The sequence below is a fragment of the Alteromonas sp. a30 genome (genome assembly GCF_026788005.1).
In the GTDB taxonomy this organism is placed as follows: Bacteria; Pseudomonadota; Gammaproteobacteria; order Enterobacterales; family Alteromonadaceae; genus Paraneptunicella.
The window spans coordinates 1-57,671 of record NZ_JABEPE010000007.1 but is presented as its reverse complement, the minus strand read 5'-3'; the positions used below and the strand labels follow the sequence as shown (position 1 = coordinate 57,671).

At 44.5% G+C, this 57,671-nt stretch carries 43 protein-coding genes, 1 other RNA gene, 1 pseudogene and 1 other annotated feature (1 of these 46 running past the window's edge); of the genes and pseudogenes, 24 read left to right on the top strand and 21 right to left on the bottom strand.

Features of this window, described 5'->3' with window-relative positions; genetic code table 11:
* The 8 genes from HJG39_RS08710 to HJG39_RS08675 all read right to left on the bottom strand — a co-directional run.
* Positions 1-1,297 carry the 5' portion of a type I restriction-modification system subunit M gene (locus tag HJG39_RS08710; protein WP_268408539.1) on the bottom strand. Its footprint begins 329 nt before the window's first position, so only the first 1,297 of its 1,626 coding nucleotides appear in the window; its start codon is at positions 1,295-1,297; its stop codon lies beyond the left edge, outside the window.
* Positions 1,298-1,356: 59 nt separating this feature from the next.
* Entirely contained in the window at positions 1,357-2,340 is a 984-nt protein-coding gene (gene rhuM, locus HJG39_RS08705; RefSeq protein ID WP_268408537.1) for a virulence protein RhuM/Fic/DOC family protein, read from the bottom strand.
* Complete coding sequence (locus tag HJG39_RS08700) at positions 2,341-5,811, bottom strand: DEAD/DEAH box helicase family protein (RefSeq protein WP_268408536.1); 3,471 nt, start codon at positions 5,809-5,811, stop codon at positions 2,341-2,343. It abuts the gene before it with no gap.
* Positions 5,812-5,879: 68 nt separating this feature from the next.
* Positions 5,880-7,343, bottom strand: coding sequence for a sigma-54 interaction domain-containing protein (locus tag HJG39_RS08695; protein WP_268408535.1), 1,464 nt, complete (start codon positions 7,341-7,343; stop codon positions 5,880-5,882).
* Positions 7,344-7,508: 165 nt separating this feature from the next.
* Entirely contained in the window at positions 7,509-10,406 is a 2,898-nt protein-coding gene (gene gcvP / locus HJG39_RS08690) for an aminomethyl-transferring glycine dehydrogenase (RefSeq protein ID WP_268408534.1), read from the bottom strand.
* 73 nt (positions 10,407-10,479) lie between these two features.
* Positions 10,480-10,869, bottom strand: a complete 390-nt coding sequence (gene gcvH / locus HJG39_RS08685; protein ID WP_268408533.1) for a glycine cleavage system protein GcvH — start codon at positions 10,867-10,869, stop codon at positions 10,480-10,482.
* A gap of 181 nt (positions 10,870-11,050) precedes the next feature.
* Entirely contained in the window at positions 11,051-12,130 is a 1,080-nt protein-coding gene (gcvT, locus tag HJG39_RS08680) for a glycine cleavage system aminomethyltransferase GcvT (RefSeq protein WP_268408532.1), read from the bottom strand.
* A 248-nt stretch (positions 12,131-12,378) separates the two neighbouring features.
* Positions 12,379-12,660 carry a hypothetical protein gene (locus HJG39_RS08675; protein ID WP_268408531.1) on the bottom strand — a complete coding sequence of 94 codons (282 nt, stop codon included), beginning with the start codon at positions 12,658-12,660 and terminating at the stop codon, positions 12,379-12,381.
* 379 nt (positions 12,661-13,039) lie between these two features.
* Here HJG39_RS08675 and HJG39_RS08670 point away from each other — a divergent pair, with 379 nt between their 5' ends.
* On the top strand, positions 13,040-14,188 hold the full coding sequence (locus HJG39_RS08670) for a S8 family serine peptidase (protein ID WP_268408530.1): 1,149 nt from the start codon (positions 13,040-13,042) through the stop codon (positions 14,186-14,188).
* Between the two features lie 131 nt (positions 14,189-14,319).
* The gene (locus HJG39_RS08665) at positions 14,320-15,339 is read left to right on the top strand and encodes an NAD-dependent epimerase/dehydratase family protein (RefSeq protein WP_268408529.1); all 1,020 of its coding nucleotides are present in this window, start codon (positions 14,320-14,322) and stop codon (positions 15,337-15,339) included.
* A gap of 2 nt (positions 15,340-15,341) precedes the next feature.
* Here HJG39_RS08665 and HJG39_RS08660 read toward each other — a convergent pair whose 3' ends face one another.
* Complete coding sequence (locus tag HJG39_RS08660; RefSeq protein ID WP_268408528.1) at positions 15,342-16,094, bottom strand: substrate-binding periplasmic protein; 753 nt, start codon at positions 16,092-16,094, stop codon at positions 15,342-15,344.
* Positions 16,095-16,391: 297 nt separating this feature from the next.
* Positions 16,392-16,512, top strand: a sequence feature (His leader region).
* A 42-nt stretch (positions 16,513-16,554) separates the two neighbouring features.
* On the opposite strand from HJG39_RS08660, the gene hisG reads away from it, so the two are divergent.
* The 11 genes from hisG to HJG39_RS08605 all read left to right on the top strand — a co-directional run bounded on the left by hisG (position 16,555) and on the right by HJG39_RS08605 (position 27,607).
* A complete protein-coding gene (gene hisG / locus HJG39_RS08655; RefSeq protein ID WP_268408527.1) occupies positions 16,555-17,454 on the top strand; it encodes an ATP phosphoribosyltransferase in 900 nt (299 codons plus the stop codon).
* 4 nt (positions 17,455-17,458) lie between these two features.
* Positions 17,459-18,793 carry a histidinol dehydrogenase gene (hisD, locus tag HJG39_RS08650; RefSeq protein ID WP_268408526.1) on the top strand — a complete coding sequence of 445 codons (1,335 nt, stop codon included), beginning with the start codon at positions 17,459-17,461 and terminating at the stop codon, positions 18,791-18,793.
* Positions 18,790-19,884 carry a histidinol-phosphate transaminase gene (hisC, locus tag HJG39_RS08645; protein WP_268408525.1) on the top strand — a complete coding sequence of 365 codons (1,095 nt, stop codon included), beginning with the start codon at positions 18,790-18,792 and terminating at the stop codon, positions 19,882-19,884. Before hisD ends, hisC begins: the two co-directional genes overlap by 4 nt.
* Positions 19,881-20,960: a bifunctional histidinol-phosphatase/imidazoleglycerol-phosphate dehydratase HisB gene (hisB, locus tag HJG39_RS08640; RefSeq protein ID WP_268408524.1), complete on the top strand. Its 1,080-nt coding sequence runs from the start codon at positions 19,881-19,883 to the stop codon at positions 20,958-20,960. The genes hisC and hisB overlap by 4 nt, the downstream gene beginning before the upstream one ends.
* A 50-nt stretch (positions 20,961-21,010) precedes the next feature.
* Positions 21,011-21,604 (top strand): imidazole glycerol phosphate synthase subunit HisH, encoded by a 594-nt coding sequence (gene hisH, locus HJG39_RS08635; RefSeq protein ID WP_268408674.1) that lies wholly within the window; start codon positions 21,011-21,013, stop codon positions 21,602-21,604.
* 11 nt (positions 21,605-21,615) lie between these two features.
* A complete protein-coding gene (hisA, locus tag HJG39_RS08630) occupies positions 21,616-22,353 on the top strand; it encodes a 1-(5-phosphoribosyl)-5-[(5-phosphoribosylamino)methylideneamino]imidazole-4-carboxamide isomerase (RefSeq protein WP_268408522.1) in 738 nt (245 codons plus the stop codon).
* 30 nt (positions 22,354-22,383) lie between these two features.
* Positions 22,384-23,172: an imidazole glycerol phosphate synthase subunit HisF gene (gene hisF / locus HJG39_RS08625; RefSeq protein WP_268408521.1), complete on the top strand. Its 789-nt coding sequence runs from the start codon at positions 22,384-22,386 to the stop codon at positions 23,170-23,172.
* Positions 23,169-23,783 carry a bifunctional phosphoribosyl-AMP cyclohydrolase/phosphoribosyl-ATP diphosphatase HisIE gene (gene hisIE / locus HJG39_RS08620; RefSeq protein ID WP_268408519.1) on the top strand — a complete coding sequence of 205 codons (615 nt, stop codon included), beginning with the start codon at positions 23,169-23,171 and terminating at the stop codon, positions 23,781-23,783. The genes hisF and hisIE overlap by 4 nt, the downstream gene beginning before the upstream one ends.
* A gap of 343 nt (positions 23,784-24,126) precedes the next feature.
* On the top strand, positions 24,127-24,684 hold the full coding sequence (locus tag HJG39_RS08615) for a cytochrome b (RefSeq protein WP_268408518.1): 558 nt from the start codon (positions 24,127-24,129) through the stop codon (positions 24,682-24,684).
* Positions 24,685-24,709: 25 nt separating this feature from the next.
* Positions 24,710-25,279, top strand: a complete 570-nt coding sequence (locus tag HJG39_RS08610; protein ID WP_268408517.1) for a YceI family protein — start codon at positions 24,710-24,712, stop codon at positions 25,277-25,279.
* 288 nt (positions 25,280-25,567) lie between these two features.
* A complete protein-coding gene (locus HJG39_RS08605) occupies positions 25,568-27,607 on the top strand; it encodes a S9 family peptidase (RefSeq protein ID WP_268408673.1) in 2,040 nt (679 codons plus the stop codon).
* Positions 27,608-27,825: 218 nt separating this feature from the next.
* On the opposite strand, the gene HJG39_RS08600 is transcribed toward HJG39_RS08605, so the two are convergent.
* From HJG39_RS08600 to HJG39_RS08585, 4 genes are read right to left on the bottom strand one after another with little or no spacing between them, the layout of a single operon-like run.
* On the bottom strand, positions 27,826-28,695 hold the full coding sequence (locus HJG39_RS08600) for a cobalamin-binding protein (protein WP_268408516.1): 870 nt from the start codon (positions 28,693-28,695) through the stop codon (positions 27,826-27,828).
* Between the two features lie 53 nt (positions 28,696-28,748).
* Positions 28,749-29,381, bottom strand: a complete 633-nt coding sequence (cobO, locus tag HJG39_RS08595; protein ID WP_268408515.1) for a cob(I)yrinic acid a,c-diamide adenosyltransferase — start codon at positions 29,379-29,381, stop codon at positions 28,749-28,751.
* Positions 29,382-29,421: 40 nt separating this feature from the next.
* The gene (locus HJG39_RS08590) at positions 29,422-30,423 is read right to left on the bottom strand and encodes a FecCD family ABC transporter permease (protein ID WP_268408513.1); all 1,002 of its coding nucleotides are present in this window, start codon (positions 30,421-30,423) and stop codon (positions 29,422-29,424) included.
* Positions 30,423-31,301 (bottom strand): ABC transporter ATP-binding protein, encoded by an 879-nt coding sequence (locus tag HJG39_RS08585; RefSeq protein WP_268408512.1) that lies wholly within the window; start codon positions 31,299-31,301, stop codon positions 30,423-30,425. Before HJG39_RS08585 ends, HJG39_RS08590 begins: the two co-directional genes overlap by 1 nt.
* Before the next feature lie 319 nt (positions 31,302-31,620).
* On the opposite strand from HJG39_RS08585, the gene HJG39_RS08580 reads away from it, so the two are divergent.
* Complete coding sequence (locus tag HJG39_RS08580; RefSeq protein WP_268408510.1) at positions 31,621-32,067, top strand: Hsp20 family protein; 447 nt, start codon at positions 31,621-31,623, stop codon at positions 32,065-32,067.
* Positions 32,068-32,183: 116 nt separating this feature from the next.
* Here HJG39_RS08580 and HJG39_RS08575 read toward each other — a convergent pair whose 3' ends face one another.
* Together HJG39_RS08575 and HJG39_RS08570 are read right to left on the bottom strand one after the other, a co-directional pair.
* Positions 32,184-32,585 (bottom strand): MAPEG family protein, encoded by a 402-nt coding sequence (locus tag HJG39_RS08575; protein ID WP_268408509.1) that lies wholly within the window; start codon positions 32,583-32,585, stop codon positions 32,184-32,186.
* Positions 32,586-32,612: 27 nt separating this feature from the next.
* Positions 32,613-33,215: a DUF938 domain-containing protein gene (locus HJG39_RS08570; RefSeq protein WP_442781015.1), complete on the bottom strand. Its 603-nt coding sequence runs from the start codon at positions 33,213-33,215 to the stop codon at positions 32,613-32,615.
* A gap of 241 nt (positions 33,216-33,456) precedes the next feature.
* On the opposite strand from HJG39_RS08570, the gene HJG39_RS08565 reads away from it, so the two are divergent.
* From HJG39_RS08565 to HJG39_RS08530, 8 genes are all read left to right on the top strand, one after another.
* Positions 33,457-35,169 (top strand): proline--tRNA ligase, encoded by a 1,713-nt coding sequence (locus tag HJG39_RS08565; protein WP_268408508.1) that lies wholly within the window; start codon positions 33,457-33,459, stop codon positions 35,167-35,169.
* A gap of 171 nt (positions 35,170-35,340) precedes the next feature.
* Positions 35,341-36,675 (top strand): porin family protein, encoded by a 1,335-nt coding sequence (locus tag HJG39_RS08560; RefSeq protein WP_268408507.1) that lies wholly within the window; start codon positions 35,341-35,343, stop codon positions 36,673-36,675.
* A 12-nt stretch (positions 36,676-36,687) separates the two neighbouring features.
* Entirely contained in the window at positions 36,688-37,902 is a 1,215-nt protein-coding gene (locus HJG39_RS08555) for a FecR family protein (protein ID WP_268408505.1), read from the top strand.
* A 28-nt stretch (positions 37,903-37,930) separates the two neighbouring features.
* On the top strand, positions 37,931-44,047 hold the full coding sequence (locus HJG39_RS08550; RefSeq protein WP_268408503.1) for an Ig-like domain-containing protein: 6,117 nt from the start codon (positions 37,931-37,933) through the stop codon (positions 44,045-44,047).
* A 35-nt stretch (positions 44,048-44,082) separates the two neighbouring features.
* The gene (locus HJG39_RS08545) at positions 44,083-44,931 is read left to right on the top strand and encodes an MBL fold metallo-hydrolase (protein ID WP_268408501.1); all 849 of its coding nucleotides are present in this window, start codon (positions 44,083-44,085) and stop codon (positions 44,929-44,931) included.
* Complete coding sequence (locus tag HJG39_RS08540; RefSeq protein ID WP_268408500.1) at positions 44,928-47,132, top strand: CHASE2 domain-containing protein; 2,205 nt, start codon at positions 44,928-44,930, stop codon at positions 47,130-47,132. Before HJG39_RS08545 ends, HJG39_RS08540 begins: the two co-directional genes overlap by 4 nt.
* A gap of 10 nt (positions 47,133-47,142) precedes the next feature.
* Complete coding sequence (locus tag HJG39_RS08535; protein ID WP_268408499.1) at positions 47,143-48,744, top strand: HD domain-containing phosphohydrolase; 1,602 nt, start codon at positions 47,143-47,145, stop codon at positions 48,742-48,744.
* A gap of 10 nt (positions 48,745-48,754) precedes the next feature.
* Complete coding sequence (locus tag HJG39_RS08530; RefSeq protein ID WP_268408498.1) at positions 48,755-49,879, top strand: patatin-like phospholipase family protein; 1,125 nt, start codon at positions 48,755-48,757, stop codon at positions 49,877-49,879.
* 6 nt (positions 49,880-49,885) lie between these two features.
* Here HJG39_RS08530 and HJG39_RS08525 read toward each other — a convergent pair whose 3' ends face one another.
* Entirely contained in the window at positions 49,886-50,215 is a 330-nt protein-coding gene (locus HJG39_RS08525; RefSeq protein WP_268408497.1) for a hypothetical protein, read from the bottom strand.
* 499 nt (positions 50,216-50,714) lie between these two features.
* Between HJG39_RS08525 and HJG39_RS08520 the strand changes: the two genes are divergently transcribed.
* On the top strand, positions 50,715-51,563 hold the full coding sequence (locus tag HJG39_RS08520; RefSeq protein WP_268408496.1) for a LysR family transcriptional regulator: 849 nt from the start codon (positions 50,715-50,717) through the stop codon (positions 51,561-51,563).
* On the opposite strand, the gene HJG39_RS08515 is transcribed toward HJG39_RS08520, so the two are convergent.
* The 4 genes from HJG39_RS08515 to HJG39_RS08500 form a co-directional block, all read right to left on the bottom strand.
* The gene (locus HJG39_RS08515) at positions 51,543-52,781 is read right to left on the bottom strand and encodes an FAD-dependent monooxygenase (RefSeq protein ID WP_268408495.1); all 1,239 of its coding nucleotides are present in this window, start codon (positions 52,779-52,781) and stop codon (positions 51,543-51,545) included. The two genes, HJG39_RS08520 and HJG39_RS08515, sit on opposite strands and share 21 nt — an antisense overlap.
* Positions 52,781-54,055 (bottom strand): 2-octaprenyl-6-methoxyphenyl hydroxylase, encoded by a 1,275-nt coding sequence (gene ubiH / locus HJG39_RS08510; RefSeq protein ID WP_268408494.1) that lies wholly within the window; start codon positions 54,053-54,055, stop codon positions 52,781-52,783. The genes HJG39_RS08515 and ubiH overlap by 1 nt, the downstream gene beginning before the upstream one ends.
* Positions 54,056-54,149: 94 nt before the next feature.
* Positions 54,150-55,478: a Xaa-Pro aminopeptidase gene (gene pepP, locus HJG39_RS08505; protein ID WP_268408493.1), complete on the bottom strand. Its 1,329-nt coding sequence runs from the start codon at positions 55,476-55,478 to the stop codon at positions 54,150-54,152.
* A 29-nt stretch (positions 55,479-55,507) separates the two neighbouring features.
* The gene (locus tag HJG39_RS08500) at positions 55,508-56,077 is read right to left on the bottom strand and encodes a UPF0149 family protein (RefSeq protein WP_326849250.1); all 570 of its coding nucleotides are present in this window, start codon (positions 56,075-56,077) and stop codon (positions 55,508-55,510) included.
* A gap of 240 nt (positions 56,078-56,317) precedes the next feature.
* On the opposite strand from HJG39_RS08500, the gene ssrS reads away from it, so the two are divergent.
* A non-coding RNA gene (ssrS, locus tag HJG39_RS08495) (6S RNA) lies at positions 56,318-56,500 on the top strand.
* A gap of 519 nt (positions 56,501-57,019) precedes the next feature.
* On the opposite strand, the pseudogene HJG39_RS08490 reads toward ssrS, so the two are convergent.
* Positions 57,020-57,671 (bottom strand): annotated as a pseudogene (locus HJG39_RS08490) (IS5 family transposase); the annotation flags it as partial.

Here is a 57,671-nt window from a genome sequence, read left to right as displayed (position 1 = left end):
TGTCGTCGAGCGAGAAGCCATCGGCTTGAACATCATAAAACCAAACGTGATCGGTGGTGCCGCCTTTGGTGAAGATTAAAATCGCCGTTGATACGCCTGCATAGGGTTTAAACACGCCGCTAGGCAGTGAAATCACCGCTTCAAGCTGGTTGTTATCCACCAGCAATTTACGCAATTGTTGGTGCGCTTTGGATGAACCAAATAATACGCCATCAGGCACGATAGTGGCTGAGCGACCACCCACACGTAACATACGCTCAATTAGTGCAACAAAAAGTAGCTCTGTCTTTTTGGTTTTTACTTTACGTAAAATTTCAGGGCAAACGTCTTCTTCGTCTAAAGACCCTTTGAACGGTGGATTGGCGAGAATAATTTCCATGCCGGACTTTGCTTCATTCGGGAACTTCTCTAAGAAAGATTGGCTTAAGGTATCTTGGTAGTGAATATCGGGCTGCTTAATGCCGTGCATCACTAAGTTCATTGCCGCAACACGTAACATAGTGGCGTCAAAGTCAAAGCCGTGGAACATATCGGTGTCAATGTGTTTGCGTGCGTCTTCGTCAATTAAATCACCTGAATACAAGACGTTTTCGAGCTGATTACCGTTACTGTCGAGCAGCGGCTTGCCATCAATATCAAATAGCGGCTCTCGTTCAATTCCTTCTGTTGAGGTGTACTTTTCAAGTAAGTACTCGTAAGACACTGATAAGAAACCACCTGTGCCCGTTGATGGGTCACAAATACGGCTGTTTTTATCAGGGTCCATCATTTCTACCATTGCACGAATAATGTGGCGTGGCGTTCTAAACTGGCCGTTAATACCTGCGGTGGTTAACTTACTTAATAGATATTCGTATAAGTCGCCTTTGGTATCAGAGTTTTCTAGCGGTAAGTCGTTCACCATCTCTACCGCTTTCACCAATAACGACTGTTTTTGGATCATCAACTGCGCGTCTTTCATAAACTCGTTGAAAATAGCGCCCTCGGTTGACTCATCGTCATTGGCTTTAGAGAAATATGGGAATAGCTCGTCCTTAACGACTTTATAAAGCTCTTCGGCGCCTAAATGACGTATATTTTGCCAACGCAAGTGTTGTTCGTTGTCTTTAAAGCGGCGTGTAAACGGCTTTTTCGTTCTCGTGAAACGCTTTTCATCGGCTTGCTCATTCATATCAAGCATTCGGGCGTACATTAAAAAGGTAATTTGCTCGATTACCGTTAGCGGGTTGGTTATGCCGCCCGTCCAAAACTCTTCCCAAAGTTTGTCTATTTTGCTTTTAAGCTGACCTGTGATCATCTACTGAATATTCCTATTTTCGGGCTAACGCCCGACTTACTTCTAAATAATTTGGCCATTTAATTCGCACTTAATAAGTTCTCGACTAAGCGAATAATGGTGTCTTTTTCTGTTGGTTTGGACTCGGCGACTAACAAGGTTATGGCAGCCAGGCCGGTATCATTTATGACTGGTTGATAATGTTGGTTTAGTAATCGGTTGTTTCTATTTAAAAAATCGACAAATAAAAATGCCGCAGTACGTTTATTGCCATCACTAAATGGATGGTTTTTAACTACAAAGTACAATAAGTGCGCTGCTTTGCTTTCTACGCTTGGATAAGCGGGTTCACCAAATACTGTTTGATCTAACGCACCCCAAATTGCGGCTAAACCATCTGCACGTTGTTGTGCAAATAAGGATGTAGCTTCGCCTTTATTGATAAGGTTTTTCTTAAGTTCAGCAATGGCAATTTTAGCATCGGTTAGTGGCGTTAACTCACCACCTTGCTGGCCTTGAGGTGTTTCTAACAAGCCTTCGTCGTATTGTTGTAACCATAAAAATGTTTGGGTGTAATTGGCAATAATATCAACTAAGCCTGCGCCAAACTCACTATTTTGAGGTAAAGCAGCGGCACGTTTTACGAGTTGTAGTGCTTTTTCAAGTTCGTTGGCATTTTGGGTTAAGCGATCTTGATGTAGGGTGTAACCTTTAAGCAAGTGTTGTTTAAGCGTTTTTGTTGCCCATTGGCGAAAACGAGTGGCTTGGGCTGAGTTTACTCTATAACCGACAGAAATAATGACATCAAGATTGTAGTGTTTTAGTTTACGTTTTACCTGACGCTTTCCCTCTTGACGAACTACCGAGTAATCCTCGGTAGTTGCCATTTCATCAAGTTCACCTGATTGATAGATGTTCTTTAGATGTAGACTAATATTATCGGTTGAAGTATTGAATAACTGGGCAAGCTGTTGTTGAGATAACCAAAAGCTTTCTTGTTCCAAAGCAACGGTTAATTGCAAACTACCATCTTCGTTTTGGTAGATTTCTAACTGACTATTCACTTATACACCCACTTCTTTATTAACCATTTGATTTTTATTACCAAGCTCCACATCAAACTGTTTAATAAATTGTTCTATCACATCGGCTTGAGCTTCACTAAACACGCCATCTAAGCCCATGTCATGTACTTGGGTAAATGGCGCATCGTAAAGTTGATCTATTTTGATAACGCCATATCGCACGAGGTGATTTTTTAATAAACCAATAAAACGCTGTTGTTTCGCATTCATATGGGTATGTGTTTGCTGCATGAAATGCGTAAAGTTTTGCTCAATTGCCTCTTTATCCATACCAACAATGGTACGTAGGATTTTATCTAAGCTTGCCGTTGAATCTGGGTAAAACTCTTTTAAGGTGTTTAAGTCAACATTCGGGTTTTGAATGTGAACCAAGGCGTTTAATCGAGCAATGTCATCTTCGGTAACTGGGCTACCTGCACGGATTTTTTGTAGCACACTCTCGGTTTCAAATAAGGGTGCTAGGGTTTTTTCTACCTCTTGGCGGAAGATTTGATAGTCAATAGACACTATCTTGGTAGGACGCTGCGTAATCTGATAGTCAGCTTCATCTTCTTTGATGTCTAAGATGACTTCTTTTGAAAGCGGTTGAATACCTTTTTCTCTCAAGTGAATAACGCCTCGCAATGCCTTACGACTGGTTTCCAGTGTTTCAAAACCGTCTATTGATGCGGTTAAGTTTTGCCAATATTCCGCTTTTTGAATATCCGCAATAAAACTTGCTTTTGCACGCACTTCATTTAAGTGCATTTGCAGCTTTTCTATCTTTACCATTAAGGCTTGTCGCGCAAGGTCAATTTGGCTTGGGTCGGTGTAGAGCATGGTTTGAATAATGGCGATTTCATTATCAAACTTATACGCTTCTGATTGGCCCATAATGTTGCGCCATTGCATCAGCGGTGCAATATGCTCATAAAGACTCGCTTTAGTTTCTGGTGCAAACTGGTTGAGGTACTTTGCATCTTTGCACGCTTCAACTACTTGCCAATTGTCACGCACCGCTATGGTATTCATATCGAGCGAACACACATCTTGGTGAATGAGTTTTATCACTTCATCAAAGGTTGTTACATCGGCTTTTTTAAGTGAGGTTTCAGCCAATAACAAGCGTGACTCAAATAGCTTTTGCGTTAGCGATTTAGACTGTTTAACGTCCTCTTCTTCTGGGTCCATATCGAAGTATTCGAAGTTATCCCAGTGATCGAAAATCAAGAAGTGGGTTTTGTCTTTTCCCTCACCCTTCTCTCCACCAGCATAGAGATCTTTACATAAACGCGTACCACGCCCAATCATTTGCCAGAACTTCACTTTCGATTTAATTGGTTTTGCAAATACGAGATTTACACATTCAGGTACATCAATACCGGTGTCGAGCATATCAACCGAGACCGCAATGCGAATGCTGTTTTCTTCCGTTGATTTGAAATCGTCAATTAGCGCCTCAGCACGTTCATATTTCGAATGAATAACTCGACAAAAGTTACTACCCAACTGCGGATACATTTCAGCAAATAGGTTAACCATAAGTTCGGCGTGAGCGATATTCCGTGCAAAGACAATCGTCTTACCGGGCAACTGCCCGTCTACATCACGTAAACCTTTTTCCATCAGGTTTCTTAGTATCGCTTCATTAGTTCCTGTGATCTTAACAGCATCGTCTATTTCTTTAGCATCAAAATCCAATTCATTAGGATCAACGCCTTGCTCCTCAAGTTGAGCTATTTGCTCGTCGGTGAGATTATCTTTACTAATCCCTTCACGTAAGAATTTCGTGGTAAAGCTGACGATTTTGTAGGGGACCAAGTTACCGTCTTCTATCGCTTGCTCTAGTGGGTAATTGGCCGTCGGCATTTTGAAATCACAACCGAATAGCTGACAGGTTGAACGAGACACCATTTCAACTGGGGTTGCGGTTAAGCCAACTTCTAGCGCATCAAAGTATTTGAATATGTCGCCGTAAATATTGTAAATGGAGCGATGTGATTCATCGGCAACAATCAGATCAAAATAGCCAACATCATACTTTTGGAATATGCGCATCATGCCCGGATAGGTTGCGATAAAAACGCGAGCACTGCTTGCGGCTTCTTTTTTACTTTTGCCAACCACATAAAGTGGCTCTTTGGTAAATTCGTTAAAGGCATTAGCCGCTTGTTTACGTAACTCTTTACGGTCACAAAGGAATAGCACTCGTTTTGCCCAACCCGCATCCAACAGGCGTTTCGCCAGTGCGATAGATACACGCGTTTTTCCCGTCCCCGTTGCTTGTACAATAAGAGACTTACGGTGTTTGTTAGCGAAACGCTCACAAACACGCGAAATGGTTTCCATTTGATACATACGACCTGCAACATCAGTATCAATAGGCGTTTGGTTAAGATCTTTTTTCAACGTTCGTTGCTTAATGAGGTATTGCAACGAATCTTTTGAATAATAACCATAAAGCTTGCGGCTGTTATAGCCTTGCGCATCGTCTAAAATACGAATGTCGTAGCCATTTGAATAGAATATTACTGGGCGTTGACCAAATTGCTTTTCGAGGGCATCGGCATAGATTTTCGCTTGCTCGCGGCCTTTTTCAACCGATTCTCGAGTACGCTTTGCTTCAATAACCGCCAATGGATTAGCATCATCATCCCACAGTACGTAATCAGCTCTTCCGTTCCCAGTATTTGTTGGCTGATGTGGTAACTTTACTTCTTTGCCCACTTCATCGGTACTGGTTTTATCTAGTGAGACATTCCAACCCGCTGCGCGTAAATCCATATCAATAATACGGTCGCGTGTTTCAGCCTCATTAAAATTGAAGCTTGATGTGATTTGTTTGTTTCGCGCCTGTATTTGGTTGGCTTTCTCAGTATCAATTGCTTGTTTAAGTTTGGATGCTTCAATTTGCGCTAGCTTTTGTGCTTTTTTAGCGGCTTCCAGTTCCTCTAGTGCTTTCTTTAATCGCGCTTTATTTTCAGCCAGCTGTTTTTCAAGTTGCTTGTTCTTTTTAACAAACTCTGCCCCAGATTGGTCTTTTGGTTTTGTTTGTCTTTCCTTAAAATAATCAATCGTAAATTCAGGACAATCTTCTTGCTGGCCTCCCGCATAAGCCATAAAGAGGTAACTCGCGACAAAGTAACTTTCTTTTAATATCCAGATAGCTTGCTGTTGATCGACTTTTCCTTCATGGGCAGCTTGATTACCACTTTTACGGATTGCATGAAGTTTGTCAGTAATTAGGCTAGGTACAACACTTGTGAAGTCATCTGAGATTAACTTGTCATAGATGTTAGAATTCGGAAATACAGGTAGGCGAAGCTCCTTATACAAATAGCCAACTACTTTTTCGGCAAAGCAACGCAACTTTACTAAAGCGCTTTGTGGGTCACTGATCACATAATCTTCTGCAAATGCTGCAAGCTGATGCAATTCAGGCCATTTGTTTTGGATGTGTTCAAAATTCATTGATTGCTTCATTCCTAATTATTCCTTGTGTTGCTTCCTACATGGCAAGCACAGTGCCAAATTCGAAATTATTGTTCTTTTTCATTTTGAATCCCCAATCGCTTCATCCAATTTGTTAGCGTTTGATGATCTTTTAACCCTAGCATTTGAGTAGCGTGCCTCTTAACATTCCCGCTTGCTTTTAATGCTGCCTCAACATAATTTTTTTGATATTTTTCAGTTAGTTGAACTATATCAACCGCATCATTATAAGAGAGAGTTACTTCATTATTTCGTTCACCAATTCTTCTGTTAATGATAGCTTCGGATAGTTCCTTTTCACCGACAAGTTTTGAATCTGTCCACAGAAAAGCGCGGTTCAATGTGCTCCATAATTCACGAATATTGCCTAGCCATGGTTGCGCCAAAATAAATTTAATTCCGTTTTCGGAAACTTTTTTACTTAGATACTCTGGGTGTTTCGACCCCGATTCATTAATTTGGTCTGTCAGTTGTTCAACGATGAGTGGTATATCGTCTAGTCGTTCTCTAAGCGGTGGTATGTCGATAATACCAACAGCTAGGCGATAAAACAGATCTTCTCGAAAATCCCCTTGTTCAATCAAGGCGGTCAAATCTTGATGAGTAGCGACAATAACGCGCACATCAACATTAATGGTTTTGGTATCGCCGAGCCTGGTAATTTCACCTTGCTGTAATGCCCTGAGGAGCTTAACTTGTATATCAGGTTTTAATTCACCCACTTCATCTAAAAATAAAGTTCCATGGTTAGCTTGTTCAAACAAACCTGTGTAGTCTTTGTCAGCCCCTGTAAATGCGCCTTTTTTATGACCAAACAATGTTGAATCAACTAGGTTTTCAGCAAGCGCACCGCAGTTTACAACTCTTATGGGCTTACTTCCTCTTAGACTTCCTTTATGAATGGCATTTGCCATCAACTCTTTACCTGTTCCTGTTTCACCCAGAATCAATGCAGGTACTTCAGAGGCTGCGATTCTCTTTGCCTTTTCGACCACCTCACACATCGCTTTGGAGCTGACCGTTATCGCAGAAAACGCATGTTGTATTTTCGGTAATGATGTCGCTGAATGAGCAATATTCTTTGAGGCAGACTTGACGTATTCTTGACCGAAATCTATTGGTATTTCGACTTCTTCAATAACGCTTTTCGGTGAAGATTGTAAAAAACGCGTATTTGACTTGCCTTTGCCATGAAGCACAGAAAGGGTTGTCATTGCAGGTGTACCAGATGTTAGGTTGATCGAGAGCGTGTCAGATTCTTCAGATAGCTTTGTGATCCACTTCTCTGTTTCGATTGAAATAGATTGGTAGTCAATTGGGCTTTGGATTTGCGCTAAGTGGATTTTAATATCTTCAGATGGTCGGCTTATCATCGCCATACGTTTTTTCAAAAAACGTTCAAACGAATCCCACTTAGCTTCATCTTTATTGGAAAGAATAACGATTTTGTCGAATGGAACTTCAGATTTTGTCGCAAGTGAAACAATCGCAGCGTTTAGCTCTTGCTCCATGTTTTCAATATCTCGATTACCAAGCCACGTAAAAAGTGTATGCACTGTCCAACAGCTTATTTTTATTCATTTGTAATTTATATTACATGAAATAATAATTTTTACCCATGAAAAAAGCGAACCCGATGGTTCGCTTTTTCATGCTTATCAGTTATTGCTACATCCCTATTCTTCCCGATAGCTCTCCACGCTTGGGCAGGAGCATACTAGGTTGCGGTCGCCGTATACGTCGTCAATGCGGTTGACGCTTGGCCAGAATTTGTTGCGGCGTACGGCTTCTACTGGGTAGGCGGCTAGGTTTCTGTCGTAGCTGCGGTTCCAGTCGTTGTCGCAAATGTCGGCTAGCGTGTGTGGCGCGTTATGAAGCGGGTTGTCGTCGCTGCTCCATTCGCCGCTTTGTACTTTGGCGATTTCCTGTCGAATGCCAATCATGGCATCGCAGAAGCGGTCTAGCTCGGCAAGGGCTTCTGATTCCGTTGGCTCAATCATTAAGGTTCCCGCTACAGGGAAGCTCATGGTTGGCGCGTGGAAACCGTAGTCGTTAAGGCGTTTTGCCACATCCAGTTCGGTTACGCCGCTGGCTTCTTTAAGTGGGCGTAAGTCGATGATGCATTCGTGCGCCACTTTGTCGTTGCGTCCACGATACAACACGGGGAAGTGTTGTTCTAAGCGTTTGGCAATGTAGTTGGCGTTTAGAATGGCGACTTGTGTTGCTTTACGCAGGCCAGCAGACCCCATCATTTTAATGTACATGTAGCTGATTGGCAGAATAGACGCACTGCCCCACGGCGCTGCGGAAACGGCACCGTTAGCGGCGTGTTCGCCGTTTATATCAACCACGTTGTGTCCCGGTAAAAAAGGCGCCAAGTGTGATTTCACACCGATTGGGCCCATGCCCGGGCCGCCGCCGCCATGCGGAATGCAGAAGGTTTTGTGCAAATTTAAGTGCGATACATCTGAGCCAATGGAACCCGGTGAGGTAATACCCACTTGCGCGTTCATGTTGGCGCCGTCCATATAAACTTGGCCGCCATGAGCGTGAATGATCTCGCACACCTCTTTGATGGTTTCTTCGTACACGCCATGCGTAGAAGGATATGTCACCATGATGCACGACAAGTTATCGCCCGCTTCTTCAGCTTTGGCGCGAAGGTCGGCTAAGTCGATGTTGCCGTTTTTATCGCAATCGACCACCACCACTTTTAAGCTCACCATGTTGGCAGACGCAGGGTTTGTGCCGTGCGCTGAGCTTGGTATTAAGCAAATGTTACGATGCCCTTCGTTGCGGCTTTCATGGTATTTTTGAATGGCGATAAGGCCCGCGTATTCACCTTGCGCGCCAGAGTTTGGCTGCATCGACATGGTGTCGTACCCTGTTACATCCACCAGCCAGCTTTCCAGCTCGGTAATCATGGTGCTGTAGCCTTGCGCTTGGTCCACCGGTGCAAACGGGTGAAGTTTGCCAAATTCTGGCCACGTTACCGGAATCATTTCCGCTGTGGCGTTGAGTTTCATGGTGCATGAACCAAGGGAAATCATGGAATGATTCAGCGCTAAGTCTTTATCTTCTAACGACTTAATATAACGCAGCATTTCCGTTTCAGAATGGTACTTGTTAAACACTTCGTTGGTAAGAATCGCACTATCACGCTGCAATTCAGCCGGAATTGACGCACTGCCGTTTGCCACAATGTTGGCATCAAGAGCGGCAACGTCTAAACCGTGATCCACACCGCAGAAAATCTCAAACAAGTCTTCGATGTGAGAACGCACGGTGGTTTCATCTAAGCTGATACCAATTTGTCCGTCTAAATCGGTGCGTAAGTTAATGCCTTTAGCGAGCGCGGCTTGCACGATAGTTTCTTTGTTTTCAGTATTAACCGTGATGGTGTCGAACCATGTATTGTGCGCCAGTTCGAAACCTTTTTGTTGTAAGCCCGATGCCAAAATATCGGTAAAGCGATGAATGCGCTGTGCGATGGTTTTTAAGCCTTCTGGCCCATGATACACCGCGTAAAACGACGCCATATTGGCGAGCAAGACTTGCGCGGTACAAATGTTTGAGTTGGCTTTTTCACGACGAATATGTTGCTCTCGAGTTTGCAATGCCATTCGCAGAGCTGGACGACCTCGGGTATCTTTGGAAACACCAATAATACGGCCCGGCAATGAACGCTTATATTTGTCACGAGTGGCGAAGAAGGCCGCATGTGGTCCACCGTAGCCCATGGGTACACCAAAACGCTGTGCTGAACCTAATACCACATCTGCACCTAACTCACCTGGCGATTTCAACAACACCAAACTCATGATGTCGGCAGCAACGGAAACAATACCTTTGTTGGCTTGTACCGCCGCAATAATGTCGCTGATGTTTTGGATCTCGCCAGTGCTACTTGGGTACTGCAATAGCGCACCGAAACAGTCGCTCTCAGCGGCGTTTTCGGTTTTGCCAACAACGACATCAAAACCAAACATATCGGCGCGATTTTTCACAACGCTGTAAGTTTGAGGGTGAACATTGTCGGCAACAAAAAAGCTATTCGATTTTTTGTTTTTCGACATACGCTTAGCCAAGGTCATGGCTTCAGCGGCAGCCGTGCCTTCGTCTAACAACGAGGCTGAGGCAAGTTCGAGTCCGGTTAAATCTAAGGTGAGTTGCTGGAAGTTTAGCAAGGCTTCTAAACGACCTTGTGCAATTTCCGGCTGATAAGGTGTATAGGCGGTATACCAACCCGGATTTTCCAAAACGTTACGTAAAATCACGTTTGGCGTGAAGGTATCGGCATAACCCATACCAATGTGCGAACGGAAAATGTGGTTTTGTCCTGCAATGGCTTTTAGCTCTGCCAAGGCTTGCGCTTCGGTTTTGCTGCTCCCCACACTGGTGCCGGATTCAGTTAAGATACTGCCGGGGACAGTCTGTTCCATTAAGTCGTCGAGTGAAGTCGCGCCCACCGCATCTAGCATAGAGTGGATTTCGGACTCACTTGGACCAATATGACGACGCACAAAATCTTCGGTTTGCTCTAGTTGGGCAAGTGTAATCAATGGTTCAGACATGTTTTAACTTCTTCGCTTAATACTAATTCGTGTCTAATTTTCCGTAGTGTCGTCAGGTAATGACGTACGAAAATTAGTCTTCGTCGATGCTATTGGCGTAGCCTTCTGCGTCTAACAAGTTAGAGACTTCTGATTCGTCTTCAACTTTCATTTTGTAGATCCAGCCATCGCCGTAAGGATCGCTGTTAACTAATTCCGGCGACTCTTCTAACTGCTCATTAATGGCGATTACTGTACCGGTTAGCGGTGAGTAAACATCTGATGCCGCTTTTACAGACTCAACTACGGCGACTTCATCTCCCACACCGAATGATTCGTCTAATTCTGGTACTTCTACGAAGACCATGTCACCCAACAGCTCTTGAGCATGCTCAGAAATACCAACGGTATAAACGCCGTCACCTTCGTTACGAACCCACTCATGGCTTGTTGCATAACGTAATTCAGATGGAATGTTACTCATAATACGTCCTTAAATATCTTGCACTTGTCTTTGACAGATTGGTTAATTTATTCAGCGTTGCGATGACAACAGCTTGTTTCAATAATTTTTAAATAGGCGTTCTGATTTTCCATCACCATGGACATTAACGCAAACTGGTAGTGAATCTGTCCACGGGTGATTAAACATGCTTCAACACTATTTAAAATACCTGCTTTCCGTTTCTTACGAAGCCCGGCTTCACAACTTTTACCGTAATCCACTTCTTGCGCATTTCCACCTCCACTTCATCACCTACGGAAGCAGGCACGCGAGCCATTGCTACGCTGTGTCCAAGTGTAGGAGAAAAAGTACCAGATGTGATCACGCCTTCTTCGTCACCAATACGAACTTTCAAGCCACTACGAAGTACGCCTTTTTCGGTCATCACTAAACCTACCAGTTTTTGTGTGCCTTCGGCTTTGTGTTGGGTAATCGCGGCGCGACCCATGAAGTCTCTGTCTTCCGGTTCCCAAGTGATGGTCCAGCCCATATTGGCGGCAAGTGGTGAAGTGTTCTCATCCATATCTTGGCCGTAAAGGTTCATGCCCGCTTCTAAACGAAGTGTGTCGCGCGCGCCTAAACCGCAAGGTTGAATGCCTTCGCCAAGGAGTTTGTCCCAAAACGCACCGGCATCATCAACGTTAACCATAATTTCATAGCCCGCTTCGCCCGTGTAACCTGTGGTCGCGATGAATAAATCGCCTGCGGTTACACCAAAGAAAGGCTTCATGCCGTCAACGGCAGTTTTTTGCTCGTCGGAAAGTAAATTGGCAACTTTGGCTTTGGCGTTGGGGCCTTGCACGGCAATCATGGCGTAATCGTCGCGCACTTGCGTACTAATATCAAAGCCTTCAGCAACCTTCGCAAGCCAGTTGAGATCTTTTTCACGCGTGGCTGAATTCACCACTAAACGGTAACTTTCATCGTTGAAGTAATACACGATAAGGTCATCTACTACACCGCCAGTTTCGTTCAACATTCCGCTGTAAAGGGCTTTACCCGGTAATTTGAGCTTGGCTACGTCGTTTGCTAATAAATAGCGTAAGTAAGCTTTGGCGTCTTTTCCTTGAACGTCAACAATTGTCATGTGGCTAACATCAAACATGCCCGCGTTTTTGCGCACAGCGTGGTGTTCTTCAATTTGAGAGCCATAATGGAGAGGCATATCCCACCCGTGAAAGTCCACCATTTTGGCGTTGGACTCAAGGTGTTTAGGATGCAAAACGGTAGTGTTAGACATGAGCATTCCCAGTGAGTTACTAATAATACTGCCTGAAAAATGACTTATTTTTCAGCGTGCCTGATTATAGAATTAGCTGAAAAAGCTAACAAATTGGAAATGTTTATCAAATCATAAAAATTATTTATATAAACACACAAAGGCATAAAAATAACAAATGAAAAGAAAATATTATTTACCTTCTTGAAAAGTCGACTCACCTTCTAGTCCATTTGAAAAAACGCCATATCTGCCGCAAGCAACCGGTGCTAGGCAAAGTCGTCGATGTGACGTTGACCTTTTGAATCTGTGTAATTGTGATCCTGATGGCCTTCTTCTTTTTCCTCTTCTTCGCTTTTTTTCTTTTTGGCCTTGATGGACTCTTTATATTTCTCTCGAGCTTCACGCTCTTCGGAGTTTAACTCTTTCTCTTCATCGTTTAGCTCGCGCAAGCTGGCCTCTTTGCTGACCTGCTCAACAATGTGCTTGTCTTGCTCGATAGGCTCTTTGCCTAAGCGAGGTAATACTGAGAAAAGTAAGTCACTTGTCATAATTCAAACTTCTGTAGCCAATAAGCCTTTTCTACGTAATGATTCAACATATTGATTAATTTTTGTCCTAAACGCAACTTTGCAACCCTTCACTTTGCTCCAAGCATGAAGCCAAGGGCGCCATTTTCAACAAATATCCTTCTCTTTGGCTATCGCTTTAATTATAGACTATTTTTTAGCCTATGCTTATCCCTTGTTATTCCGCTTTTCCAACATTGGTTGCATTTTTTTCGCCTGTAACCAGTTGAAAAATATCTCAAAATGTAATTAAACGTAATAATTTGTAATTATAAACGAATTTAGTAGGTCACTTTTAGTGATGCGCTCTAAGCGTATTTTCCTTAAATATAACTTCGTTTAGTGTTACAGGAATCAAGATATGTATAAATCTACTTTAGCAGTAGCAGTAAGTATCGCAGTAACCGGGGCTGTTCAAGCCATGCCAGAGCCAAGCAATGGCGCAAACGCTGATCTTCTTAACATTCAAAATCGATGTATCGTTCGTTTAAACGACGATGTTCAAAAGTCTGAAGTAAAGGGGATTGCACGCGGACTATTATCCGCAGCAAGAGCCAAGGGCCAATCTGGCGATATTGAATATTTATACGAAAACACAATCAAAGGTTTCACCGTTAGCATGTCATGTACTGCTGCGGAAAAAGCATTCGGCAAACATGCTGACGTTTTGAGCATGGAACCAGACGGTCTAGTGTCTGTTTCTATGGGTAAACCGGGTGGTGGTGGCGGTAGCCAAGCGCAAGTGACACCTTGGAGCGTTACACGTGTTGGCGGTCCAGTTGATGGCACAGGCATGACAGCTTGGGTACTGGATACCGGTATCGATTCAACTCACGCTGACTTAAACGTAGACACAAGCCGTGGCTTCACTGCATTCACTAGCGGTAAAGATGCAGACACCGAAGATGGCAACGGTCACGGTACTCACGTTGCGGGCACCATTGGTGCTTTAGATAACAACATCGACGTTGTTGGTGTTGCGGCAGGCACAACTTTGATTCCTGTAAAAGTGCTTGATTCTCGTGGCTCAGGTTCATTTTCCGGTGTTATTGCTGGGATCGATTACGTAGGCGCGAATGCAAGCCCGGGTGATTGTGCTAACATGAGCCTAGGTGGTGGATTCAGCCAATCATTGAATGATGCCGTTGAAGCAGCAGCACAAAACTCAGGCGCATTCTTCGTTATCGCAGCCGGTAACGATGGCTCTCACGCTAGCAACTACTCGCCAGCAAGTGCTTCTGGTAATCGCGTATTCACTATTTCTGCATTCGACATCAACGACACGATGCCTTCTTGGTCTAACTTCGGTAATCCACCAGTAGATTACTCAGGTCCGGGTGTAACAATCCTTTCAACTGCGGCTGGCGGTGGGACAACTACCCTTTCCGGTACCTCTATGGCGTCACCCGCTTCTTGTGCCGTTATCATGATGAGAAATGGTAATCCAAGTACCGATGGTGTAGTGAATGGCGACCAAGATGGGAACCCAGATTCAATTATTCATCTTTAGTTGATAATTTCTTCCTAAGTTATAGTTAGTGAGGAGCTTCGGCTCCTCCTTCTATTTAGCGCTTCCCCCCACCCCCTAAATTAGGATAATATCCTCCTCATACTTTCCTCGCTTTCTCGTCGTCGAAACAAATGAATATCGATAGTAACCGCCTGCCAGAACCGATTCTGGTTACAGGTGCGCTTGGCTTTATCGGGCAGCGTCTAATTGAACGGCTGTTACAGGATAACTACAGTGTTATCGCCTTTCTTCGCCCTCATCATATTTTACCCACTGAATGGCAAGGAAAAGTACAGCTATTTCGGGGCGACATCACGCGAAAAGATGACATTGAAAGCGCCGTTGCTCAAGCAAAAACGGTGTTCCATTTGGTCGCAATCGTATCGGATTGGGGTGCTGCTGAAACCCACCACAATATCACCGTCGAAGGCACGCGGTTTTTATTGCAAGCAGTGGTGAAACACCATGTTCGCCTTATTCTTGCCTCAAGTATTACGGTTTACGGCGACAGAATTAATCAAGGCATGTGTCATGAATCCATGGATCATGGACAGCCTTTAGGCGCGTATAGTGCTTCTAAACAGGCTCAAGAAAACCTCGCCCGAGACCTGATCGGCCCAGCTACCGACATCCGTATTGTGCGCCCGGCGAATATCTACGGTGCAGGCTCCCGCCCTTGGGTTGACGACTTATCTGCCGAGCTAAAAAAGCACACGCCTGTGCTCATTAATCAAGGCAATTTCGATGCAGGTTTAGTACACGTTGATAATGTCATCGACTTATTTATGCTCGTTGCCTCCTTACCACAAGCGAAAGGCGAAATTTATAATGTTTGCGACATGGAAGGCATAACATGGCAACGTTACATAAACGCACTTGCGAACATTATTGATGCACCAAAACCCCGCTCTATTCCCAAATGGCTGGCGCAACGATTAGCAGGCATGATGGAGTTTGTTTGGCGTCATTTTCACCTAAAAGGCAGACCACCGCTTACCCATGAAGCCTTAAACCTCATTGGTTCACAGCATCAAATCAGTATGATAAAGGCCACCAGCGAACTGGATTATCACCCCAAAGTGATGTTCGACGAAGGCATGCAAGATGTTGCCAACTACATCAAAACACAACAAACACGCTCGCACCTCTAGGGTCACTGGAAGTTTGCTAGCGCCCGACGTAGCCGCTCAACCGTTTCATCATCGCTTTGTTTACTCACAGCAGCACAAAGCTTTTCCGATTCGAGCGTTAAAAATGTTGGCCCTTTCACAAAGAAAACGTCTTCAGGAAGCTCCACTTTATTCAGTCGATGTTGAAATGACTCCCAGCTTTGCAACACCACATCAACACGCCCATGAGCGAGCTTTTTAACATTATCCATATCGCTCGAACTCGTATCTAACTGATCTTTAGAAAATCCCTTCTTCAATGCGGTTTTATAGCTATTGTCGTCATGCATAACTCCGATAACTGCCCCACTTTGGGTAAGCTCTTGGAGCGACAATGTGTGCAGTTGCGTATCGGAACGCATAATAGTGTTTATGGTGATTTGAGGAGAAATGGAGCAAAACCAATGAAATAAGGATTCCCTTTGTTTACTCCGATAAACAGGGAAAATTAAAGTATTAGTTTGTTTTAACGCTTGATAGTAAGCCCGTTTCCAAGGGTAATAACGTAATTCATATTGAATATGTTCTTGCGCCAACGCTTTGCTAACAGCCTGAAACAGACTTCCTGATGGTTGGTTATGTTCATCAAGATAGGTGTAAGGAGGCCAAATACTAGAAACGATATGAATATTCACTTGTGCAATTGCAGGAAAAGACAGCCCTGCCAGTAGCAAACTAACGCATAATAAGGACGTTACTCTGATCCTAAGGCTACACAATTGATTCACTCGATTCATGCACCATCAACCCCAAAAATATCATCATTTAAGTTAAAGCGTAGCAGCAAAGCGCCAAGCCCACGTTAAAAATCATCGACATGTTACCTAACCGCATTTCACAGGCATTTTCAAAAAATCGAAAATTGACCGTTGCATTTATTTTCGGCTTTAGTTACTGTCTAAAAAGCAGTATAGGCAGCAAGCCTAATTGCAGGAAATTAATTATCACAACTTGTTGTTACATACGGGTTGTTATTAAAAGCATCGAAGCGAGTGAATAGCTAAAATGAATTCTTTAAATCTGAATGTGCACCACCATCATCACCATATGCTAGGTTAGCCTTTCAGATTTGTGCTGGGAGGTTAGTTCCTTCCAGTGGTTATCGCAAAGTCAGTATTTGTAACCCCGGAAGGAAACTTCCGGGGTTTTTTCGTTTTTGGGTCTACGTTTTAAAAAGAATTGTCAACAGGAAGCAATATGAGTGAATCAACAAGACTGAGAATTGCAGTGCAAAAATCAGGTCGACTAAGTGATAAAAGCATCAACTTATTAAAAGCCATCGGCGTAAAACTCGCCATCCAAGACAGACTCCTAATGGCCCACTCCACCAATATGCCTATCGACTTAATGCGCGTGCGCGATGACGACATTCCCGGCTTGGTGATGGATGGCGTTGTCGATTTAGGCTTCATTGGTGAAAACGAGCTGGAAGAAAAAATGCTCGAACGTGCCGCGTCGGGGAAAAGTGCTGAATACAAAACTTTAAGTCAACTCGATTACGGTGGTTGCCGTTTATCCATTGCCGTTCCTTCCGAGTTCGACTACCAAAACCTGTCTAGCCTCAGTGGTAAAACCGTTGCTACCACCTATCCTTACTTGCTCGAGCGCTACTTCAAACAAAAACAAGTGGATGCCAATGTGGTCATGTTAACCGGTTCGGTTGAAGTAGCGCCTCGCGCGGGCCTTGCCGATGCTATTTGTGACTTGGTATCTACTGGCGCAACGCTTGAAGCAAACGGCTTAAGAGAAAAAGAAGAGATCTTCTACTCTAAAGCGGCACTCATTCAACGAACCAAACCATTAAGCGAAGAAAAACAAAAGCTTATCGACAAACTTCTGCCTCGTATTAACGGGGTAATGCAAGCCAAAGAAAGCAAATACATCATGTTACACGCGCCTAAAGACAAACTCGACGAAGTACGTGAATTACTCCCCGGCGCGGAAAATCCCACCGTATTGCCATTAGCTTATGGTGAAGGACAAGTGGCGGTACACGTTGTCAGCCCTGAAACCCTTTTCTGGGAAACCATGGAAAAACTCAAAGCCCTTGGTTGCAGCTCCATATTGGTTCTGCCTATCGAGAAAATGATGGGGTAAACCAATGCAAATCTGGTCTTCACTAAGCTCATCGGAACAACACGCTTTGCTGGCCCGTCCCGCTCAAGCCAATTCTGTACAGCTAACCCAAACCGTTGCCAACATTATTGACGATGTTGCAACACAAGGCGATGCGGCGCTACAGGCATTAAGCGCCAAGTTCGATAAAAAACCTCTGAGCGAATTTGCATTAAGCCAAGCGCAATTGGAACAAGGTTTAGCGCAGCTCACGCCCGAGCTGAAACAAGCCATTGATACCGCATACAACAATATTTTACGTTTTCATCAGGCACAAAAACCGCAGGATCTCGACATTGAAACCACCCAAGGCGTGCAATGCTCCATGCACTACACACCACTAAGCGCGGTGGGTTTGTACATTCCCGGCGGCAGCGCGCCTTTGCCATCCACGGTGTTAATGCTTGGCACCCCCGCGCAAGTAGCAGGATGTGAACGCAAAATTTTATGCTCGCCACCCAATACCGAAGGCAGCTTACACCCTGCAATTTTGTACGCCGCACAAGTATGTGGCATTGATGAGATTTACTTAGTTGGCGGCGCACAGGCCATTGCAGCTATGGCGCTTGGCACACAAAGCATTGCTAAAGTCGATAAGATTTTCGGCCCCGGCAATAGCTATGTTACCGAAGCTAAACAACAAGTGAGCCAAATGCCGAATGGCGCGGCCATTGATATGCCAGCGGGCCCATCCGAAGTGCTTGTGCTTGCCGATGCCAACGCCAACCCCGCCTTTGTTGCCGCAGATTTATTATCCCAAGCGGAACACGGTGAAGACTCCCAAGCCATTTTGGTCAGCGATAGCGAAGAACTCATTAAGCAAAGCATTGCCGAGGTGGAATTTCAGTTAACAATATTATCGCGCGAAGGCATAGCCAGAAGTGCCATGAACAATGCGCGCTATATTTTAACGCAGAACATGAAACAAGCCATTGCCGTGAGCAATCAATACGCGCCCGAGCACTTAATTGTGCAAACCGACACGCCGCGCCAATATTTGCCACAGCTACGATACGCAGGTTCTATCTTTTTAGGGCCATGGTCGCCAGAATCGGCGGGCGATTACGCCAGTGGTACCAACCACGTTTTGCCTACATACGGCTATTCAAAAACCTATTCTAGTTTAGGTTTGCTGGACTTCTACCGCCGTTATACGGTGCAGGAATTATCCTATGAAGGCTTACACAATATCAGTCAAGCAATTATGGATTTAGCCGACGCAGAAGGCTTAGATGCCCACAAAAACGCGGTGGCAATTCGGCTAAAAAACCAAAACACGCTGGTATCTGGCAACACTAATACACAGGAAGATCCATCATGAGTTCGGCTGATTTTGCAAACAAACTCAGTGCGTCACACATTCGCGACTTAGTGCCTTATGAATCGGCAAGACGCTTATTTAGCGGCGGTCACTATTGGTTAAATGCCAACGAATCACCTTACGCCAACCCATATCTAATTGACGATAGCCACTTTAACCGCTATCCCGATTGTCAGCCGCCCGCGCTGATTAAAGCCTACGCGCAATACGCTGGTGTGGAAGCGAATCAAGTGATTGTCAGCCGCGGGGCAGACGAAGGCATCGAACTACTCATTCGCGCTTTTTGTGAGCCAAGCAAAGACAGCATCGTGATTTGCCCGCCCACTTATGGCATGTACGCCATTAGTGCTAACACCTTTAATATTGATGTACAAAAAGCACCATTAAACGCCGATTTTTCGTTAGATATTAGCGCACTAGAAGCCATCGCCAAGCAGGATAATCCACCTAAATTGGTGTTTGTATGTTCGCCAAATAACCCCACTGGCACACGAGTGGCGCAACAACAACTTGCGCAAGTATTAACACTGTTTGCGGGTAAATCGTTAGTGGTGGTTGATGAAGCTTATATAGAGTTCGATATCGACTCATCATGGGCAAAAAGTATCAACCAATACAATAACTTAGTGATTCTACGCACCTTATCCAAAGCCTTTGCGCTGGCCGGAATTCGCTGTGGTTTTACGTTGGCCTCAAGCGAGATTATTCAGGTTTTGCTAAAAGTGATCGCGCCCTACCCGATTTCCGATCCGGTGGCGCAAATTGCCAACCAAGCATTAAGCGAAAAAGGCATTGCTCAAATGCAACGACAAGTGAGCTTACTACAACAATATCAGCAATCACTCATAGAACGTTGTCAGGCTTTTCCTAACTGGGAATGGGTTGGCGATGCCTGCGCGAATTTCCTGTTATTTCGCGTACCGGAAAAGCAAGAATTAATGGATTTCTTAGTGAAAAACGGCCTGTTAATTCGCGACCAATCTAAACAAATTGCGCTAGAAAACTGCCTGCGTTTGAGTATTGGCAACGAACAAGAAAATCAGGCCCTAATTCAACTTATCGAACAATTTTACGAAGAGAAGCAATCATGAGTACGGCAGCCAAGCCCCAACCTATTTTATTTATTGATCGCGATGGCACCTTGGTAGAAGAGCCGCCCATCGACAAACAGCTCGACACCCTAGAAAAGCTGGTTTTCGAACCCATGGTGTTGCCAGTATTAACGCGCTTACAACAAGCCGGATTTCGCTTGGTGATGGTATCCAACCAAGATGGTTTAGGCACCAGCAGCTTTCCACAAGCCGACTTCGATTTGCCTCACGATAAAATGATGCACATTTTCAATAGCCAAGGCGTGACCTTCGACGACGTGCTCATTTGTCCGCACTTCCCCGAAGACAACTGCACCTGCCGCAAGCCGCATTTAGGCTTGGTAAAAGAGTACTTACAGCAAGGCAAAATCGACTTCACTCAATCTTTTGTGATTGGCGACCGAGAAACCGACATCCAGCTTGCTGAAAATATGGGCATTAAAGGCATTCGCTATGATCGCGAGAACAATAATTGGCTTGCCATTGAGCACCAATTGCAACCCCTGCGCAACGCCACAGTAGTACGCACCACATCGGAAACCGACATTACGGTAAGCGTGGAATTAGACAACAACGACAAATCCGATATTGCCACTGGCATCGGCTTTTTTGACCATATGCTCGACCAAATTGCCACCCACGGCGGCTTTTACATGAAAGTGCAGGTGAGCGGCGATTTACACATCGACGAGCATCACTCGGTGGAAGATACCGCGCTGGCGTTAGGCGATGCGCTGCGCCAAGCTCTTGGCAATAAACGTGGCATTGGTCGCTTTGGTTTTGCGTTGCCCATGGATGAGTGTCGTGCAGAATGCATTTTGGATATTTCCGCGCGCCCATACTTGGTGTTTTCTGCCGATTTTAGTCAAGAACGTGTGGGCGAGATGTCGACGCAAATGGTGCCCCACTTCTTCCGCTCATTAGCCGATAGCATGGGCGTGTCGTTACACTTAAGCACCACGGAAGGCAACGCCCACCACCAAGTAGAAAGCTTGTTTAAAGTGTTTGGTCGCGCGTTACGCCAAGCCATAGCCAAGCACGGTGATGAACTGCCGAGCAGCAAAGGAGCGCTGTAATTGTGAGCACGGTTAATGTGAACAACGCTAGTACACGCAAACAAGTGGTGATGGTAGATACTGCTTGCGCCAATATTTCTTCACTAAAATTTGCTGTTGAGCGCTTAGGTTATGATGTGCTTGTCACCGACGACACAAAACGCATTGCCCAAGCGGATAAAGTGCTACTACCGGGCGTAGGTTCTGCGGCGGCTGCCATGACGCAAATTCGCGCAAAAGGCTTAGTCGAGTGCTTGCAAAATTTGCAACAGCCGGTGCTAGGCATTTGCTTAGGCATGCAGCTTATGACACAACGCTCGGAAGAAGCCAACGCCAAAGGTGAAACCGTCGACTGCTTAGGCTTGGTGAAGACCGAAGTTAACGCCATGCAATCCGACACCTTGCGCCTGCCGCATATGGGCTGGAACCAAGTCAGCGCGGTAAAAGACTCGCCCCTGTTTTACGGTATCGAAGCCAACACTTACTTCTATTTTGTGCATGGTTATTGTGTGCCCCAAGGCGAGCACACCCTTGCCACCTGCGAGTACACCAAAACCTTCTCTGCCGCCATTGAAAACGGCAATTTTATGGGCGTGCAATTTCACCCTGAACGTTCAGGCGAAGCCGGTGCACAACTTTTGCGTAATTTTGTAGAAAGGGTATAAGGAAAAGCAACATGATTATTCCCGCAATTGATTTAATCGACGGTAGCGTGGTTCGCCTGTACCAAGGCGACTACGAACAAAAAACCCAATATGAATTCGACCCAATCGACGTAGTAAAAGACTACGCCGCGCAAGGCGCAAAGTGGCTACACATTGTTGACCTCACTGGCGCAAAAGACACCAACAAACGCCAACTATCACTCATTCAACGCATGGTAGAAACAGGCTTAATGCAGTTTCAAGCCGGTGGCGGCATTCGCTCAGAAAATGACGTAAAACAACTACTGGATATTGGCGTAAAACGTGTGGTTATCGGCTCTCTAGCGGTAAAACAACCCGAGCTGGTAAAAAGCTGGTTTGAACAATACGGACCAGAATCCATCGTGCTCGCGTTAGATGTCAATATTAACGACAACGGCGACAAAATGATTGCCACCCACGGTTGGCAGGAAGATTCCGGCGTATCGTTAGAAGCGCTCTTAAGTGACTTTTTAAGCGTGGGCGCAAAACATGTGTTGTGTACCGACATCAGTAAAGACGGTACTTTGCAAGGCGCGAACACTGCGCTTTATCAAGCCATGCAAGCTGAATTTCCTAGCGTTCAATGGCAAGCCTCCGGCGGCATTGGCAGCTTAGACGACATTCGCGCACTTAAGCCTGCCAACGTTGGTGGAGTCATTTTGGGACGCGCCTTATTAGAAGGCAAATTCACTGTAGAAGACGCCATCAACGTGTGGCAAAGCGAGTAGGAGAAAGGCAGCTATGAAGGAGAATCAATCATGTTAGCGAAACGCATTATTCCCTGCCTAGACGTGCGCGACGGCAAAGTGGTGAAAGGCGTGCAATTTCGCAACCACGAAATTATTGGCGACATTGTGCCTTTGGCAGAACAATACGCCAAAGCGGGTGCAGACGAATTGGTGTTTTACGACATCACCGCCTCCAGCGACCAACGCGTGGTGGATAAAAGCTGGGTAACACGCATTGCCAAAGTCATCGACATTCCCTTTTGTGTGGCCGGCGGGATTAAGTCCGTGGAAGATGCGCGCAGTATTTTAGAAATGGGCGCAGATAAAATCTCCATTAACAGCCCTGCGCTCGCTAACCCCGATTTAATCAACCAATTGCATGACCGATTTGGGCAGCAATGCGTGGTGATTGGCATCGACAGTTTTTACAACGCCGATACCGGAAAATATCAAGTATACCAATTCACTGGCGATGAAAAACGCACTCAACAAACTGGCTGGGAAACTGCCGATTGGGTCAAAGAAGTGCAATCCCGTGGCGCAGGGGAAATTGTGCTCAACTGCATGAACCAAGATGGTGTGCGTAAAGGCTACGACATCGAACAACTGCGCGCTATTCGTCGCATCTGTAAAGTGCCGCTGATCGCCTCTGGCGGCGCAGGCGCAATGCAACATTTCGCCACGGTATTCAATCCATTAGAACAGCATGGCGCAGATGTTGACGGCGGACTCGCGGCCTCGGTTTTCCACAAAGGCGTCATCGAAATAGCCGACCTGAAAGCCTACTTAATTGAACAACACATTGAGATTCGACCATGATCATTACCTTAGACAATGCCACCACGCTAGATTGGCAAAAAATGGACGGCCTACTGCCTTGTATCGTGCAAGATAAGCACACAGGTTCGGTACAAATGCTGGGTTACATGAACCAAGAAGCCCTGCAAAAAACCTTGGAAACGGGCAAAGTCACCTTTTACAGCCGTTCTAAAAATCGCCTATGGATGAAAGGCGAAACCAGTGGCAACACCTTAGATTTAGCGCAACTAAGTGTCGATTGCGACAACGACGCATTACTGGCGTTAGTGACGCCAAACGGCCCCACTTGTCACTTAGGCACCAACACTTGTTGGAATGATGAAATTGAACCTACATTGGCGTTTTTAGGCAAGCTGAACACCTTACTTGGCGAACGCAAAGAGGCCGACCCAGAAAGCAGTTACACCGCGCGTTTATATCACAAAGGCATCAAACGCATCGCCCAAAAAGTAGGCGAAGAAGGCGTTGAAACGGCACTCGCAGCAACAGTTCGCGATACTGAAGAGCTAAAGAATGAATCAGCAGATTTGTTGTATCACTTGTTGGTTTTACTGCAAGCCAGTGATGTAGCGCTAGAAGACGTAATAGACGTACTTAAACAACGGAGCTAAAAATAAAAAAGCCGCGCAGTGGATACCGCGCGGCCAAAAAACAATACATTTAGAACGAGAACTCACCAGCCTGTAAGCAGTGAGGTCTATCACTATAGTCAGATCATGTTTCCTTTTTATTTCATCTTACGAAAACTTTTATTTAATCGTTTCTTTTCTCGAATTCAACTGAGCTAAAATAACCTCAGCTAAATCAATATCTTCTATAATCAACTAGGCGTAACATTTATTACCCTAACGTTCTAATTTTTAGAAACAACATTTCAAAACTACGCAATTTTAATTTCGTTTCATTGTATTAAGATGCGTAACACAACCTAAGAGCAGTTTTAAGGTGAACCCAATGCTAAAAAATAACACGCAAGGCTACGGTCTAATTTCGATCCTGATCCACTGGATTTCGGCTATTGCCGTATTCACAATGTTCGGTCTTGGCCTTTGGCTTGAAGAACTGAGCTACTACGACGAAATGTACCGTGTTGTCCCTCATTGGCATAAAAGTATCGGCATTTTGCTTGCCCTCCTTGTTTTATTCAGAATCATCTGGATGTTTTCCCACCCAGCGCCAAAACCACTTGGTTCACCCGCGCTTGCGAAAATCGCCAAAGCAGGGCACGGCATCTTGTATTTGATCCTGATTGTGTTATTTATCTCTGGCTATTTAATTTCCACCGCCGATGGGCATTCCATCGACGTATTTGACTGGTTTAGTGTGCCCGGATTTGGCAGTTTTGTTGAAAATCAGGAAGACATCGCCGGAGAAATCCACGAACTTCTGGCTTTCGGCATTATTGGCTTGGCAGTGCTGCACGCGCTCGCCGCCCTAAAGCACCACTTTTTGGATCGGGATAACACGCTTTCACGCATGATAAAACCGGTTCGTAATTCCGACGACAATTAATCTTTAAATTTAAATGAGTACAGCTATGAAAAAAGTATTATCCGCTCTGTTATTTTCTGCTTTATTAAGCCCTATGGCTCAAGCAGCAGACTACAAAATCGACGTTAAAGGCACACACGCTTTTATTAACTTTAAGATCAGCCACTTAGGTTATTCTTGGTTAACTGGTCGTTTTAACGAGTTCGACGGTTCATTCTCTTTCGATGAGAAAAACCCGAATGCCGCGCAAATCAGCCTAGACATCAACCCTTCAAGTGTTGATACAAACCACTCAGAACGCGATAAGCACATTCGTAGCAAAGATTTCTTACACGTTAACAAATTCCCAGATGCAGGCTTCGAAAGCACGCGCATCACACACGAAGGCGACAATAAATACAAAGTGATCGGCGACCTAACCATGCACGGTGTCACTAAGCAAGTGATCATTGATGCCTATAAAGTAGGTGAAGGTAAAGATCCTTGGGGTGGCTACCGCGCTGGCTTCTCTGGCACCACTAAAATCAAAATGGAAGATTTCGGCATCAAGAACGTATTAGGCCCTGCGTCTGCGGAAATTGAATTCCAACTTCACATCGAAGGTATTCGTCAGTAATGCCTGCTTTGATGCCCTGCAAAAGTGGGGCATCAACCTCTGCCTATTTTCTGCTACCACCTATTACAAAAGCCAAATTACTCGCTAATATTTTCACACTCTTCGTGTCTACGTGTTCTTGTCTGTGAAATTTCGTTGCAATTTGCTCATTGCTCATTCACTCAATATTCAACTATTGTTTACTCGCTAAATGCACCTTCTGCTTCTTTTAGCATTTATTTGGGAATGAAAACTACATTAGGAATTAATATGAAACACGCTTTCAAGCTTGGCGCAGCTTTGTTGCCGATGCTCTGTGCTACTCAGACCCTTGCCGATGAAGACAAAATCGATACGCTACAATCGCAAGATATTTTCACGCTGGAATATGCCTCCGATGTCGATATTAGTGACGACGGGAAACAAGTGTATTTTGTGCGTAACTACATGGACATTTACACAGATAAGAAAGTGGGCAATATTTGGCAAGTTAATACCAAAGGTGAACTTGTTCCCGTAACCAACGGATTGCACGCAGATTATTCTCCAATTTTATCGCCTGATGGTGAAAAGCTGGCTTACATTTCGACAGCTAGCGGTAAACCGCAGGTACATATCAAGTGGTTAGAATCGGGCCGTGAGGCTCAAATGACGCATCTAACCAACTCTCCAAGTCAACTGAGTTGGTCTCCTGATGGTTCACAGCTTGCTTTTAGTGCCTTTGTGATGGGCAGACCCAATATCCCTGTTAATTTACCGGGCAAACCACCGGGGGCAAAATGGGCAGAACCCGCAACCGTTACCCAAGAAGTGTATTACCGTTTTGATGGCGCAGGTTACTTGCCAGCAGGCACAAACCACCTGTTTGTCATGTCTGCCGACGGCGGAACACCTCGCCAAATTACTTCTGGCAACTTCAATCACAGTGGTCACATTAGCTGGACTAAAGACGGCAAAAACCTGATTTTTTCCGCCAATCGTCATGAAGATCATGAATACATTATCAACAACACCGAAGTGTTCTCAGCCAATATCAACACAGGTGAGCTAACGCAGCTAACCGAGCGCTTTGGCCCTGACTTCGAACCTCACGTTTCTCCTGATGGAAAGCTCATTGCCTACCGAGGCTTCGACGACAAATTCACTAACTATGAGAATAGCCAGCTTTATGTGATGAATATAGATGGCAGCAACAAACGCTTGCTTACCGCCGACCTCGATCGCACCATCGAAGCCTTAAAATGGGCGAAAAACAGTCGCGGCGTGTACATTCAGTACGATGATCTAGGCAAGGGTAAAGTCGCCTATCAACCCTTGAAAGGTAAGCGTAAAGTGCTAATTGAAAACCTCGGAGGGAAAGCCTACGGTCGTCCGTACGGCGGCGGCGACTTTGATGTGTCCGAGAACGGTACTATCGCATTTACTCATTCTTTACCCACGCGCCCTGCGGATGTTGCCATCAATGTTAAAGGCAAAACGTCACGTTTAACGGCATTAAATGAAGACGCATTAGGCCATAAAACTTTAGGAAAAGTTGAGGAGATTTGGTACAAATCTTCTGCGGACAATCGCGATATTCAAGGTTGGGTTGTCTATCCACCGGACTTTGATGCCAGTAAAAAATATCCACTTATCTTGGAAATTCATGGCGGTCCAGTGACCAATTATGGCCCTCGATTCTCCACAGAAATTCAGCTAATGGCGGCCAGAGGCTACGTTGTGCTTTACACCAACCCTCGTGGCAGTACCTCTTATGGGAAAGAGTTCGCTAACACCATTCACTTAAACTACCCCAGTAACGACTACGACGATTTAATGTCTGGCGTTGATGTGCTCTTAGAAAAAGGCTTCATTAACGAGAAAGAACTGTTCGTTACCGGCGGTTCTGGTGGTGGTGTACTCACGGCATGGACAGTGGGCCACACCGATAGATTCGCCGCCGCAGTTGTTGCTAAACCAGTTATCAATTGGTACAGCTTTGTATTAACAGCGGATTTCTATCCTTTCTTCTACAAATATTGGTTTGACAAAAAGCCTTGGGAAGATTTGGAAGGTTATATGAAACGCTCGCCTATTAGTTATGTTGGCAATGTTACCACACCCACCATGTTACTGACGGGGGAGTCGGATCACCGTACACCTATTTCAGAAACAGAACAATTTTATCAAGCGCTAAAACTCAACAAAGTCGAGACTGCAATGGTACGTATTCCCAATGCATCTCACAGTATTTATCGCCGACCAAGCAACTTAATGTCGAAAGTTGAACATATTTTGTGGTGGTTCGATCAATACCGCGAAGAGGCGCTGAAGAAAAAAGCAGAAGCGGAAACGCAAGAAGCAAAATAGCAGTCAGTACAAACAACTAAGTAATTGTTAATAAAATGACGATCTATCAGTCACTTGTAGAAAATTAATAGCAACCTCTCAACCGAAGGGAAGCGGCACACCACAGACTTGCATGAGTGCCTACATGGAAGTTTCATAGCGAGTTTGCGATAAGTCTCTATGAGTGACTGACAATTAAACACAGCTATTTAGGCCGAGTGTACCTCTTCACACTAAACCTACTGTTGATAAATCGCCTCACACAATTTATCCAATTCTGGTAATACACGACTGGTCATTCTGTGTAGCTTATCGGCATCTGGCTTAAGAATTCGATGATGCTTCACAGCAGGAATAATCGGCCATGCTTGCCAATTAAACTTGGGCTGACCATCACCTTTTTGCGATGCGGGCTGAATAATCACGTCCACATTACGTTGTATCACTTGTTCAATATTCACCTGTGGATAGGGCGCTATCGCATCGTAAAACACATTATTGACTTGGCAAACGGATAACAAGGCTTGATTCCAACTGCCTTTGGCAACAGTGGTTAATGGTTGGGGCCACAACTCATAAAAAACCCGCACACCAGCATCAGCTTCCTGCTGCTTCATCGCATTCAACTTTGCGTATTTTGCCTTCATCGTCGCTAAGGATTGCTCAAAATGTTGAGCCACCGCCTCCGCAGCTTCACTTCGCTCACTAAGCTTACCAAAGGTGCGAATTTCAGCAGGAATAGCGTTTAAAGAAGTGGGATTGGAATAGATCACTCTGACACCTAAGTCAGCGAGTTGCTTTAATTGAGCACTGCCGTTTTCGCTACGCCATGCAATGACCACATCCGGCTGAAGCGCAAGAATTTGCTCCACATTCACGCCTAAGTAGTTACCTACAATGGGAATGGATTTGGCGGCTTCAGGAAAATCGGCAAAATCCGATGTACCAATGATTTGCTCACCTGCCCCCATTTCAAACAACAACTCTACAATGTGCGGCGCTAAAGCGACAATTTTGGGTTTATTATGTGTTTGCGCCAACGCAGAGCGACTGATTAGCACCAATAAAACAACAAGGCTACACACCCGAACGAGCGACTTTGTCTGCAACGTTATTTGATATATGACGGATAATGCACAAGTGGAATGTAAAAAACGCAGCATTACCAATCAATGCCCTTTTGTGCCTTAATGCCGTTGTCGAAGGCATGTTTGGTGTTATTCACTTCGCTCACGGTATCTGCCATCTCTATTAAATGACGATGACACGCACGACCGGTAACAATAACGTGCTGATGCGGCGGGCGCTGGGCAATAACATCTAATACAGCATCTAAATCTAAATACTGGTACGTTAACATGTAAGTGATTTCGTCCAGCATTACCACATCCACGCTTTCATCACTCAACAAATGCTTTGCTTCTTTCCACACTCGTTGCGCGGCTTCAGTATCTTTGGCCTTATCCTGTGTTTCCCATGTGAACCCCGTATCCATTACATGAAATTCAACACCGGCATTTTGCAGCAAATTGCGCTCACCGCATTCCCAACCGCCTTTGATAAACTGAATAACAGCCGCAGTTAAACCATGTCCAACCGCCCGCGCAACCATACCAAAGCCCGAAGTCGATTTACCTTTCCCGTTTCCGGTTAATACTAACAACAAGCCTTTGTCTTCTTGCGCGGCTTCAATGCGCGCATCCACTTTTTCTTTCAGCTTTTGCATTCTTTGCTGGTGTCGTTCAGACACCTCTGGCGCTTTTTCAGCCTTACTTGTGTTTTCTTCGGATACCATAAATTTTATCTCGGCTATTGAGAGATTCATAAAAAGATAATCAGCCCAACTTGCGTTTACTTTGCAACATCAAACCAATAAAAAACACACTGCCAGTAGCGGATGTAATAATGCCAATTGGCACTTCTTGCCCCGGTAAAATTTGTCGGGCAAGTACATCAACCCACATTAAAAAGATACCACCGAAAAAGAAACACCCTATCAATAATCTGGCGCTTGTGCCGCCAATTAGAAATCGCACGATATGCGGCAACATTAAACCAACAAAACCAATACCACCACAAAATGCCACAATTACCGCAGTAATAAGCGCGCTCCCCAATAACAACCCCATTCGAAACAAGGCAACATTAATGCCTAGTGTTTGCGCGGTATCATCATCCAACATTAAAGCATCAAGGTGACGATGGCTTAACAACACAATGATCAATGCGGAAAATAGCAGGGGTAAAATGACGGCAAGCTGGCTAAAGTTAGCGCTTGATAGACTCCCCATGAGCCAAAAAATAATGCGATTACTCGCAAACGGCTCGCCAATATAAAGCAACAATTGGGTGATTGCGCCAAACATAAAGGCAATAGCCACACCCGCAAGCAAAATCATCTCTACTCGAAAGAAGTAGCGCGCCAGAGCAATCACTAAAAGCACCGCAGAAATGGCACCCGCAAACGCGGCAAATGGCACCAATTGCAGCGGTATGTGTGGAAAGAATAAAGTAGCGGCGACCACACCTAAGCCCGCTCCTGCTACAATGCCGAATAGGTAAGGGTCTGCAAGTGGATTACGTGTAGCAATTTGCAATACGGCTCCACAGCAAGCTAGCCCAGCACCTACACAAAATCCCATTAAGGCCCGAGGAATACGCACTTGCCATAAAATAGACTCATTGATCGCTGATCCACAATGCCCACCAAAGCAATTTAAGATTTCAGAAAAAGATAACTTCACCGCGCCCCATTGAATAGAGAATATAAAGCTCAAGCTACTAATAACAATGAGAAAAGTAACAATCAAGGCAAGCTTAACCACGCGATTGTTCATCAATCGTCTTCCTCAAATGACACTGCTTGAGTATACCGCTGAGGAGGGGCTCCAATCTTGGTTGAGGTCGACTCAAATTCAGGATGAAAGCTAATACTTGGCACAACACGTTGCTTGTGCTCCACAAGCGCTACGGTACATGGCAAACCAAAAACTTCGCTTAGGGTTTCCCCGGTAAAAACGGTTTGTGGCACGCCTTGTTGTTTTATTTTGCCTTGGTGCATTAACACCACATAGTCACAATATTGCGCCGCTAAATTCAAATCATGTACGGTCAAAATAACACTGATGCCCAAGCCTTTTAATAGATGCAAAATTTGATGTTGATAGTAAACATCTAGGTGATTCGTTGGCTCATCAAGAATTAACACCGACGGTTTTTGCACTAACGCACGCGCAATAAGCGCACGCTGTAATTCACCGCCAGAAAGCGATGAAATCGACTGATTCACCAATTGCGTTATTCCCATTACCGATAACGCCTGCTCCACACTGTCATCTTTACGATGCAATAGCTCATACCAATGCGAATGCGGAAGTTGCCCCATTTGTACCAATTCAATGACCGTTAAATTCGCCATCACATCGCCCAACTGGGAAACGTAAGCTAAGGTTTGCGCGAGTGCTTTACGAGTGAATTGTTTTAGGTCCCTACCCTTTATTTGAATAGCGCCCCGATACTGCGTTTGTAATCCTAATATGCATTTGAGTAAGCTGGTTTTGCCTGCGCCATTAGGTCCCACAATTGCAGTTACAGTGTTAGCAGGAATATGCAGATTAATATCATTTAATACCGCAACAGGCGCCCCTGATGGTGTCCAAAAAAGCGCTCTGCTAGAGATAATAGTCGAAGGCGATTGCTCGCTTGCTGGTTTCACTGATTTTGGTTTATCAATATTTGGGGCTTAAGGAACGTAACATTAAGAGTAATGCAAATCTAAAGTGGGTGGAACCCTGAAAAAATGATAATTAAAAATATTTTATTTTCAGTAACTTAAAAAATAATTTAAAAACTTCTTAGTTTTTTAAGTTGAAAACCATTTGGGCAACCTTACATAGGTATTGTCGATGCCAAGAAAGGTGACACTCAACAGGAAGCTCCTGAATTGCACACCGAGGGTCGACAAACGTTGTCGCTGCCGAAGCAGGACAATATTTTCTTAAAATTTAAACATATTGCTTAATGAGGATATGACTATGCGTACTATCGATCTATCTCCACTTTACCGTTCATTCATTGGTTTCGATCACTTAGCAAACCTACTAGATGACGCATCCAGAAACGAAAAACAAAACGGTTATCCTCCCTACAACATTGAGTTGTTAGAAGAAGACAAATACCGCATTACTATGGCGATTGCTGGTTTCAGCAAAGATGAATTAGCCATTGAAGTAAAAGAAAACTTGCTAGTGATTGCAGGCCAGAAACCTGAAAAAACCGACACTGAGCGCAAGTTTCTTCACAAAGGTATTTCAGAGCGAAATTTTGAACGCAAGTTCCAATTAGGCGCACACGTTAAAGTGCTTGCTGCTGATATGGAAAATGGCCTATTGCACGTCGATTTAGAAAGAGTCATTCCCGAAGCGTTAAAACCAAGACGCATTGAAATCGGCGGTCAATTGTTAGAAAACAAGGAGAACTAAGCCTTCATCGTTGTTTTCTACTCCGGTCTACTTGTTGTTATTTAGTGTGTATTTGCCCATCGGTTATTGTGTTTACCGATGGGCTTTTTCATATCTCTTTCTGTAATTTTGCGAACTTAATACACTGTCAGAATATTGGTTACGATCAGCACGATATATAGTAAAAACGTCCCTATAACCCCCACAAAACGCTGCCAACTTTTACCCACATTATTCGCTAAACCAAAAGCGTGTAATAAACGCACAATAATCAAACCAGCTCCCACAATGTGTAAAAGCGTGTGTGGCATTTGATTAATTTCCGCTATCAGCATCAAAATCACAGCAAACGGCACATATTCCATAAAATTGCCGTGGACACGAATCGCTTGAGACAAATCCTTTTTGCCACCATCGCCAATGCCAATCATGTGCTTACGGCGCTTAAAAATAACGGCAAAACTTAAGTAGACATAAACGGCCGCCAACAAACCGCCATAAAACGCGGTGATAGGGACTGAAATCATTGATGCTTCCATCGGTTTACTCCAAATTAATTGTTGTTTTTATTGTTTTTGCCAAACCAATAAATGATTGTTGGCTGGCAGTGCAATGACATCTATTAAGCTTAACTCTCCAGCTTGTGTTTTCCCCCACGCCTGAAGCTGCTCAATATCGCGATAACCGCCATAGCCCTGATCTCGTAAACGAGCATCAAAAGCTTCGTTACTATCGCTGGTAAATTTGCCTTCAAATTTAAACGGGCCATATTCGCAGAACACGCCTCCTGCGGGCAGTTTTTCTACGATGAGCCGAAACATTTCTTGCACTTCATCGGGTTGCATAATATGGGCAGTATTAGCGCTGAAAACCGCATCATAGGATGTGTCGGCTTGCGGCCACGGGTCTTGCCCCACGAAGAAGGGTTTAGGTTCACGCCAGTTAGCAAGCCCGGCTTCTTTGCCATAAGCAAGAATACTAGGATGATTTTCCGAAGCATCGCTGGTTTGCCACACCAAATGCGCCAACGCTTTGGCAAAATAGACTGAATGTTGCCCCGTGCCAGAACCAATCTCTAACACATGCTTTTTATCTGAGAAATACTTTTTAAGTTCGGTAAGAATGGGATCTTTGTTGTTTTCACAAGACTGAGAAAAACGCTTTTCCAAAATAGAAATCTCCGCTAAGAAGACGCTAAACCTTGCGCCAAGATGAAAAAAATAAGGGCAAGCATAACACTAAATAGGCATAGCAAACTATCCAATCACTTCAACCGGATTCACTCAATAACCACGAATAATCATTGATCGCCTATGGTTCATAAAAACCCGTTCCATAAGCCGCTAGTTTCCCGCAACAAACCTGCTAGAATACGCAGCAATTTTGCCCATTTAACGGATATTGAAAAAGATGCGCACGAGCCAATATTTGCTTGCAACCTTAAAAGAAACCCCTGCTGACGCGGAAGTCATTAGCCACCAATTGATGTTACGTGCTGGTTTGGTACGTAAATTAGCCTCTGGTTTATACACTTGGTTACCCTCTGGCTTACGTGTCCTCAATAAAGTATCGCAAATTGTGCGTGAAGAAATGGAACGTGCAGGTGCGATTGAAGTATTAATGCCGATGGTTCAACCTGCGGACTTGTGGCAAGAATCCGGTCGCTGGGATGAATACGGCCCCGAATTATTGCGTTTGAAAGACCGTCATCAGCGTGATTTTGCTTTGGGTCCGACTCACGAAGAAGTGATCACCGACTTAGTAAAACGCGAAATTTCTAGCTATAAACAGCTACCGTTAAACCTTTTCCAAATTCAAACCAAATTCCGCGACGAAATTCGCCCGCGTTTTGGCGTGATGCGTGGTCGTGAATTTACCATGAAAGACGCTTATTCTTTCCACATTGGCGAAGAAAGCTTAGCGAAAACCTACCAAGACATGTACGACGCTTACTGTCGCATTTTTGAGCGTATTGGTTTGGAATATCGCGCGGTAATCGCCGATACCGGCTCCATTGGTGGTAACGCTTCTCACGAATTCCATGTGCTAGCCGATTCTGGCGAAGATGACATTGCTTTCAGTTCAGGTTCCAATTATGCCGCAAACGTAGAAATGGCAGAAGCTTTGCCTGTTGCGCCTTCACAACCATTAAATGCTACTGCACAAGAAAAAGTAGCGACACCAAATGTTGCCACCATTGAACAAGTGACTGAGCACTTTAACGTAGCCGCCGAAAACGTGGTGAAAACCATTATCGTTTTGGCTGAACCAGAAGATGAAGCTGACGCACCAAGCTTTGTTGCTTTAGTGGTACGTGGCGATCACGAACTTAACGAAATTAAAGCAGAAAAGCTGGCTGGTGTTTACGCGCCATTAACCATGGCTCGCGATGAACAACTTGCTGAACTGGGTTTAAAAGCCGGCTCTATTGGCCCTGTAGGTTTAAAAATGCCTGTTTTTGTCGACCGCAGTGCAGCGGCGTTATCACACTTCATTTGCGGAGCTAACGAAGCAGATCACCATCTTTCTGGCGTGCAATGGAGTGATTGCGCTGAACATGAAGTTGTCGATATTCGTAACGTAGCGGCAGGCGATGCTTCTCCTGATGGCAATGGCACATTGGAAATTAAACGCGGTATTGAAGTAGGCCACATTTTCCAATTGGGCCAAAAGTACAGTGAAGCCATGCAGTGTGGCGTCCTTAACGAAGGCGGCAAAAACGAAACCTTGCAAATGGGTTGTTATGGCATTGGTGTTTCTCGTATCGTGGCGGCGGCCATTGAACAGAATCACGATAAATTCGGTATTATTTGGCCAGACGCCATTGCGCCCTTTAAAGTTGCTCTTATTCCAATGAACATGCATAAATCACATCGCGTAAAAGAAGTTGCCGAGAAACTTTACGAGCAGATGCTTGAAGCGGGAATTGAAGTGATTTTCGATGATAGAAAAGAACGTCCGGGCGTGATGTTTGCCGATATGGAGCTCCTCGGCGTGCCACATTCCATCGTAGTGGGTGAGCGTAATCTTGATAACCAGCAAGTGGAATACAAGCAACGTAGCACGAGCGAAAAAACCCTTCTTTCAATTGATGAAGTTGTGACTTTTTTGAATGAGAAGTAATTCACATTCATAGCCGATATAACATAGTGGACCAGTAAAGAAATGATATTCTGATACTGTGCAACTAAACGACAAAGGTCAGTTTAATACTGGCCTTTTTAATTTGGCTTTTAGTACGACTTTTACACATAATATAGCCAGTATTGACTGCACAAGGGTATAAATTTGATCGTGGTACACAATAACAAGTCCATCAATACATTAAAGACCTGTTTTTCAATCATTCTACTGACTCTAGTATTCTCCGCTAAAGCGCAGGAGGACACATCTGCTTCATTAAAAACACTGTCTAATTTAATCCAAGTGCAATCCTATGAAGACGCCCACAAGCTTGGGCAAGAGCTGATGTTCGACTTAGCGGGAGAGCCTTATTTTGACTTTTTAATAGGTCAAGCTGCTTACTATACCCAGCATTATCAGGAAGCCATTTTTGCCTTCGAACGGGTTGTTATCAACCAGCCAAACCACGATGCCGCTCGTGCTCTGCTCGCGTTTAGCTACTTTAAAGCCAAAAACTACGGTGCCGCTGAAAAAGAGTTAACCACGTTAAATCAGTCCAAATCACTCAGCGCCCAGCAGCAAAACCAAGTCCAAACTTATTTGCAACAAATCATCGAGATAAAGAACAAGCAAGTTACCGATAGCCAATTCGATATTTCTCTAGGTTTCGGTTACGACTCCAATGCTTCAAGTGGCACAGAAGAAGACACCCTCTTTTTCCCTGCATTAGGCGATTTCATCACCCTCACCAATGGCTTGGAAACCTCCGACACACTTGCCGAACTTGGTATTCATTATCGCGTCAAGAAAAAACGCTCACAAAATAGCAGCTACCAATTCGCCGCAGGTTTCCAACACTTGCAACATCGTGATGTCTCTGAGTTTGACAGAAGCTTGCTTAACCTAAATGCTAGCTTTAACGACCGATGGGGCAAAACGGATTACAGTGTGACCGGCTACTTGCAGCCCATGTTATTGGATGACAGCTACTACCGTGTAGCTTACGGATTAATAGGCGAGCTAAGCTGGCGTATCTCCCCCAAAACTCGCTGGGCGGTTAGCTCAACCTTAGCGCGAATTAACAACGCAGTTTTGGATAACTTCGATATGAAGCGCTGGGGCATGGCGACGCGAATCACTTTTTTAACGGCACATCCACAAATTATCTCGTTGTCTTATCACAATGACGATAGCGATAAACTTGTTGGTGAGCATAATGGAAAAGATAACTATTCGATTGCCTACAGTTACCTTTACCCGGCTTCGAATCAGCTCAGCATGGGTTTTCACCTCTATGCCGATAAAAACCAATACGACGCCCCTCACCCAACTTTTTTAACTGTCCGTGAAGATGATTCCTACACTGCGTCAGTGACAACTGATTATAAAATGAACCGTCGATGGGCGCTGTCTACCTTGCTACGTTACAGCAAAAAGAACAGTAATCTGGCTTTGTATGATTATGACCGTAGCGAAGTTAAAGTGACCATAAAACATATTTTTTAGAGGAATAAGACCATGTTGAAACAATTTGCCTCCCGCACCGTTTTAAGCGCTTTATTCCTTTGTGCGATGAGCTCGGCACTGGCTTCAGAGCAAGCAGGTAAAACCATTATTGCCAAGGGCCAAGTAAAGGCGTTTGATAATCCAGCACAAACGCGGGCATTAAAACGTCGTTCCCCTATTTTCGATATTGACACCGTTACCACCAGCGCCAGCAGTAAGGCCCAATTTAGAATGAACGATGGCACTATGCTAGCGCTAAAAGCATCGTCAAAAGTGCTCATATCGGAATACCATTACACGCCGGGAAAAGAAGACAATTCCGCAGTCATTGAACTCGTTGAAGGCGGGTTACGTTCTATTACCGGCGCAATTAAAGCCAACAATGGGAAATACCAAGTAAAAACACCTGTAGGGTCAATTGGTATCCGTGGTACCCATTTTGAAATTGAAATCATTCAAGGCGATGTCTTTCTTGCCGTTTGGGATGGTGCCATTGACCTCTCTCTTCAAGGCTCATCAAATACCGTTTCACTCGGTGAAGGTGAAGACTTCTCATTTGGAAAAGTGGATCGTTCCGGTAACGTGGAACTTTTATTGGAAGCCCCGGACAACTTCAATAAAGGGCATAGCAGCGATGCCCCTAACGCGCCCACATTAAACGCAAACAACGATGCCTCAGCATCAGAAAATGAATCGACCACTTCGCCCCCTAGCTCTGCCCCTCAATTCCTCGGCCCTCCTGCGCCAACACAACCCAATGTTGGTTCTGCTCCTGAGAGCGGCTTTTTAGCCAATAATGACGATGTTATCCAACAATTGGTCGAGGAGACCGTCGTCCAAAATGACATTACGTCACCAGATGTGATTGCTAATCGCATGGGGGAGTTTACGTATTCAACATTGGTATCGAGTGAATTAAATACCAGTGCAGGAGGCGCCAGTGGGCTACAAATCAGCATGACAGTGGACTTTGATAATGGTTTCGTTCCAGATGGATCTCTGACTTTTACCGATAACCAAGGTGAATGGTTTGCCGTCTTCAACGGCGTCATTGATTTAAACGAGATACTACTAGGCGTAAACTTTGCGAGCCACGGCAATGAACTTGCTTCTGGTGATATATCCGCTCTATTTTCAAATGACGGCGATCGTATCTCCGGTGAATTTAACTTATTTGAGATAAACAACCCTAGCACCAACGCTAACGGTCGTTTCCAAATTGAATAACATTGAAATAACGTAGGTAACGTGCAACATGAAGATTAAACTAAGTATCAAATCCCTACTTTATTTAGGGTGCTTATTGCTATCGACCCCGTTCGCGTTTGCCGCTCCTACGGGCAGTATTGGTCACCCCATCAACAATCAAACTTATACTGGCAACCTGATTTTATTCTTTAACGTCAGTGATAGCGAAACAATCGCCTCGGCAGGACTTATTTTAGGTAACAACAATGTTGAAACATTTTGTGATGGCAACTGCAACCAACGATATCGAGGATTCAGAACGGGCGTTAACCCCATCAGTATTGGCCTAACGCCTGGGCAAAATCGTGTTCAACTGTGGGCAAATTCCCCCAATAACATATTAGATACCGTTTCATTCAACTGGCAACCCCAACTAATTAGCGGTATCGAAACAGAGCGAAGCAATGACAATTTGACCGTCACTTGGTCTCCACAAGCAGGAGCCTATCGCTACAACTTGTATTTTGCGAGTGAACCTAGTGTCACTCCCGCCAACTTCGCTTCACTGGAAAATGGTCAGGTTATTCGCGCAATTCGCGGCACCTCTCAAACACTCTCAGGGCTCGATTCGCGTGCTGACTACTATCTGCGAATTACGGGTATTGATGCCAGTGGAGAAAGCAGTATTAGCGAGGAAGTTGCCGTATTGAGCAACCTTAACCTCTCCCCTATTGCCAATAATGATAATTACAATGTATTGGAAGACACTCTCCTCACAGTGAATGCAACTCAAGGCTTACTGGCAAATGATGCTGACCCGAACACTGCTGACAGCATTGCCCTTACGCGGGTCGTGCAGCAGCCAATAAATGGTTCTCTCACCACAAGCACAAACGGCGCCTTCACTTATCAACCCAATACACACTTTTTCGGCACAGATAATTTCGTTTATGAAGTGGAAGATGAGCAAGGACTCAACGCTCAGGCAACGGTTACAATTACAGTGACAGGACAACCCGACGCCCCCATTGTAGAAAATGAAATATTTGATGTGGTATCAACACAAGCAATGGAGCTTGATGTACTGGCTAATGACACAAACCTTGATGGCGACAACGCCGCTTTGATCATCACCAGCGCACAGGCAGAGCAAGGAGCCGTAGAGATTGTGCAAGCGCGCACCCTACTATACACAGCCCCTAGTAACTTCAACGGCGCAGACCGCGTAACCTACACCGTGCAAACATCTGGCAACCAGCCACAAAGCACGGGAATTGCCAGCATCAACGTTAATACAGTACCTAACAACACCGCGCCCATCGCCAATAACGACACTGCTACAACACTCGAAGATCGAAATGTGGTCATCGATGTATTGAGTAACGATACCGACCCAGAAAACGATAATTTGAGTATTGTGTCAGCCAGTGCCAATGTAGGTGACGTTGCCATTGTAGGCGCACAACTCAGATACACACCTACGCCTGATTACAACGGTACAGCCACCATTAATTATGAAATTAGCGACCCTCAAGGACTGACTGCGCAAGCGCAAGTTACGGTAATTATAGAGCCAGTAAATGATGCGCCCATTGCACAGCCCGACGAAGTCACCACCCTTGAAGATTCAAGTATCGTGATTGATGTGCTTGCTAATGACTCTGACCCAGATGGCGATCGACTCACCATTGTCAGGCTAAGTGGCGCGGCAAACGGCGATGCTGAAATCACTACAGACAATCAAATTCGTTTCACACCAGATGAAAACTATTTCGGGCCTGTGCGAATCGTTTATACAATTGCCGATACCAGTAATGTTCAGCGGACAACAACTGTTGATTTAACTGTCGAATCCGTTAACGATGCACCTGTGGCAAATGACGACGAAGCATCGGTGGCCTCAGGTGATCGCATTAATATTACCCCGTTGAATAATGATACCGATGTCGACAGCAATCGATTAAGCATCGCATCAGCTTCCGCTGGTTTTGGCAGTGTTATCCTCTCAAGTCCGAGAACGCTCACTTATACGGCCCCCACGAGTTTTACGGGAGTGGATACGATACGGTATTTCGTAGCCGATGAAGAGGGAGCCTCTGACGAAGGCAGCGTTGTCATCACCGTCACCAGTAACGCGCCTGTCGCCAACAGCGATACTTATCTACTCAATAGTGATAAGAGTCATGTAAGCATTGATGCCAGTGTCGGCGTGCTAAGTAACGATTCAGATTCAGCGGGCGCCAGTTTAACAGCGTCGATGGTAAGCGCTCCAAGCCATGCATCGAGCTTCACCTTAAATCCAGATGGCTCATTTTCATACACCCATGACGGCTCACAGCATTTTTCTGACACCTTCACATATGCAGCGTCAAACGGTACATCATCATCGTTAGCAACGGTTAACCTCACGGTGTATCCGAACAATAACGCCCCTAAAATATGCACCGCGCCTAGAACACAAGCCAGAAAAGGAACGCTATATCAGTACAAAGTCATGGCGCAAGATGATGACGAAGATTCACTCACCTATGAAGTTACGAATTTACCATCGTGGTTATCATTCGACTCAACTACCCAAGTGATATCAGGGACACCAAGCACTGATGACAGTACAGCAGAGAATATCCGTGTAAAAGTAGCTGATACCAAAGGTGGAACAGATGAATACACTTATACTATCCAACTGCAACCCGAATTTGGCACCGCTGGCGAAGCTTCAATTGACTTAGGAACTGGCTCTGACGCTGTTTACGCCATCACAAAAGACCGATTCGGACACACGTTGCTGGCTGGTACGAATCAAGGCAATATTGTTGTCACTCGGTTAACCCCTATCGGTGAACAAGACCCCAACTTTGGCAATAGCGGTAAAGTTACGCTGAATTTCGCTTCTTCAAGCAATGTTGTCGACATTAACGTTGATAAGCAAAACCGTATTTATGTGCTCGGCCAGACTCAAGGTTCAAACAGCAATAACGACATTGTGCTAACAAGACTACTTACAGACGGCAGAATTGATAGTCACTTTGGCTCCGGTGGCACTTTACAGTTAGATGTTGGAACCGATACGGAAGACTCACCGAAAAAGCTACTGCTTCATGACAACGGCACTCTAACCATCCTTGGTCATTATCAAAACCTTGTGACGGGACTTGATATTTTTGCACTGCAACTGCTCGCCGATGGCACCTTAAACAGCGACTTTGGAAGTGGTGGTAAACTGTTACACGCGGTTGTAGGGACACAAGAAGTCAGCGATGCCGTGTTTGATGGCGAGAACCATATTTACATCGTCGGAACACACACTCTCGTTTCCGATGCCGATTTCATGTTGCTTCGTATTAACCTTGATGACAATAACGATGGCCTTATCGATGGCATCATTGATACCTTGATAGGCGACGGTGGCCTATTTACCTATCATCACGCGCTTAACGATAGTGGTCGCGCTATTGATATTAGTGCCAACGGTCAACTTCTTGTAGCAGGATCCAGTAACAATAAATTCTGGCTCGGGAGCTTTACAACAGACTTCGAATTAGATGCCAACTTTGCCAGTGGAGGCATTGCTAACAGCGACTATTTCCCCTCGTCATCAATCAATCTGGCCACCTCACTCGTGCAAGATCAATTCGGTAACATATTCCTCAGCGGTATGGTTGATGATGCCTTAGGTGTCGTAAAATTCACCGCCGATGGCACACTCGACACCGGATATGGTTCTGTTGGCAGCCAAACTTTCGCAGTAATGGGCTCAGCTAGCTCACCGGTAAGCTCTCACCTTGATGCGTTGGGTTATCCCGTATTTGCTGCAACCAATGTTCAAGAAGAACGCATCGAGTTAATTCAAGAAAACAGTGTACAGGACACCTCTTTTTGGACCTGTGATTTTGCTTCCAACAGCATTAACAGCACAGCCGCTATCGATACCCTTGTCACCGTCGTGGAAGCACATGATAAATCGAGTTTATATGCTGTTGGTTATGGCGCAGCGAATAGCGATAGCCTTTCCGATGTGCTGATTTATCGCTTTGGCAACGCATTCTCCTCTAACACTTTTGGCAAGCAAGGGTTATTACGACGATTACCACAAACAGCCAACTTTACTGTCATAGACGCAAAAGCAACGCCTGACAATGGCTTGCTCATTCTAGGCAAACATGATTCAGATACACCGCAACTGTTAAAACTCACCTCAACGGGAACGATAGACCAAAACTTTGGTGCCCAAGGCGAAGCGGAGATTACCGAGGGGGAAGCTGACAATGTTTTTGCCCTGCATGTTTACGACAATGGAGACATACTAATTGCGCTAAACGATACGCCTTCAAAGCGTATTGTCCTATTAAAATTGAGCGCAGATGGCTTACGAAAAGTCGACTTTGGCGTGTTAGGAGTCGTCGAATTTTCCAACTTTAATGGGAAAAAAATAGCGGTTAGCTCAGACGATTCGATTAATATTTTGGGTCAAGAACATACCAAAGAATTACCGGGTATTTTGCGAGTAAAAGCAGATGGTAGTTTAGATACCAATTTTGGCGCGCCTTCTTTTGCCATTGATGACAAAGGAAGCTCGAAACCGAAAACACCGCCCAACCCAATCAAGCTTTCCGAATCGGCCAACGGGATAATGACTTTTGAGACAGGTAAAGTCATTGATATCGTTGTCCTTAGCAATGATCAACTACTTGTACTCAGCGAAGAAAATGGCGCTAAATTGACAAAACTCACCGGTTCAGGCAACCCTGCACCGGGATTTAGCGGCAATGACAAACTAGATGCAACTGACTATGTTGCTTCGGAAAACAGTTCCTTAACAGCCACCAAAGACAATGGTTTCATTGTTCAGCTCAAAACAGAGGACAATGCGTTAACACTCATCAAAATGCATCAAAATGGCATATTAGATGGCGAGTTCCTCAATGCAGGAAAAGGCACTTATCCCGATGCCTTTGCGACAGCAAACGTGAAGGGAGTATTAGAAACAGCTTCTAATAACTTTATTTTGTACGGAACAACATACAATGATTTCTTTTTATCGGAGCTCACTCCTAATGGTCGCCCCTTAAACGACTCAACCAGCAGCATTGATTTCGGTGAAGGAGAGAGAAATTACGGAATTGATGTCGATCGTCACGGTCGTATATTAGTGGCAGGTAGCACCCATGATAAAAACGAATTTACCAACAATAATGCGATTACTCGTTTTGAAGTAAACGGCAATGTCGATATTAGCTTTGGTAGCCTAGGCTCCGTGACCACGGTTAACAGTGACAACGAAACCATTAAAGACATTAACATTAACCGTTTATCCAAAGCGAGCGTGACAGGTAGTCAAGGCACTCGTCTATTTGTGGGTGTTTATAAGGCAAATGATGAAGCACTAGATGAAACTTTTAACGAAGGCACATTCAGTGTGTCGGCCAGTGCTAGCGAAAACATCACCAACAAAATGTTACGCGACGACCATGGCATTATTTGGATAGCAGGGCAAAAAGATGGCAAGGCTCATCTCTACCAAGCTATAGCGAACTCAGGACTCAATGAAACGTTCAGTAGTTCCCAAGTCAACTCCACCTTGAGCGGCTTAACAAGCACTCCAGAAACCGCACAACTTCATAGTATTGCGCAAACGAGTGATGGCGGCTTCATTAGTGTTGGACATATTTCACTCGGTGGAGAGCAAAATGGCTTGGTCGTAAAATTCGACGCGCAAGGTAATCTCGATACGCAGTTCGCTAACTCAGGCACCTTAATTATTGGTGAAGACGATACTAAAAATACCCTTCTGTACGATGTCACCTTAACCGCAGAAGGCCATATTGCTATCGTTGGAGCGGAGGACAACGCCATGTACCTCACCAGCATCGATAACGTTGGCACTCAACTTGAGCAAAAACGCATCACGCATAATCACTTTATCCTCGGCAAAGCCATAAAAAGGGATGCGTATGGCGGCCTATTCGTCGCGGGCCATAGCAGTGATGGTTTTGAGCTTTACCGCTTCCAATCTGATTGGACCGAACTCACACATTACCCTCCGCGTTCCCTCGGAATCGCTATGGAAATGCAAGATATTGCACTAGATACGTTAGGCAACGTTTTTGTCACTGGAAATGCGCAAATAAAACAGGAACAGGATATTTTTGTACTAAAATATCCGCAAGCAGTAGGCTCATTTTAAATGCATGGCCCTTATAAACAAATGATAGAAAAACTATGAAATTAACCTTTCACGGAGTTCGTGGATCAATACCTTCTCCAGGCCCTGAATATGTTAGGTATGGCGGGAACACGGCGTGCATTCATATTGAGTTGAAAAACGGCACTCATATCATTCTTGATGCAGGAACAGGCATTAAAAGTGTTGGTCAAAAACTGGCGGGCGAGCAAAGTGATATTCACTTACTTTTAAGCCACAATCATTGGGATCACATTCAGGGATTCCCATTTTTTATTCCTATTTATCAGGCGAATAGAAATATTTTTATTACTCCGGGGAAAACCACAATAGAAGACAATGACGCGATTTTGCGACAAATGTCGGGAACATATTTCCCTGTCAATTACCAGTCTCTCGCCTCAAATATTCACATCACCCCCGTACCTGCTAATACCGACACATGGGAGCTTCAAGGTGCCACCATCACACGGCGTTCAATGAATCATCCGGGAAGCGGTAGCTCTTATTTAATAGAAGCAGATGGTGCAAAGGTGGCTTACATCACAGATAATGAACTTTACCCGCCCTATCAAAAAGAAACCGATTTTCTTCAGTGGGTTAACTTTGCTGAAAATGCTGACTTAATCGTACACGATGCGCAGTACATGCTGTCCGATATGCCGGCGAAATCAGGCTGGGGGCATTCTGTCGCAGAAGAAGCGGTAAAACTAGCGATGGCTTCCCGCGCAAAACGGCTCGCCTTATACAGCCATGACCATATCCGAACCGACGATGAGCTTGAGCAAGTTGAACAACACTGCCAAGAAATCATCGAAATCGCCCAAATGGACGTCAAGATGTTTGCCGCTGCTGAGGGGCTAAGCATCGATTTCGATCAACAATGAGCATCACCTTTCTCACCAAACAAAAACGGCGCTCTATGTTAATTGGCTTCGTATTTGTGGTGTTTTCATTGTTGATTCAATTCAGTCAAGTAACCGGCCTGAAAACCTTACTTTCCCGAGCCGAAGGCATTATTTATGACTTACGCTTAAAACAAACGCTCACTCCTTCGAAAGTTTCCCATACAGAGATTTTAATCCTCGATTTGGATGAAAAAACCATGGCCCAAATTGGTTGGCCGTGGCCACGAAAGCAGCTTGCACAGCTCGTCCACAATTTGGCTGACGCGGGTGTCGCCGTTATTGCTTTCGACATTATTTTTTCAGAAACAGAGCGCAATGCTGCGCAAGAAGTATTAAACCAGCTAAACACCAAGCATCAAGAGCAGCAAAGCATTCAAGCCCTTGTGCCATTGATGGACGGGGATCAACATTTTATTGAAAGCTTTGGTTCAACAGATGTATTGCTCGGTTACATTCTTCAACATGACCCAATTCGCAGGGGAAAATTACCGGAACACGTTGTACAAAGTGATGTTGCTATTGGCCCAAGCTTACCGATAACTGCCTTTTCAGGATACGTCACTAGCCTCCCTAAGTTTCATGCGTATTCAGCAGGAGAAGGGTTCATAAACTCTTCTCCCGACCCCGATGGTTTTTTACGCAAAAGTGCTTTGTTGTATCGGTTCGAAGACAAGCTTTATCCTAGCCTTGCTCTTGAAACCGCTCGACTATACACCTTGGCAGAAACTATCAAAGTGAAGACCCAACCAGCGGGCAAGCTTAATCATATAGAAGGGGTAATGCTTGGCAATGAACTAATTCCTACCGACGCTGAAGCCCGTGTACTCATCCCCTACAAAGGGCAACGTGGAAGCTACCCGTATATTTCAGCGATCGATGTCCTGAATAACACCTTCTCAGCCGAGCAATTTGAAGGCGCGGTTGTTTTTGTCGGCACCTCTGCCATTGGTTTATCGGATTTGCGAGCAACCCCTGTCGGTGTGCAATATCCGGGGGTCGAGGTTCATGCAAATGTATTAGACGGGCTGCTAAACCCAACACAGTTAAAATATGTTCCTGATTGGTGGGAAGCTGCAACCGCTCTATATTTGTTGTTTATAGGAATATTGTTATCAATAATGCTACCGCAGTTGGGTCCTCGTAGGATGGCGCTCACTGGATTACTCACTTTAGTCTTCACGATAACTTGCAATGTTGCTTTATGGAATAATGCCAACATGGCTCTGCCTATCGTTTCCTCCTTGCTCTTAATTAGCTTAATCGTGGGTTACAACATAAGCATCGGCTTCTTCTACGAATCTCGCCAAAGACAACAAATAAAATCCATTTTTAATCAATATGTGCCTCCTGCTCATATCGACAAAATGCTCAGCTCTCCCGAAGATGTTTCGATGGATGGCGAGCGTAAAGAACTTACGGTTTTGTTTTCCGACATCCGTAGCTTCACCAACATTTCTGAATCGCTTAATGCTAACCAGTTGAAGAGTTTATTAAACCGTTATTTTGATCCGATTACAGAGTGCATCTTTAATCACCAAGGTACGATCGATAAATACGTGGGAGACATGGTGATGGCATTTTGGGGAGCGCCATTAGATGACCCTAATCATCCTGAGCATGCTGTTGAAGCCGCGCTTTCTATGTTGGCGATTACCGCACAATTGAGAAAAACATTTCATGACGAAGGTTTGCCAGAGGTTTATATTGGTATCGGTATCAATACCGGCACAATGAATGTGGGTGACATGGGCTCGACGTTTCGTCGCGCTTATACCGTGCTTGGAGATGCGGTGAATCTAGGCTCTCGCTTAGAGGGACTAACCAAATTTTATGGTGTGGAATGCCTAGTCAGTGAATTTACAGCACAATCCTGTGCATCAATAACCTTTCGCTTAATAGATAGAGTGAAAGTTAAAGGAAAGGTTCAGGCGGTAAAGATTTACGAACCGCTTGACCCCGCGTTGGGACACCAAGACAAGTTAACAGCAAAGCCTGATCTTGAAAAAGCGTACGCATGTTATCTTCAGCAAGACTGGCAACAAGCAGAAAGGCGGTTTAGTCAACTTTATGAACGTTACCAAGAAACACTTTATCGTGTTTTTCTAGATAGAATACAAGAGCTAAAACAAGCTCCCCTGCCGCACGATTGGGACGGTAGTTTTACCCACACAAGCAAGTAGGAGGATAGACATGGATTTCAAACATATTCTAGGAGAGTTGGTCAATGTCAGTATTTCGCTTTCCTCGGGGAAAGACACGACATTGTTGTTAGAAAAAATATTACTGGTTGCCAAACACTTATCTAATGCGGATGGTGGCACCATTTACAGTGTAACCGAAGATAACCAACTTCAGTTTGATACTTTAGTGAATGATACGTTGCAATTGTACATGGGAGGCTCATCTGGCAAGCCTATCACCTTCGACCCGATTCCAGTGAAAGTTAATGGGGAAATTAACACTTCCGCTCTGGTTGCTTACGCCGCCGGCTCCGATCTGGTGATCAATATTGAAGATGCCTACAACACCAAAGAGTACGACCTTTCCGGCCCCAAGAAAATGGATGCTCAAACAGGCTACCGCACACAATCTGTTCTCACTATTCCAATGAAAAATCACGAAGGGGATTTAAACGGGGTCCTTCAACTGGTTAACGCTCGCCAAGGAAACAACGTCATCCCTTTTAATCAAGAAATTGAACAGGCGATCCGAGCACTGGCATCGTTGGCTGCCGTTGCATTAACAAATCGACAGCTTATTGATGATATGGAGAAACTGTTTCAATCATTTACACAGCTAATCGCAAAGGCCATTGATGAAAAATCACCTTACACAGGTGGGCATTGTCGTCGCGTCCCCGAACTAACAATGATGATTGCGGAAGCCGTACACCGTCACGATCAAGGCCCTTTAGCTAGTTTCACCATGACAGATGAAGACAAGCATGAACTTAGTCTCGCTGGTTGGCTGCATGATTGTGGAAAAATTGCGACCCCAGAACATGTGATGGATAAATCCACAAAATTGGAAAAGGTCTTCGATCGAATTGAATTAATTACCACCCGTTTTGAATTGGCGATGTCGCAACTCACATTGGAATACACACGGAAGATCCAAAACAGTCATGACACACAAGAACAACAGCAATTGCAGGATAGGTTAAACGAAGAGATTTCCACGCTTCAAAGCGCTCGCGAATTTGTTGAAACCGCCAATATTGGTGGGGAATTCATGAGTGAAGACAAACAGCGCTATATCGAGGACATTGCCAACCTGCATCAAGTTACTATCAAGGGAGAGAAGCATCCTCTACTCACTCCCGATGAAGTTTATAACTTGCAAGTTGCGAAAGGAACGCTCACGCCTGAGGAGCGAGAAATCATTAATCGTCATATGGACATTACCATAGAAATGCTGGAGTCCCTGCCTTTCCCCAAACACCTGAAACGCGTTCCCGAGTTTGCCGGAGGCCACCATGAAAAAATGGACGGTACGGGTTATCCCAAAGGACTGACAAAAGAACAAATGTCGGTTCCAGCCCGAATGATGGCTATTGCCGATATATTTGAAGCCTTAACAGCATCGGACCGACCATACAAACCCGGTAAAAAAATTAGCGAATGTCTTCGAATTATGGGATTTATGTGTAAGGATAAGCATATTGATGCCGATTTGTTTAAGATTTTTGTTGATGAGGGTGTTTTCCTTGAATACGCACAGCGGTATTTAAGTCAAGACCAAATTGATGATGTGCAAATTGAGAAAATACCCGGCTACCTAAACATCCATTAAGCGGGGGCATATGGAAAAACCCAACACAGCATTGCTATTAACTGGCGGTGGCGCGCGCGCCGCCTATCAAGTTGGCGTGCTAAAAGCCATGGCCACGTTGTTTCCCCGTAATCATCATCTTCCTTTTCCGATACTGTGCGGCACCTCTGCTGGTGCCATTAATGCCACCGCACTGGCTTGCTACGCGTCTTGTTATCACCTTGGCGTGCGTAAGCTGGAGTGGGTATGGAAGAATTTTCAGACAGAGCAAGTGTATGTGGCCAATTTATCCGGCACACTTAAGCACTTAGCCAGCAATTACCTTTCTAAGTTTCAAATTAACGAGGTGCGTAAAACTCAAGGTAACTTACTCAACAACCGGCCTTTGCGTGGTTTACTGCGGCAGATGCTTGATTTCAATCGTATTGATAGAAACCTACATAGGCAGCATCTTCAGGCTATCAGCATTACCGTATCCAGTTATAGCACCCATGAATCGGTTAGCTTCTTTCAAGGTCAACCCCATTTAAAGCCTTGGAAAAGGCAAAAACGTCGAGGGCAACCCTGCGTATTAGATGTTGACCATTTACTTGGTTCAGCCGCGATTCCGTTAGTGTTTCCAATCGTAAAACTCGGAAATGATTTTGTGGGAGATGGATCTATACATCAGCTATCCCCTTTAAGCCCTCCAATTCATTTAGGCGCGAACAAGGTATTAATTGTGGGTGTAGGCCAAAGGGAAAAACGCTTTAATAATATGGATCTGTATCCTCGCAACGCCATGGTGGCTGGTCACTTACTGGATACCCTATTTGCTGACACGTTAGATGCGGATTTAGAGCGAGTTGATAGAATTAATGAAACCTTAGGCATTATGACCCCTGAGCAACAACAGCAAACTCAGTTGAATCATATTGATTATATGCAAATCAAGCCTTCTCAGGATTTGCAAACAATCGCTCAAAAACACTTTCGTTGTTTACCCAGTGGTATAAGAAGCATTTTAAAAATGTTTGGTGTTACAGAAAGGTCCGAGTCCAGCTTACCAAGTTATTTGCTGTTTGAATCCCCTTACTGTCGAGAATTAATTGATCTTGGATTCAAGGATGGAATGGATCAAAAATCTCAAATTAAGCGATTTCTGGAAATCGAATAATGGGACTTAAATAACATTATCCTGATGAATACGAATAAAAGAAGGTGTTCCCACCTTGCTGTAATCCACTTTATATTCTTTTCCACTGATTGTTTGAATAAATAACAGTGTTTTTTCATCACCAAAAATATCGGTATGTGTTACATCGACTAGCTCTATATCCAACTGTTTTGCATCCCTTTTTGTTTCAGGAATCTCTCCGTTGTACTCCTTAATACCTCTGAAAGTTACAATAACAGGAGGATTATCTTCACCATTCACAACCAGTAAATCTAACTTTCTTATTTTATGGATAATGGTGTTCTTACCACTAATTAAATACGGCTTTTCTGTCATCTTTCACCCCGTTTTAATTTTATTGCCGGATGTTAAATTTGCCGACCACTTAAAACCTCAAATTTTGCTTACTACAAAAAGAGTAGACTAAATTCAAAAAAATGATGATTTTTCACTTTCGTATTAGCTCGTAAAAACACAGACCTTTCTTTTTTAACATCTAGCTCAGTTCAAATTCAAAAATGCTTTGCTCAACAAATTGTATTTTATTTTTTCGAACCCAAAATGAGCCCTTTGGTTACTAGGGCGTGTTTAATTGTCAGTCACTCCATAAAGATTTGTCGCAAGTTCACCGTGGCTCCTTCTATGCAAACTTCTAATTCTCTATGGATTGACTGAGAGTTTGGTACAGGTGTGTAGAGGCGAAAGATTATCAGGCGTAACTTGGTCGATATGTTTTATTTGGTGAAAATGCGACAATCTCTTTGGTTTTGCACTTGACCTGATTACAATAAATTAATATTTTAAATAAACAAAACCAAAAGCATTAACCAATTTAATGAAACAGTTATCAATAGACAATCTTCGCGCCTTTGTTGCCGTTGTCGAACTCGGTGGGTTTGCCAAAGCTGGTGAATACCTGAATCGTTCGCAACCTGCAATAAGTTTACAAATTAAACGACTAGAGCAACAATTAGACTGCAAGTTGTTCCAACGCGAAGGTCAACGCCAAGTGCCAAATCAAAAGGGCAAAGAACTCTATAACATGGCAGTTGAGCTGTTAATGCAAAACGATCATATCTTTCAACACTTCGCCAGAGCCCCTTTATCTGGGCAAATTCGCCTCGGTATTCCCGGAGAATTTGCAACAACATTACTTCCAAACATAATCGGGACATTTAATAACGCACACCCTGATGTCACCTTGGAAGTCACCTCAGCACTCAGTGCTGATTTATTAAAACTACATTCAAAAGACCCCTTTGATTTACTACTGGTACTGGGGCACCCGCTGCATACCAATGAAAAAATACTCACAGATAAATTAGTGTGGGTGGGTTCACAGGATAACCCAATGAAAAATGAAGGTTTATCATTGGTGTTAGCGCCAGATGGATGTGTGTATCGTCGTAAAGTGATTCAAGAATTGGAAAGTAATCACATAAATTGGCGTTTAAGCTTTACCAACTCGGATTTGTCTGGCATTACCGCTGCGATAAAAGAAGGGTTAGGCATTACTGCATTAGCACGCAGTACCATCCCTCTAGAATTAAAAGAGCTGGAAGGCAATAACCTACCAGCGTTAGGTGATGTCAGCATTCACTTAAAGTCATTTAACGAAAAAAGCGACGTCGCTAAAACCTTGGAAGAGTTTATGTACAATCGTTTAGCCGTGATGACGGGATAGAGGTTGCGCCATTTGAGGTAGCTCTCCCTTTATGCCCATGGCGCGCAAAATCACGTTTTGTTTGAAGCCCGGTAATGCATTGCTCACCGACATGCCCACACCTCTAACCAGTTTCTTTAATGGATTATTGCCAGAAAATAGCTGTTTAAAGGCTTCCATTGAAGCAATCATGTGACTTGCTTCAGACTTACGCCAACGTTCAAATGCGCGTAAATTTGCCCACGCCCCTATGTCTTTTTCTTGCTGCTTTAATTCAATGAGCGTTTCCGCTAGAGCGGCAGCATCTAACAAACCAAGGTTTGCCCCTTGTCCTGCTAATGGATGAATAGTATGCGCAGCATCGCCAATCACCACTACGCCCTCGCTTACCCACTGACGAGCGTACTGCATTCTTAAAGGGAATCGTTGACGAGGCGTTATCAATTCACACGTTCCTAATTGCATATCAAAGGTGCTTGCAAGCACTTTCGAGAATGCGTCATCAGACATAGCCATTAATGCATCGGCTTGCTCTACCTCTTGAGACCAAACAATAGAGCAAAGGTTAGGTTTCCACATAGGTAAAAACGCTAATGGTCCGCTTTGGGTAAAGACCTGACGAGCTGTTTCGTTATGGGCTTCCTGAGTTTTTACAGTGGCTACAATGGCATGTTGTCCATAATCCCAAAATGTCACCGGAAAACCGGCTTGTTGACGAATTTTAGAGCGCCCACCATCTGCACCAACCAGTAAACGTGCGCTAATCAAAGAATCATTTTCCAATTGGATGATATTCGTCGAACCTTGCATATGCACCTTGTTAATTTGAGCTGGCGCAATCAAGGTAATGTCGTCGCAAGCTTTTGCTTTATCCCATAAAGCGGCGCGAATGCGTTCATTTTCCACAATATGCCCAAGGGCTGGCTGATGAACTTGCTCATGAGAAAAGTGAATATGAGCAAAGCTATCTTGCTCTTTCACATCCATATTTTGGTAAGAACACACACGTTTTTCGGCAATCTGTTCCCATACTTGGCAATGTCGAAAAATTTGTTCCGAAGCTAAACTAATTGCACTCACTCTGGCTGCGGGAGCAACACTTTCATCAGTATTAAACCATTTAGGATCGGGTTCACTTGTATCTAACACCGCAATGTTAAAACCCTGTCCAGAAAGCCCGACAGCGAGGGTTAGCCCAATCATGCCGCCGCCAATAATCGCAATATCGAAAGTTTGCATTATCCTTTTGTTCCTAATTCATCTAAAACGGCGTGACGTCGACGTCCCATTGCTCTTTGGGCAAAAAGGTGTTTCAACGAAGGTAAAAACTGTAATCCGGCAAGCCCTAAGTTACGTGCAACAACCTTAAGCATGGCATCATCAGAGAACAAATGAACCAATGCATGTGTTGCACTAATGGTTGTTTTCGCATCCTGTTTTCTTAGTGCTCGATAAGCCGAAAGTATGGTGTACGTACCAACATCGTCGCCGGATTCAACAGCGTGTTTGACACAAGCAACAAGGTCTTCAACATCGCGAATACCTAAATTAAAGCCTTGTCCTGCTATGGGGTGTAAGGTTTGTGCGGCATTACCTAGTAATGCTGCTCGATGTAAATGCCCCCCCGAAGCATGCAATAAACGCAATGGATACGCTGCTCGTAACCCTACTTGCGTTATCTTACCAAGACGATAACCAAACGCTGCTTGTAGTGCGCTAATAAATTCAGCCTCGGAGGCATTCAGCAACGCGCTTTCGTCGCCATAATTAAGTGTCCACACCACAGAGCAACGTTCGTCTGTCATGGGTAAAAAGGCAATAGGCCCATTTTGGGTAAAACGCTCAAACGCACAGTTGTTGTGAGGCTTTTGTGTACGCACATTCGCAATTAATGCCACTTGTTGATAATCCTGCACCTCTGGCACAACGTTTAGCAATTTCCGCGTGCCAGATTCGCCGCCGTCTGTAGCGAGTAAAAGTTTGGCTTGAATACGCTGCTGCGAATCCAACACCACATTAACGTGGTCGGTTTCAAAAACTAGAGAAGTAATTTTATCAGGGCAAAACCATGTAATTTGCGAGGCTATATCGGGTTTTTGCAATGCGCTTTGTAGCACTCGACCAAAATCATGTAACTCAATGACTCTACCAAGGGACTCAACCGCGTAATCTGGGGCATATAAATCACACTGCCCTAAATAGCCTTTATCGGTGACTTGAATGTGCTGAATGGGTTGCGTTACCGCATTGATGTCGTTTTGCAGCCCTAACGATGCCAAATAATCTAATGAGTGACGAGCAAGCGCAATGGCTCGACCATCAAACCCTGGGTGTGTGGAATCGGAGCGATAATCTTGTGCTTCGATAATTGCGATACGCAAAGGCTGACGTTGAGCACGCTTCGTTTGGTGCGATAATTGTGCGAGCGCTAAAGCCAGACTGCATCCGACTGTACCGCCCCCGGCAATCACAAAATCGAAGGGTTGAGTCTCCATAGAAGGTTGAGGCGTCACAAATGTTAATTCCAATTTAAATAAACAGGCTCAGGTCGAGCGACACAAAGAAAAGCCCTTAATTAAAAGGCGCCGCTGATGAAGTCGCATTAACCTACTTTTCAGCCATTAAAGCTTCAATATCGTCTATCGTCTTAGGCACGTTTTGGGTGAGCACCTCGTGGCCGTCGGCGGTAATCACTATATCGTCTTCAATACGAATACCGATACCATGCCACTTCGGATCAACATCAGCTTGGCTATCGATATAAATGCCCGGTTCAACCGTGAGCACCATGCCCGGCTGTAAAGGTCGATCTTCACCGTTAACTTTGTAATTGCCAACATCATGCACATTCATTCCCAGCCAGTGCCCTAAGCCATGCATGAAGAATTGTCGCCACGTTGCATGTTCAAGATTGTATTCCAATGATCCCGACAAAATACTGCGCTCAATCAAACCCTGACAAATCACCTCAACTGCAACTTGTGTTGCTTGCTTCAACGTGTTGCCCGGCACTAGCACTTGCATCGCTTTTAATTGTGATTCAAGCACTAAGTTATACAGACTTGCTTGAGCCTCGCTAAACTTGCCGCTCACAGGAAAGGTTCGCGTAATATCGGCGGCGTAACCTTGATAATGCGCGCCAGCATCAATCAACACTAAGTCACCCTTTTTCACTGCACAGTTGTTGTCGGTATAGTGCAAAATACAGGCGTTTTCGCCCGCACCAACAATGGTATTATACGCGGCTGAGCGCGCCCCTGACATGGCAAACTCATGCAGAATATCGGCTTCAAGTTGATATTCGAATACACCTTCTTGCACACGTTTCATAGCTCGCACGTGAGCACGACAGGACATTTCTGCCGCTTCCCGCATCACCGCTAATTCTGCCGGCGATTTAAACAAACGCATTTCATGTAACATAGGGGCCAAATCAACGATCATGGATGGCGCGGTTTTCGTTTGCTTTGGCGCTTGTCTTAATAACTGTAGCGCCAACATTAACTCGGCTTCTTTGGCATCATCCGAACCAAGTAGAAAATAAACTTGCTTTTGCTCATTCAACAATTCGGGTAACAGCCCTTCAAAATCGTCGATAGCATGGGCTTCATCCACCAGCAATTCACTCGGAGCTTGCTCAACGCCTAAACGTCGACCATTCCAAATTTCTGCGAGTTTATCTTTGGTCTGACAAAACAATACGCTACGGTGATTTTTGGCTTGCCCATTTCGGACATCGTCGTGAATCAGCACAAGCCACGCCTGAGGTTCATTAAACCCAGTGAGATACAAAAAATCACTATCTTGGGTAAATGCGGCTTCTGTGCCATTACCTTTTTGATGCATCTCCGCAGATGCAACCACCACAACACTGCCGACTGGCAGTTTGCTCATTAAGGTCTCACGGCGTTGCAAAAATTCAGTTTTCGCTATCATGAAGGTTCCTTGGAAAGTTCCGAAGAAGATTAGTGAAGCACACGAGCACCATCAGCCCCTTTAGACGAATGATGACCAAGCTCGCTGAAACACAACATCGCAGAAATACGCACGTATTCAAGCACCTCAAACAATGCTTGCTCGGATTCTTCATTCTCTGGCATATCGCTATCCATATGAATGATGTCGGAGAAGTCTTGTAATGCCTCTTTCACATCTTCTGAACAAGACTTTAGTTCTTGTTGTTGAACGCCAAAGCCCAACATAAAACCTTGAACCCAAGCGATTAACGATTGACCTCGCTCACTGATGGGGGCACCTTCTTCCGGTATACACAACACCAAAGAAAACTCATCTCCTTGAAGTTGTTGACAAAGCTGCTCGTATAACTCCACCGTCATACTAGCCACTTCACTATTTAACGGCTCTCCTGCGTTAATAAAGTCTTGAAGTGATAGCTTCCAATCAGGGTTTTCTGGGTCCATTCCCCCTGCTAACATGCCACATAAAATACCTTGTAGCTCGGAAGCATCGGCCAAAATATTATAACGGTGCATTAAGCCGGTTAAGGCTTCATAATTTACGTCTGTATTTTTCAATGTTAACTCACTTGGTAACTTAAGCCGCTATCCTAACATTTAGTTTTAAGGCTGCTCAATCCGTTCACTGGTTAAACCACAGACAAATTGTTGTTTAACCAAGCAAACAGTTACTTAATGCCTGTATTCAACCATAGTTCACTTGGCATATTTTAGAGAATAAGTTAATGTTGAATCATAAGGTAGCAAAAGCGAATACAAGTTTGGCTTTCCCGGTCTACCTATTAGAATTACGATTTTTTGTCTCTCGAGTGTTCGCCAGTATGGCTACGTCCCGAGCCGATGCTAACATTTATGGAAAATGACTCTGTTACTATTGTGCAAGCTTGGCATGTACCAAGAAGCCTACGGTAGCGGCGACTTTTCCGCCCTGAACTTTCGGTTCTAGGGTTTTGCCTTACAAGCGGCACTTTGGGAGACAAATTCCTTCTTTGATTTCAATTAGCAATGAAAGCCATAACTCCCATATGAAATAAACTGGAACCTATAGCTCCAGTCCCAGCTCTTCAGTTAATCGAAATGCAACCACTTCAAATGCAAACCATGCATAAGTGTTTTTAAGATCACCATCAATTGATCTGCTTTAATCAAACAGGGCACTTCAATAAAGGAATATAATCCTAATATTGAGGTGAACTATGACAAAAAGAAAAACTGGCGATTACTTCCACAGCATTTGGCCTTTGACATTTCGTATGCAGTGATTGGATTCGGTAATGACGGTTTTGAGGCATATCAGCTTAAGATATGCATTGAAGCCTTCCAAACATTGATTGATAAAAATATCAATGGATTGGTGTTTACGTTTTGCTATGTTCACCCAGCTAGTAACTATTTCAGAACAAAACGACATTAGCCCTAATTTCATATGATCATCTTGCACTTACGGGCATTGTTGATCAATTCACTCCATAGACAAAACATCAGTAATACAGCCCTATTTCAGGCCATTTTGTAGGTTTCAGGCATACCTATCCTGGTAAGTTTGTTCATTGCTTTAATAGCTGCCATTGTTTCTGCAATCTGTGAATTGTAATGCCTTAAGCTCAGTTTATCGCCAAAGAGCGTTTTGAATCTGAACATGGCTGTTTCACTTAGTGAACGTTGATGGTAGTCAGTTTGCTTTTTCCAATAACGGTTGGAACCTGTGAGGTTTTGGCATATCACGGCATAATTTCGCGGATGATCAATTTCCCATTTAGCCGCGTTCTTTCTCGGTGGTGTTAAGGTCTGCGCTCGTTTCCTTGTAATCGCCTCGTAGCCAAGCCTTGTGTCGTATGCCCCATCTCCGGACACCTGTTTGATTTGGCGACGAGTTTGTTTGAGTAAATCGGGTAATACTTCGCTATCCGTCGTTCGACTTAAAGATAATTGAGCGCCAATGATATCGTGAGTTTGGGCGTCAACAGCAAGATGTAACTTACGCCATGAGCGGCGTTGCTCACTACCATGTTTTTTTGACCTTCCACTCGCCTTCACCAAACACTTTCAAGCCTGTTGAGTCGATTGCTAAATGTTTAATTTCACCAGAAGCGGGAAACTTGATATTGATATCTAAATCCTTAGCCCGTTTGCTAATACTGCTGTAGTTCGG

Bases quoted from the DNA above. Each gene is read 5' to 3' on its own strand.
- HJG39_RS08660 (WP_268408528.1), bottom strand. From the start codon at position 16,094: ATGAATCGAGTGAATCAATTGTGTAGCCTTAGGATCAGAGTAACGTCC.
- HJG39_RS08590 (WP_268408513.1), bottom strand. From the start codon at position 30,423: ATGAACAATCGCGTGGTTAAGCTTGCCTTGATTGTTACTTTTCTCATT.
- hisB (WP_268408524.1), top strand. From the start codon at position 19,881: ATGAGTACGGCAGCCAAGCCCCAACCTATTTTATTTATTGATCGCGAT.
- HJG39_RS08565 (WP_268408508.1), top strand. From the start codon at position 33,457: ATGCGCACGAGCCAATATTTGCTTGCAACCTTAAAAGAAACCCCTGCT.
- pepP (WP_268408493.1), bottom strand. From the start codon at position 55,478: ATGATAGCGAAAACTGAATTTTTGCAACGCCGTGAGACCTTAATGAGC.
- HJG39_RS08545 (WP_268408501.1), top strand. From the start codon at position 44,083: ATGAAATTAACCTTTCACGGAGTTCGTGGATCAATACCTTCTCCAGGC.
- HJG39_RS08540 (WP_268408500.1), top strand. From the start codon at position 44,928: ATGAGCATCACCTTTCTCACCAAACAAAAACGGCGCTCTATGTTAATT.
- hisC (WP_268408525.1), top strand. From the start codon at position 18,790: ATGAGTTCGGCTGATTTTGCAAACAAACTCAGTGCGTCACACATTCGC.
- hisA (WP_268408522.1), top strand. From the start codon at position 21,616: ATGATTATTCCCGCAATTGATTTAATCGACGGTAGCGTGGTTCGCCTG.
- HJG39_RS08535 (WP_268408499.1), top strand. From the start codon at position 47,143: ATGGATTTCAAACATATTCTAGGAGAGTTGGTCAATGTCAGTATTTCG.
- HJG39_RS08665 (WP_268408529.1), top strand. From the start codon at position 14,320: ATGAATATCGATAGTAACCGCCTGCCAGAACCGATTCTGGTTACAGGT.
- HJG39_RS08530 (WP_268408498.1), top strand. From the start codon at position 48,755: ATGGAAAAACCCAACACAGCATTGCTATTAACTGGCGGTGGCGCGCGC.
- HJG39_RS08520 (WP_268408496.1), top strand. From the start codon at position 50,715: ATGAAACAGTTATCAATAGACAATCTTCGCGCCTTTGTTGCCGTTGTC.
- HJG39_RS08555 (WP_268408505.1), top strand. From the start codon at position 36,688: ATGTTGAAACAATTTGCCTCCCGCACCGTTTTAAGCGCTTTATTCCTT.
- HJG39_RS08525 (WP_268408497.1), bottom strand. From the start codon at position 50,215: ATGACAGAAAAGCCGTATTTAATTAGTGGTAAGAACACCATTATCCAT.
- gcvT (WP_268408532.1), bottom strand. From the start codon at position 12,130: ATGTCTAACACTACCGTTTTGCATCCTAAACACCTTGAGTCCAACGCC.
- hisIE (WP_268408519.1), top strand. From the start codon at position 23,169: ATGATCATTACCTTAGACAATGCCACCACGCTAGATTGGCAAAAAATG.
- hisF (WP_268408521.1), top strand. From the start codon at position 22,384: ATGTTAGCGAAACGCATTATTCCCTGCCTAGACGTGCGCGACGGCAAA.
- hisH (WP_268408674.1), top strand. From the start codon at position 21,011: ATGGTAGATACTGCTTGCGCCAATATTTCTTCACTAAAATTTGCTGTT.
- HJG39_RS08695 (WP_268408535.1), bottom strand. From the start codon at position 7,343: ATGGAGCAAGAGCTAAACGCTGCGATTGTTTCACTTGCGACAAAATCT.
- HJG39_RS08700 (WP_268408536.1), bottom strand. From the start codon at position 5,811: ATGAATTTTGAACACATCCAAAACAAATGGCCTGAATTGCATCAGCTT.
- gcvP (WP_268408534.1), bottom strand. From the start codon at position 10,406: ATGTCTGAACCATTGATTACACTTGCCCAACTAGAGCAAACCGAAGAT.
- cobO (WP_268408515.1), bottom strand. From the start codon at position 29,381: ATGGTATCCGAAGAAAACACAAGTAAGGCTGAAAAAGCGCCAGAGGTG.
- HJG39_RS08550 (WP_268408503.1), top strand. From the start codon at position 37,931: ATGAAGATTAAACTAAGTATCAAATCCCTACTTTATTTAGGGTGCTTA.
- HJG39_RS08605 (WP_268408673.1), top strand. From the start codon at position 25,568: ATGCTCTGTGCTACTCAGACCCTTGCCGATGAAGACAAAATCGATACG.
- gcvH (WP_268408533.1), bottom strand. From the start codon at position 10,869: ATGAGTAACATTCCATCTGAATTACGTTATGCAACAAGCCATGAGTGG.
- hisG (WP_268408527.1), top strand. From the start codon at position 16,555: ATGAGTGAATCAACAAGACTGAGAATTGCAGTGCAAAAATCAGGTCGA.
- hisD (WP_268408526.1), top strand. From the start codon at position 17,459: ATGCAAATCTGGTCTTCACTAAGCTCATCGGAACAACACGCTTTGCTG.
- HJG39_RS08575 (WP_268408509.1), bottom strand. From the start codon at position 32,585: ATGGAAGCATCAATGATTTCAGTCCCTATCACCGCGTTTTATGGCGGT.
- HJG39_RS08515 (WP_268408495.1), bottom strand. From the start codon at position 52,781: ATGCAAACTTTCGATATTGCGATTATTGGCGGCGGCATGATTGGGCTA.
- HJG39_RS08670 (WP_268408530.1), top strand. From the start codon at position 13,040: ATGTATAAATCTACTTTAGCAGTAGCAGTAAGTATCGCAGTAACCGGG.
- HJG39_RS08610 (WP_268408517.1), top strand. From the start codon at position 24,710: ATGAAAAAAGTATTATCCGCTCTGTTATTTTCTGCTTTATTAAGCCCT.
- HJG39_RS08675 (WP_268408531.1), bottom strand. From the start codon at position 12,660: ATGACAAGTGACTTACTTTTCTCAGTATTACCTCGCTTAGGCAAAGAG.
- HJG39_RS08580 (WP_268408510.1), top strand. From the start codon at position 31,621: ATGCGTACTATCGATCTATCTCCACTTTACCGTTCATTCATTGGTTTC.
- HJG39_RS08615 (WP_268408518.1), top strand. From the start codon at position 24,127: ATGCTAAAAAATAACACGCAAGGCTACGGTCTAATTTCGATCCTGATC.